47 protein-coding genes and 1 pseudogene (1 of these 48 cut by a window edge) are annotated in these 49,368 nt (G+C 62.7%); 15 read left to right on the top strand and 33 right to left on the bottom strand.

The features are described from left to right. Positions 1-273: the 3' portion of a UDP-N-acetylmuramate dehydrogenase gene (gene murB, locus B0E46_RS16830; protein ID WP_077556952.1), read on the top strand. Its footprint begins 756 nt before the window's first position; the window shows 273 of its 1,029 coding nt (coding positions 757-1,029); its start codon lies off the left edge, out of view; it ends in the stop codon at positions 271-273. Positions 274-363: 90 nt separating this feature from the next. Then, positions 364-2,094 carry a ubiquinone-dependent pyruvate dehydrogenase gene (gene poxB, locus B0E46_RS16835; RefSeq protein ID WP_077556867.1) on the top strand — a complete coding sequence of 577 codons (1,731 nt, stop codon included), beginning with the start codon at positions 364-366 and terminating at the stop codon, positions 2,092-2,094. A gap of 291 nt (positions 2,095-2,385) precedes the next feature. Here poxB and B0E46_RS16840 read toward each other — a convergent pair whose 3' ends face one another. Beyond that, positions 2,386-3,636, bottom strand: a complete 1,251-nt coding sequence (locus B0E46_RS16840) for an MFS transporter (protein ID WP_077556868.1) — start codon at positions 3,634-3,636, stop codon at positions 2,386-2,388. 126 nt (positions 3,637-3,762) lie between these two features. Here B0E46_RS16840 and B0E46_RS16845 point away from each other — a divergent pair, with 126 nt between their 5' ends. Continuing rightward, positions 3,763-4,563, top strand: a complete 801-nt coding sequence (locus tag B0E46_RS16845; RefSeq protein ID WP_077556869.1) for a helix-turn-helix transcriptional regulator — start codon at positions 3,763-3,765, stop codon at positions 4,561-4,563. A gap of 187 nt (positions 4,564-4,750) precedes the next feature. Further along, positions 4,751-6,916 carry a polyphosphate kinase 1 gene (gene ppk1 / locus B0E46_RS16850; RefSeq protein WP_077556870.1) on the top strand — a complete coding sequence of 722 codons (2,166 nt, stop codon included), beginning with the start codon at positions 4,751-4,753 and terminating at the stop codon, positions 6,914-6,916. An 18-nt stretch (positions 6,917-6,934) separates the two neighbouring features. Here the strand turns inward: ppk1 and B0E46_RS16855 are convergent, their stop codons facing one another. The 5 genes from B0E46_RS16855 to cyoA form a co-directional block, all read right to left on the bottom strand. Then, positions 6,935-7,768 carry an SURF1 family protein gene (locus B0E46_RS16855; RefSeq protein ID WP_139350600.1) on the bottom strand — a complete coding sequence of 278 codons (834 nt, stop codon included), beginning with the start codon at positions 7,766-7,768 and terminating at the stop codon, positions 6,935-6,937. A 34-nt stretch (positions 7,769-7,802) separates the two neighbouring features. Next, positions 7,803-8,183, bottom strand: coding sequence for a cytochrome o ubiquinol oxidase subunit IV (gene cyoD / locus B0E46_RS16860; RefSeq protein ID WP_077556872.1), 381 nt, complete (start codon positions 8,181-8,183; stop codon positions 7,803-7,805). Then, complete coding sequence (gene cyoC, locus B0E46_RS16865) at positions 8,180-8,812, bottom strand: cytochrome o ubiquinol oxidase subunit III (RefSeq protein WP_077556873.1); 633 nt, start codon at positions 8,810-8,812, stop codon at positions 8,180-8,182. Before cyoC ends, cyoD begins: the two co-directional genes overlap by 4 nt. After that, the gene (gene cyoB / locus B0E46_RS16870) at positions 8,805-10,778 is read right to left on the bottom strand and encodes a cytochrome o ubiquinol oxidase subunit I (RefSeq protein ID WP_217316369.1); all 1,974 of its coding nucleotides are present in this window, start codon (positions 10,776-10,778) and stop codon (positions 8,805-8,807) included. Before cyoB ends, cyoC begins: the two co-directional genes overlap by 8 nt. 76 nt (positions 10,779-10,854) lie before the next feature. Further along, positions 10,855-11,793 carry a ubiquinol oxidase subunit II gene (cyoA, locus tag B0E46_RS16875; RefSeq protein ID WP_254425194.1) on the bottom strand — a complete coding sequence of 313 codons (939 nt, stop codon included), beginning with the start codon at positions 11,791-11,793 and terminating at the stop codon, positions 10,855-10,857. 175 nt (positions 11,794-11,968) lie between these two features. Here cyoA and B0E46_RS16880 point away from each other — a divergent pair, with 175 nt between their 5' ends. Further along, positions 11,969-13,303: an MFS transporter gene (locus B0E46_RS16880; RefSeq protein ID WP_077556876.1), complete on the top strand. Its 1,335-nt coding sequence runs from the start codon at positions 11,969-11,971 to the stop codon at positions 13,301-13,303. A gap of 80 nt (positions 13,304-13,383) precedes the next feature. On the opposite strand, the gene B0E46_RS16885 is transcribed toward B0E46_RS16880, so the two are convergent. The 18 genes from B0E46_RS16885 to B0E46_RS16965 form a co-directional block, all read right to left on the bottom strand. Beyond that, positions 13,384-13,839, bottom strand: a complete 456-nt coding sequence (locus tag B0E46_RS16885; protein WP_077556953.1) for a GNAT family N-acetyltransferase — start codon at positions 13,837-13,839, stop codon at positions 13,384-13,386. 56 nt (positions 13,840-13,895) lie between these two features. Further along, on the bottom strand, positions 13,896-14,276 hold the full coding sequence (locus tag B0E46_RS16890) for a VOC family protein (RefSeq protein ID WP_077556877.1): 381 nt from the start codon (positions 14,274-14,276) through the stop codon (positions 13,896-13,898). Positions 14,277-14,480: 204 nt separating this feature from the next. Next, positions 14,481-14,717 (bottom strand): hypothetical protein, encoded by a 237-nt coding sequence (locus B0E46_RS17550; protein WP_139350601.1) that lies wholly within the window; start codon positions 14,715-14,717, stop codon positions 14,481-14,483. 62 nt (positions 14,718-14,779) lie between these two features. Then, positions 14,780-15,082, bottom strand: a complete 303-nt coding sequence (locus tag B0E46_RS16895) for a hypothetical protein (protein WP_139350602.1) — start codon at positions 15,080-15,082, stop codon at positions 14,780-14,782. Between the two features lie 834 nt (positions 15,083-15,916). Beyond that, a complete protein-coding gene (locus B0E46_RS16905) occupies positions 15,917-16,273 on the bottom strand; it encodes a hypothetical protein (protein ID WP_139350603.1) in 357 nt (118 codons plus the stop codon). Between the two features lie 390 nt (positions 16,274-16,663). Continuing rightward, positions 16,664-17,029, bottom strand: a complete 366-nt coding sequence (locus B0E46_RS16910) for a DUF2262 domain-containing protein (RefSeq protein WP_077556880.1) — start codon at positions 17,027-17,029, stop codon at positions 16,664-16,666. A 904-nt stretch (positions 17,030-17,933) separates the two neighbouring features. Continuing rightward, positions 17,934-18,212 (bottom strand): hypothetical protein, encoded by a 279-nt coding sequence (locus B0E46_RS17555; protein ID WP_139350604.1) that lies wholly within the window; start codon positions 18,210-18,212, stop codon positions 17,934-17,936. Positions 18,213-18,998: 786 nt separating this feature from the next. Beyond that, positions 18,999-19,319 (bottom strand): hypothetical protein, encoded by a 321-nt coding sequence (locus B0E46_RS17560; protein WP_139350605.1) that lies wholly within the window; start codon positions 19,317-19,319, stop codon positions 18,999-19,001. 473 nt (positions 19,320-19,792) lie between these two features. After that, positions 19,793-20,137, bottom strand: a complete 345-nt coding sequence (locus B0E46_RS16920; protein WP_077444392.1) for a hypothetical protein — start codon at positions 20,135-20,137, stop codon at positions 19,793-19,795. 61 nt (positions 20,138-20,198) lie between these two features. Continuing rightward, positions 20,199-20,513, bottom strand: coding sequence for a hypothetical protein (locus tag B0E46_RS16925; RefSeq protein WP_077556882.1), 315 nt, complete (start codon positions 20,511-20,513; stop codon positions 20,199-20,201). Positions 20,514-20,659: 146 nt separating this feature from the next. After that, positions 20,660-21,007, bottom strand: a complete 348-nt coding sequence (locus B0E46_RS17565) for a hypothetical protein (protein WP_139350606.1) — start codon at positions 21,005-21,007, stop codon at positions 20,660-20,662. A gap of 440 nt (positions 21,008-21,447) precedes the next feature. Further along, entirely contained in the window at positions 21,448-21,777 is a 330-nt protein-coding gene (locus B0E46_RS16930; protein ID WP_077556883.1) for a hypothetical protein, read from the bottom strand. Positions 21,778-21,831: 54 nt separating this feature from the next. Next, a complete protein-coding gene (locus B0E46_RS17570) occupies positions 21,832-22,218 on the bottom strand; it encodes a hypothetical protein (protein ID WP_139350607.1) in 387 nt (128 codons plus the stop codon). Positions 22,219-22,289: 71 nt separating this feature from the next. Then, positions 22,290-22,808, bottom strand: a complete 519-nt coding sequence (locus tag B0E46_RS16935; protein WP_077556884.1) for a hypothetical protein — start codon at positions 22,806-22,808, stop codon at positions 22,290-22,292. A gap of 889 nt (positions 22,809-23,697) precedes the next feature. Beyond that, positions 23,698-24,024 (bottom strand): hypothetical protein, encoded by a 327-nt coding sequence (locus B0E46_RS16945; RefSeq protein WP_139350608.1) that lies wholly within the window; start codon positions 24,022-24,024, stop codon positions 23,698-23,700. A gap of 57 nt (positions 24,025-24,081) precedes the next feature. Beyond that, a complete protein-coding gene (locus B0E46_RS16950) occupies positions 24,082-24,732 on the bottom strand; it encodes a hypothetical protein (protein ID WP_139350609.1) in 651 nt (216 codons plus the stop codon). Between the two features lie 87 nt (positions 24,733-24,819). Beyond that, on the bottom strand, positions 24,820-25,041 hold the full coding sequence (locus B0E46_RS16955; RefSeq protein ID WP_077556888.1) for a hypothetical protein: 222 nt from the start codon (positions 25,039-25,041) through the stop codon (positions 24,820-24,822). A 417-nt stretch (positions 25,042-25,458) separates the two neighbouring features. Further along, positions 25,459-25,920 carry a DUF6794 domain-containing protein gene (locus B0E46_RS16965; RefSeq protein ID WP_077556890.1) on the bottom strand — a complete coding sequence of 154 codons (462 nt, stop codon included), beginning with the start codon at positions 25,918-25,920 and terminating at the stop codon, positions 25,459-25,461. A gap of 170 nt (positions 25,921-26,090) precedes the next feature. Between B0E46_RS16965 and B0E46_RS16970 the strand changes: the two genes are divergently transcribed. Further along, the gene (locus B0E46_RS16970; RefSeq protein ID WP_077556891.1) at positions 26,091-27,098 is read left to right on the top strand and encodes an integron integrase; all 1,008 of its coding nucleotides are present in this window, start codon (positions 26,091-26,093) and stop codon (positions 27,096-27,098) included. Positions 27,099-27,101: 3 nt separating this feature from the next. On the opposite strand, the gene mfd is transcribed toward B0E46_RS16970, so the two are convergent. Then, on the bottom strand, positions 27,102-30,680 hold the full coding sequence (gene mfd, locus B0E46_RS16975; RefSeq protein WP_077556892.1) for a transcription-repair coupling factor: 3,579 nt from the start codon (positions 30,678-30,680) through the stop codon (positions 27,102-27,104). A gap of 94 nt (positions 30,681-30,774) precedes the next feature. Then, positions 30,775-31,380 (bottom strand): GNAT family N-acetyltransferase, encoded by a 606-nt coding sequence (locus B0E46_RS16980; protein WP_077556893.1) that lies wholly within the window; start codon positions 31,378-31,380, stop codon positions 30,775-30,777. A 159-nt stretch (positions 31,381-31,539) separates the two neighbouring features. On the opposite strand from B0E46_RS16980, the gene B0E46_RS16985 reads away from it, so the two are divergent. Beyond that, a complete protein-coding gene (locus B0E46_RS16985) occupies positions 31,540-31,980 on the top strand; it encodes an MmcQ/YjbR family DNA-binding protein (RefSeq protein WP_254425204.1) in 441 nt (146 codons plus the stop codon). Then, positions 31,977-32,381, top strand: a complete 405-nt coding sequence (locus B0E46_RS16990) for a VOC family protein (protein ID WP_077556895.1) — start codon at positions 31,977-31,979, stop codon at positions 32,379-32,381. Before B0E46_RS16985 ends, B0E46_RS16990 begins: the two co-directional genes overlap by 4 nt. Before the next feature lie 40 nt (positions 32,382-32,421). Here B0E46_RS16990 and B0E46_RS16995 read toward each other — a convergent pair whose 3' ends face one another. From B0E46_RS16995 to rlmJ, 4 genes are all read right to left on the bottom strand, one after another. Continuing rightward, positions 32,422-33,168: an SGNH/GDSL hydrolase family protein gene (locus tag B0E46_RS16995; protein ID WP_077556896.1), complete on the bottom strand. Its 747-nt coding sequence runs from the start codon at positions 33,166-33,168 to the stop codon at positions 32,422-32,424. A gap of 70 nt (positions 33,169-33,238) precedes the next feature. Continuing rightward, entirely contained in the window at positions 33,239-34,147 is a 909-nt protein-coding gene (locus B0E46_RS17000; RefSeq protein WP_077556897.1) for a cation transporter, read from the bottom strand. Positions 34,148-34,211: 64 nt separating this feature from the next. Further along, positions 34,212-34,724: a Slp family lipoprotein gene (locus B0E46_RS17005; protein WP_077556898.1), complete on the bottom strand. Its 513-nt coding sequence runs from the start codon at positions 34,722-34,724 to the stop codon at positions 34,212-34,214. 177 nt (positions 34,725-34,901) lie between these two features. Then, positions 34,902-35,837 (bottom strand): 23S rRNA (adenine(2030)-N(6))-methyltransferase RlmJ, encoded by a 936-nt coding sequence (rlmJ, locus tag B0E46_RS17010; protein WP_077556899.1) that lies wholly within the window; start codon positions 35,835-35,837, stop codon positions 34,902-34,904. A 140-nt stretch (positions 35,838-35,977) separates the two neighbouring features. Here rlmJ and B0E46_RS17015 point away from each other — a divergent pair, with 140 nt between their 5' ends. From B0E46_RS17015 to B0E46_RS17030, 4 genes and pseudogenes are all read left to right on the top strand, one after another. Continuing rightward, positions 35,978-36,391: a hypothetical protein gene (locus B0E46_RS17015; protein ID WP_077556900.1), complete on the top strand. Its 414-nt coding sequence runs from the start codon at positions 35,978-35,980 to the stop codon at positions 36,389-36,391. A 95-nt stretch (positions 36,392-36,486) separates the two neighbouring features. Next, positions 36,487-38,211: a copper resistance system multicopper oxidase gene (locus B0E46_RS17020; RefSeq protein ID WP_077556954.1), complete on the top strand. Its 1,725-nt coding sequence runs from the start codon at positions 36,487-36,489 to the stop codon at positions 38,209-38,211. Next, on the top strand, positions 38,208-39,164 hold the full coding sequence (locus B0E46_RS17025) for a copper resistance protein B (protein ID WP_077556901.1): 957 nt from the start codon (positions 38,208-38,210) through the stop codon (positions 39,162-39,164). The genes B0E46_RS17020 and B0E46_RS17025 overlap by 4 nt, the downstream gene beginning before the upstream one ends. A 9-nt stretch (positions 39,165-39,173) precedes the next feature. After that, positions 39,174-39,722, top strand: a pseudogene (locus tag B0E46_RS17030) (cytochrome c); the annotation flags it as partial. Positions 39,723-39,796: 74 nt separating this feature from the next. On the opposite strand, the gene B0E46_RS17035 reads toward B0E46_RS17030, so the two are convergent. Continuing rightward, the gene (locus B0E46_RS17035; RefSeq protein ID WP_077556903.1) at positions 39,797-40,438 is read right to left on the bottom strand and encodes an NAD(P)-dependent oxidoreductase; all 642 of its coding nucleotides are present in this window, start codon (positions 40,436-40,438) and stop codon (positions 39,797-39,799) included. A 131-nt stretch (positions 40,439-40,569) separates the two neighbouring features. Here B0E46_RS17035 and B0E46_RS17040 point away from each other — a divergent pair, with 131 nt between their 5' ends. Further along, positions 40,570-41,466 (top strand): LysR family transcriptional regulator, encoded by an 897-nt coding sequence (locus B0E46_RS17040; RefSeq protein ID WP_139350610.1) that lies wholly within the window; start codon positions 40,570-40,572, stop codon positions 41,464-41,466. Positions 41,467-41,481: 15 nt separating this feature from the next. On the opposite strand, the gene B0E46_RS17045 is transcribed toward B0E46_RS17040, so the two are convergent. Continuing rightward, positions 41,482-42,411: a DMT family transporter gene (locus B0E46_RS17045; RefSeq protein ID WP_077556905.1), complete on the bottom strand. Its 930-nt coding sequence runs from the start codon at positions 42,409-42,411 to the stop codon at positions 41,482-41,484. Between the two features lie 124 nt (positions 42,412-42,535). Continuing rightward, positions 42,536-44,686, bottom strand: a complete 2,151-nt coding sequence (locus tag B0E46_RS17050) for an AsmA family protein (protein ID WP_077556906.1) — start codon at positions 44,684-44,686, stop codon at positions 42,536-42,538. Between the two features lie 287 nt (positions 44,687-44,973). On the opposite strand from B0E46_RS17050, the gene B0E46_RS17055 reads away from it, so the two are divergent. After that, positions 44,974-47,055, top strand: a complete 2,082-nt coding sequence (locus B0E46_RS17055) for a DUF3857 and transglutaminase domain-containing protein (protein ID WP_168171240.1) — start codon at positions 44,974-44,976, stop codon at positions 47,053-47,055. A 4-nt stretch (positions 47,056-47,059) separates the two neighbouring features. Next, the coding region (locus tag B0E46_RS17060; protein ID WP_174567094.1) for a tetratricopeptide repeat protein at positions 47,060-49,368 on the top strand (2,309 nt) is incomplete at its 3' end.

Below are 49,368 nucleotides of genomic sequence, written 5' to 3' on the forward strand. Positions count from 1 at the left end.
GCGCTCAAGCGCGAACATCCCGGGCTGGCCGTGTGGCCACAACCCGACGGCCGGTGCAAGGTATCCGCTGCCTGGATGATCGAGGCAGCCGGTTTCAAGGGCGTCCGCGAGGGTGATGCGGGGATCTCCAATCGGCATGCGCTGGTGCTGGTCAATCATGGCAAGGCCAGCGGCCCCGAGCTGTGGGCGCTGGCGCAGCAGGTGATTGCGGGTGTCGCGGCAAAGTTCGCCGTGCGGCTGGAGCCGGAGCCGGTGGTGATCGGCGCCGGCTGATTGCCGGCCGCGCCAGGCGACCCTTCACGCAACCGAAATAGCACGCATGCCAGCATGTGCGCCTTGCCACGGCCGTGAAGGAATGCCGCGATGGGTATCAGCAATGTTGCCGATGTACTGGTCGAAACCCTCGCCCAGGCCGGGGTGAAACGTATCCATGGACTGGTCGGCGACAGCCTCAACGGCATCACCGAGTCATTGCGACAGCGCAAGGACATCAGCTGGTTTCACTATCGGCATGAAGAGGCCGCGGCCTTCGCCGCCAGCGCCGAATCGCAATTGACCGGCGAGCTGGCCGTATGTGCCGGCTCCTGCGGACCGGGCAACCTGCACCTGATCAACGGGCTGTACGACGCCCAGCGCACGCGTACCCCGGTGCTGGCCATCGCCGCGCATATTCCTTCCGTGGAAATCGGCAGCGACTATTTTCAGGAAACCCATCCGCAGAACCTGTTCCAGGAATGCAGCCACTACTGCGAACTGGTCAGCGACGCTTCGCAGATCCATCGCGCCGCGGCCATCGCGATCCGTACCGCGATCGCCAAGCGTGGCGTGGCGGTCCTGGTGATACCCGGCGATGTCGCACTGTCGGCCGCCTCCGGCCCGGTGGTTTCCACCGCCGGCCTGCTGGCGCCGGCACCGCAGGTCACGCCACCGCCGGCGCAGCTCGATCGGCTGGCCGAGCTGCTCGGCAGCGGCCGCAAGGTCACCCTGTTCTGCGGGCGCGGTTGCGCGGGCGCGCACGATGCGGTGATCCGGCTGGCGGAAACGCTGAAGGCGCCGGTGGTGCACGCGCTGGGCGGCAAGGAATACGTCGAGTGGGACAACCCCTACGACGTCGGCATGACCGGCCTGATCGGTTTCAGCTCCGGCTACGAAGCGATGATGGCTTGCGACACGCTGTTGCTGCTCGGTACCGATTTTCCATACCGGCAGTTCTTTCCCAGCGACGCGAAGATCTGCCAGATCGATTTGCGTGCCGAAAACCTGGGGCGCCGCTGTCATCTGGACATGGGCCTGGTCGGTGACGTCAACGCCACCGTCGCGGCGCTGCTGCCGCGCCTGAAACCCGCTGCGGACGACAGCCATCTCAAGCAAAGCGTGGCCAACTATCGCAAGGCGCGCGAAGGTCTCAACGACCTGGCAACCGGCAAAGCCGGCAGCAAACCGATCCACCCGCAGTACGTCGCCAAGGTGGTCAGTGACGCAGCCAGCGACGATGCCGTGTTCACTTGCGACGTCGGTACGCCCACGATCTGGGCTGCACGCTATCTGCAGATGAACGGTCGTCGCCGCCTGCTCGGTTCGTTCGTGCACGGCTCGATGGCCAATGCGATGCCGCAGGCGATCGGTGCGCAGACCGCGTATTCCAAGCGGCAAGTAGTCAGCCTGTCCGGTGACGGCGGTTTCAGCATGCTGATGGGCGACCTGCTCACCTTGGTGCAGCACGAGCTGCCGGTGAAGATCGTGGTGTTCAACAACGGCACGCTGGGTTTCGTGGAACTGGAGATGAAGGCCTCCGGCTTCCTGCCGGTGGGCGTGTCCCTGGACAATCCCGACTTCGCCGCCGTGGCGCGTGCCGCCGGTATCTATGGCGTGCGCGTCGAAGACCCGGGCGATCTGGAAAAAGCCGTGCGCGACGCCTTCGCCCATGACGGCCCGGCACTGGTCGACGTGGTGACCAACCGGCAGGAGTTGTCGATGCCGCCGAAGATCCAGCTTGAACAGATGAAGGGTTTCAGCCTGTGGGCGTTGCGCACCGTGATGAACGGGCGTGGCGACGAATTGATCGAACTGGCACGCAGCAATCTGCTGCGCTGAGCTGATTGCGCACCCGCAATGCTCAGCTTGGTTTGTACTTTTGATCCGAAGCACAGGGCTTTCGTGCTCCTGCGGAGCCCGAGTTACTTTTCTCTTGCGTGGCCAAGAGAAAAGTAACCAAAAGAGAAGGCCACCCCGCTTGGCGCTTGCCGGGCATCCTGCCCGGCAAGTCCGTGAGCCGGAGCCGGGCTTTTCGACAGGACTCCTCGCCCTCCAACGGAGGCGAAAGCTCTGCACTCGATCAACAAAATGAGCAAGCGCATCGCGGCTGAAGCCGCTCCAACAAATAAGCTACGCGCGAGCCCGCTTCTCGATATCCGGCAAAAACACCGTGATCAACCCCATCAACGGCAGATACGCACACAACCGGTAGACGTATTCGATGCCATGCGCATCGGCCAATCCGCCGAGCACGGCGGCGCCGATACCGCCCATGCCGAAGGCAAAACCAAAGAACAGTCCCGAAATCATGCCGACCCGGCCGGGGATCAGCTCCTGCGCGTAGACCAGGATCGCGGAGAACGCCGAGGCCAGGATCAGACCGATGATCACCGTCAGCACGCCGGTCCACATCAGGTTCGCATGCGGCAGCAGCAGGGTGAACGGCGCCACGCCGAGGATCGATACCCAGATCACCCATTTGCGCCCGATGCGGTCGCCGATCGGGCCGCCGATCAGCGAGCCGGCCGCCACCGCGAACAGGAACACGAACAGGTGTACCTGCGCGCTCTGCACCGACACGCCGAACTTGTGGATCAGGTAGAAGGTGTAATAGCTGCTGAGGCTGGCCAGGTAGAAATACTTGGAGAAGATCAGCAGGCCGAGGATCGCCAGCGCACCGATGATCCGGTTGCGCGACAGCGCCACCACCGTCAGGTGTCGCGCCGCCGACTTGCTGCGCGCGACGTGATGCTGCGCATACCAGCGGCCGACCTGCAGCAGCACCACGATCGCCAGCAGTGCCGCCAGCGAGAACCATGCCACGCTGCCGCGCCCTTGCGGCACGATGATCCATGCGGCCAGCAGCGGCCCCAGCGACGCGCCGGTGTTGCCGCCTACCTGGAACAGCGATTGCGCCAGGCCATGCCGGCCGCCCGAGGCCATCCGCGCCACCCGCGAGGATTCCGGATGGAATACCGACGAGCCGGTGCCGACCAGCGCAGCCGCCAGCAACAGGATCGGGAAGTTCGGCGCCACCGCCAGCAGCAACAGGCCGCACAGGGTGAAGCCCATGCCCACCGGCAGCGAGTAAGGCATCGGCCGGCGGTCGGTGACCATGCCGACCAGCGGCTGCAGCATCGAGGCGGTGAGCTGATAGGTCAGCGTGATCAGGCCGACCTGGGCGAAGCTCAGGTGAAAATCGTTTTTCAGGACCGGGTAGATCGCCAGCAGCAGCGACTGGATCATGTCGTTGAGCATGTGCGCGAAGCTGATGCCGCCAAGCACGCCGAAGGCGGTGCCTTCGGCATGCTGTACCGGTTGCGTCATCGCTGGGGTCGTCGGCTGAGCCGCTAGGCTCGCCTCGTCGACGCGGGTATCCATGGACAAATCTCGGGGATGGGGGAGGGGCATTGCATTGCCAGGAGCGCCACTCTAGAGTGACGGGCGCGGGCCCGCATGCATCAGTGGGTCAAATGTTGTCGAATCCGGGCCACAGCTTCGCTCGCCATGCGCAATACACGGATCACCCATTACGAAGACACCCCGCGCGATGTCGTCACCACCGGCAACGACTATCCGCCGCACTACGTCCTGCCCCGCCATGCCCACAAGCGCGGCCAGCTGCTGTACGCCGCCACCGGCGTGGTCACGGTGATCACCGACGAAGGCAGCTGGGTGGTGCCGCCGCGCCGTGCGCTGTGGATTCCGGCCGGTGTCGCGCATGAGGTGCGCATGAGCGGCGTGGTGTCCACCCGCAGTGCCTATGTGAGGGACGCGGCTGCCGCGCAACTGCCGCGCCATTGCCGGGTGATCGGCGTGTCGCTGCTGCTGCACGCCTTGCTGCTGGAGGCCGTGGATCTGCCGGCGGAGTACGCACTGGACGGTCGCGATGGCCGGGTGATGGCGCTGCTGCTGGACGAGATCGCCGCGATGCCTGCGCTGGCGCTGAGCACGCCGTTGCCGCGCGATCCCCGGCTGGCCCGGCTATGTCGCGCCCTGATGGCGGCGCCGGCACTGGAAATCGACATCGACTCCATGGCGCACAAGGCCGGCATGAGCCGGCGCAGCTTCACCCGCCTGTTCCGCCAGCAGACCGGCATGAGTTTCAGCGCCTGGCGCCAGCAGGCTTGTCTGCTGGTGGCGTTGACCCGGCTGGGTGGCGGCGAATCGATCACCCAGGTGGCCGTCGACCTTGGCTACAGCAGCGCCAGCGCGTTCACCGCGGCGTTCCGGCGGGTACTCGGTGCCGCGCCCAGCCGCTACCTGGCATCGCACGAGCGCAACGACCGCGGCGTGGCCGAGGCATGAGCCGGTGTGCGCCCGGCAGTCGCATGAAGCGGCCACGGTCACTGGCATGTCAAAGTCGGCTGGCAAGCTGGGTCGGTGTTGCCCTGTCATATCACGGTCGCCATGCCGGCACGGGGTTACCATGTCTGCCCGCATGACAGTCTCTCGGGTCGCGCGACCTTTCTGACCGGATCATGGATTTGTGCCAATGAACAGCCGCATCGTCCGCGACACCTTGCCGACCGCCCCCTCCGTGCCGGCTGCCAATGAGGCGTTGCCAAACCCGGCAGAGGCATCGCAGGATCTCGGCGACAACCGGCTGTACATCCACCGCGAGCTGTCGCAGCTGCAGTTCAACATCCGCGTGCTGGACCAGGCGCTGGACGAGCGCACGCCGCTGCTGGAGCGGCTGAAATTCCTGCTGATCTTCTCGCGCAACATGGACGAGTTCTTCGAGATCCGCGTGGCCGGGCTGAAGGGCCAGATCGCGTTGGACCACGAACTGATCGGCCCGGATGGCATCCCGCCGCGCCGTGCACTGGCCGAGATCAGCGAGATCGCGCACCGGCAGATCGAGCGCCAGTACGCGATCCTCAACGAGCGCATCCTGCCGGAACTGGCTGCGCAGGGCATCCGCATCGTCCGCCGCACGCAGTGGACGCACAAGCAGAAGCTGTGGGTGCGCCGCTATTTCCGCGAGGAGGTGGCGCCGCTGATCACGCCGATCGGACTCGATCCGACCCACCCGTTCCCGCTGCTGGTCAACAAGAGCCTGAACTTCATCGTGCGGCTGGATGGCGTCGACGCGTTCGGCCGCGATTCGGGCCTGGCGATCGTGCCGGCGCCGCGCGTGCTGCCGCGGTTGATCCGCCTGCCGCAGGAGATCTGCGAGGGCGGCGACAACTACGTGCTGCTGTCCTCGATGATCCATGCGCACGCCGAGGAACTGTTTCCCGGCATGACCGTGCTCGGCTGCTACCAGTTCCGGCTGACTCGCAACGCCGACCTCACGCTCGATCCGGAAGACGTCGAGGATCTGGCGCTGGCCCTGCGCGGCGAGCTGTACTCCCGTCGCTTCGGCGACGCGGTGCGATTGGAGGTGGCCGACAACTGCCCGAAGGACCTGGCCGACTACCTGCTCAAGCAGTTCGGCCTCGGCGAGTCGGAGCTGTACGAGGTGAACGGCCCGGTGAACCTGGCCCGCCTGTTCAGCATCGCCAGCAACGCCAGCTACCCGCAGCTGCAGTACCGCCCGTTCACGCCGGTCCTGCCGAAAGCGCTCAAGCATGCCGAAGACCTGTTCCAGGTGATCGGCAAGCAGGACGTGCTGCTGCTCCATCCGTACGAATCGTTCTCGCCGGTGATCGACCTGCTGCGCCAGGCGGCCAAGGATCCGCAGGTGCTGGCGATCAAGCAGACGCTGTACCGCACCAACGCGAATTCGGAAATCGTCGATGCGCTGGTCGACGCGGCGCGCGCGGGCAAGGAAGTGACCGCGGTGGTCGAGCTGCGCGCGCGCTTCGACGAGGAATCCAACCTCACGCTCGCATCGCGCCTGCAGCAGGCCGGCGCGATGGTGATCTACGGGGTGGTCGGCATCAAGACGCATGCCAAGCTGATGCTGATCCAGCGCCGCGAAGGCAGCGAGCTGGTGCGCTACGCGCACATGGGCACCGGCAACTACCACACCGGCAACGCGCGCCTGTACACCGACTACAGCCTGCTCACCTCCGACGAGGCGCTGTGCGAGGACGTGCACAAGCTGTTCAGCCAGCTTACCGGCATGGGCAAGGTGCTGCGCATGAAGAAGCTGCTGCATGCGCCGTTCACGCTGAAGAAGACCCTGCTCGAATTGATCGCACACGAGACGGCGCATGCCGCGGCCGGCAAGCCGGCGCAGATCGTCATCAAGGTGAACGCGCTGACCGAGCCGAAGGTGATCCGCGCGCTGTACAAGGCCAGCATCGCCGGCGTGCAGGTCGACCTGATCGTGCGCGGCGTGTGCTGCCTGCGGCCGGGCATGGAGGGTGTGTCCGAGAACATCCGCGTGCGTTCGATCATCGGGCGCTTCCTCGAACACAGCCGCGTCTACTGGTTCGCCAACGATGGCGAGCCGCAGCTCTACCTGGCCAGCGCCGACCTGATGGAGCGCAACCTGGATCGCCGCGTCGAGGCGGCGTTCCCGCTGGAAGGCAAGAAGCTGCAGCAGCGCGTGCGCAATGCACTGGATCTCTATCTCGCCGACAACACCAGTGCGCTGCTGCTGCAGGCCGATGGCCAGTACGTGCGGCCGCTCGTGGCCACTGACGAGCCGGTCCGCAACGTGCAGGGTGAATTGCTGGAGAAGCTTTGCGGGGTCAGCGCGGGCGGCTGAAGCTGTTCCCACAGGTTCTCAGGGCGGGCTGGAAGGCGCCTGCGCGGATGATGCGGCCGCCTTGCGCTGCGCGTCGCGGCGCAGGCGATATTCGACGCGCCCGACATGCACGGAAGCGGCGGCCACCATCAGGGCCAGCAGATACCAGGTGATCAGGTAGACCAGGTGATTGTCGGGGAAGTGGATCACCGTCAGGCCACCTTGTGGCCACGATGCGGCGCTGCCGGTTGCGTCGGTCGGCGCGGCATCCGCATCCACGAAGTAGGGCGCGACATCGGTCAGTCCGCGGGCGGCGGCGATCGCCTGGACATCGCGCGTATACCAGCGCCCGTGTGCGGGATCGTTATGACGCAGGAACGCCCAGGTCTGGCTCATGCGCAGCAAGCCGGTGATGGTCGTCGCGCCGCCGGGGGGCACGAGGCAGGATGCGTCAGGGCTGCACTCTTCGGCAGGTACGAAGCCGCGATTGACCAGCACCACGCTGCCGTCGGCCAGGCGCAGTGGCGTCATCACCCAATAGCCATTGCCCAGTTCGGTGCTGGCCCAGACCAGGGTCTGGCGGTCAGGCAGGTACGTGCCGCTCAGTCGTACATGGCGGTACTCATCGGCGTCGGCGGTGAGATGCGCCCACTGGGCCGGCCCAGGCGCGTCGACAACAGGTGCATGTACGCGCTGGTCGACGCGGGCGATCAGCGCGTGCTTCCAGTGCAACCGGTGCACCTGCCAGGTGCCGAGGGCGATGAAGCTGGCGAAAAACACCAGTGCCAGCGCAGCCACTGCGACCAGGGCCAGCGGCCCGCGCGGGCCGCGGCTGGCATCATCCATCATTGCCGGGTTGTCTGGCCGCGACATGATCCGGTGAGGCGTGCGGTAACGGCGTCCTGCTTCATGGCAGGCTCTTCACGTCCATCATCGACGGCATCATGTTGTGGTCGAGGTGGTACATCACCCAGATCGAACCGCTCAGCGTGATCACCACCATCACCAGGGTGAAGATCAGCGCCAGCATGTTCCAGCCGCCCTGGGACTTCGCGTCCATGTGCAGGAAGTAGATCATGTGCACGATCATCTGCACCGCCGCCAGGCCCAGTACCACGGCCGCGGTGGTGCTGGATTTTTCGAACTGGCCGGTCATCACCAGCCAGAACGGGATGGCGGTGAGGATCGCCGCCAGCACGAAGCCGGTCATGTAGCCTTTCAGCGTGCTGTGACTGGCGCCGTCGTCGTGACCGTGGCCATCGTCATGGTGCTCGGTGTGCGCGCTCATGGCAGCACTCCCATCAGGTAGACAAAGCTGAACACGCCGATCCAGACCACGTCGAGGAAATGCCAGAACATCGACAGGCACATCAGCCGGCGCTTGTTCTCGGCGATCAAGCCCTTCTTGCCGACCTGCACCATCAGGGTGACCAGCCAGACGATGCCGAAGGTGACGTGCAGGCCGTGGGTGCCGACCAGGGTGAAGAACGAGGACAGGAACGCGCTGCGCTGCGGGCCGGCGCCGATCGCGATCAGGTGGCCGAACTCGCGCAGTTCCAGGAACAGGAAACACGCGCCGAGCAGGCCGGTGATGGCCAGCCAGGCCAGCATCGCGCGCTTGCCGTTGCGCTGCATCTCCAGCATGGCGAAGCCATAGGTGATCGACGACAGCAGCAGGAAGGCGGTGTTCAGCGCCACCACCGGCAGCTCGAAGATCTGCGCGCCGGTCGGACCGCCGGCATAGTTGCGCCCGAGTACGGCGTACACCGCGAACAGACAGGCGAACACCAGGCAGTCGCTCATCAGGTACAGCCAGAAACCCAGCAGGGTGCCGTGCTGCGGGTGGTGTTCTTCGCTGAGGTGGAAGCTCAGCGTGCTCGGCTGGCCGGGCAGGGGAATGGCTTGGATATCAGACATGGTTGGCTAACAGCTCCGAGCGGGCTGCCTCGACACGGGACACTTCATCGGCCGGGATGTGGTAGTCGCGCTGGTAGTTGAAGGTATGACCGATCGCGACGGCCAGCAGCGCGATGAACGACAAGACGGCCAGCGGCCACATGTGCCAGATCATGGCGAAGCCGAGCACGGTGCTGATGCCGCCGAGGATCACGCCGGCGCCGGTGTTCTTCGGCATGTGGATCGCGATGAAGTCCGCAGTCGGCCGTTCGTAGTTGTGCTGTTTCATCTGCCACCAGGCGTCCCGGTTGTGCACGCGCGGGGTGAACGCGAAGTTGTAGGCCGGTGGCGGCGACGAAGTCGACCACTCCAGCGTGCGGCCACCCCAGGGATCGCCGGTATGGTCGCGCAGCGCCTCGCGGTGGCGGAAGCTCACGTAGAACTGGATCAGCATGGCGCCGATGCCCAGCGCGATCAGCAATGCGCCGAATGCGGCGATCTGGAACCAGATCTGCAGCGAGGGGTCCTCGAAGTGGTTCAGCCGGCGCGTCACGCCCATCAGGCCGAGCACGTACAGCGGCATGAAGGCGAAGTAGAAGCCGACCACCCAGAACCAGAACGAGACCTTGCCCCAGAACGGATCGAGGCGGAAGCCGAACGCCTTCGGGAACCAGTAGTTGATGCCGGCGAACAGGCCGAACAGCACGCCGCCGATGATCACGTTGTGGAAGTGCGCGATCAGGAACAGGCTGTTGTGCAGGGCGAAGTCCGCCGGGGGCACCGCCAGCATCACGCCGGTCATGCCGCCGATGGTGAACGTGACCATGAACGCGACCGTCCACAGCATCGGCACCTCGAAGGTGATCCGGCCCCGATACATGGTGAACAGCCAGTTGAAGATCTTCGCCCCGGTGGGGATCGAGATGATCATCGTGGTGATGCCGAAGAACGAGTTGACGCTGGCGCCCGAGCCCATCGTGAAGAAGTGGTGCAGCCAGACCAGGTAGGACAGCACCGTGATCACCACGGTGGCGTAGACCATCGAGGTATAGCCGAACAGGCGCTTGCGGCTGAAGGTGGCCACCACCTCGGAGTAGATGCCGAACGCAGGCAGGATCAAGATATAGACCTCGGGATGGCCCCAGATCCAGATCAGGTTCACGTACATCATGGCGTCGCCGCCAAGCGTCGTGGTGAAGAAGTTGGTGCCGGCGTAGCGATCCAGCGCGAGCAGGCCAAGCACCGCGGTCAGTACCGGGAACGCGGCCACGATCAGCACGTTGGTGCACAGTGCGGTCCAGGTGAACACCGGCATGCGCATCATGGTCATGCCGGGTGCACGCATCTTGATGATGGTGACCAGCAGGTTGATGCCTGACAACAGGGTGCCGACGCCGGCGATCTGCAAGCCCCAGATGTAGTAGTCGACGCCTACATCCGGGCTCTGCGCGATGCCCGAAAGCGGCGGGTAGGCCAGCCAGCCGGTGCGCGCGAATTCGCCCACGAACAGCGACATCATGATCAGCGCAGCGCCCGCGCTGGTCATCCAGAAGCTGAAGTTGTTGAGGAACGGAAACGACACGTCGCGCGCGCCGATCTGCAGCGGCACCACGAAATTCATCAGGCCGGTGACCAGCGGCATCGCCACGAAGAAGATCATGATCACGCCATGCGCCGTGAAAATCTGGTCGTAGTGGTGCGGCGGCAGGAAGCCCTGGACGTGCCCGAACGCGACGGCCTGCTGCATGCGCATCATGATCGCGTCGGAGAAACCGCGCAGCAGCATCACCAGGCCGAGCACCATGTACATCACGCCGATCTTCTTGTGATCGATGCTGGTGAACCACTCGCGCCACAGATAGCCCCACAGGCGGAAGTACGTCAGCGCGGCGAGCAGCGCGATGCCGCCGGCCGCCACCGCGACGAAGGTCCACAGCAGGATCGGCTCGTGAAACGGAATCGCGTCCCAGGTCAGGCGACCGAAGATCAGTTTGGCAAGGTCGGGGGAGTCAGACATCGTGGTTACCGGGAAAGACGGGGTGGCGCGAAAGGATGGCGGGGGATCAATGTGGCTGGGCCATGGGCATGCCGTGCATGCTCTCATCGGCCGTGCTGTCATGCGCATGCTCGGGGGCTGGCAGGTTCGGCCCCTTCATGCCGCTCATGCAGGATGGCCCCGGGGTAACGCACTGGGTGACGATGTCCTCGAACAGGGACGGCGCCACGCTGGCATAGCGACTGACCGGATCGTTCTCGCTGGGCTTGGCCAGCTGCTGGTAGACGTCGCGACTCAGCACCGGGCCGCTTTTCGCCTGGGCGACCCACTGCTCGAACTGCGCCTCGTCCATGCCACGGAACATGAAGTGCATGCCGGAGAAGCCCGCGCCGCTGTAGTTGGCGGAGAAGCCCTCGAAATCACCGGGCTTGTTGATCACCGCGTGCAAGGTGGTCTGCATCCCCGGCATGGCATAGATCTGGCCGGCCAGCGCCGGCACGAAGAACGAGTTCATCACGGTCGAGGCGGTGATGCGGAACTCGATCGGCCGGTCCACCGGCGCCGCCACCTCGTTCACGGTCGCGATGCCCTGCTCCGGATAGATGAACAGCCATTTCCAGTCCAGCGCGACCACGTCGACCACCAGCGGCCTGGCGTCGACCGTTACCGGGCGGCCCTCGGACACGCGCTCCAGCGGGCGGAACGGATCGAGCTTGTGCGTGCTGACCCAGGTCACCGCGCCGAGCGCGATGATGATCAGCAGGGGCGCCGACCAGATCAGCAGCTCCAGCAAGGTGGAGTGGTTCCAGTCCGGGTCGTAGTCGTCGCGCTGGTGCGAGGCGCGGTAGCGCCAGGCGAACAGCAGCGTCAGCACGATCACCGGCACGATGATGATCAGCATCAGCAACAGCGAGGTGATGATCAGGTTGCGTTGCTGTAATGCAACATCGCCGGACGGCGACATGAGCACGGTCTGGCAGCCCGTCAACAGCAAGACGACAGGCAACAGCAATCCGCGGAGAGCCTTCAGGGACATGACTATCGATGGTAGCGGGACGGGGGAGCCTCGAAATACTACGCGGATCGGCCGGTTTGAGAAATGGGGCATTTTGTCCCATGGCGGTCGTCTCGCGTCGGTGCGATCCTATGCGTCTACCGCCCACGCGACCCCGAGCAGCACGATGTCGAGCACGTTTCAGCACTCCCCCCAGCCCACGGCCGATGCGCTGGCGCGTCGCGTCAACCGCCTGCACGGTCAGGCCAGGCTCGCCCCGAGCGAAATCGCGATCGGCGTGGTGATCGGCCGCGCTTCCGAATACTTCGACTTCTTCGTGTTCGGCATCGCCTGCGTGCTGGTGTTCCCGGCCGTGTTCTTTCCGTTCGCCAGCCAGCTGGATGGCATGTTGCTGTCGTTCGCGCTGTTCGCGCTGGCGTTTGTCGCTCGCCCGATGGGTACAGCGCTGTTCATGACCATCCAGCGGCGCTGGAGCCGCGGCACCAAACTCACCGCAGCCCTGTTCCTGCTCGGCACGGCCACGGTGGGCATGGCGTTCCTGCCGGACTACGGTTCGATCGGGGGCTGGGCGATCGGGTCGCTCACGTTCTTCCGTTTTCTGCAGGGCCTCGCGATGGGCGGTTCGTGGGATGGCCTGCCGTCGCTGCTGGCGATGAACACCCCGTCGGGGCGGCGCGGCTGGTACGCGATGATCGGGCAGCTGGGCGCGCCGATCGGTTTCCTGATCGCCAGCGCGCTGTTCCTGTTCCTGCACACCAGCCTGTCGCATGAGGATTTCATCGACTGGGGTTGGCGCTACCCGTTCTTCGTCGCTTTTGCCATCAACGTGGTCGCGTTGTTCGCGCGGCTGCGCCTCGTGGTGACGCACGAATACACCAAGGCGATGGAAGAGCGCGAGCTGGAGCCGGTTGGCGTGGTCGAGCTGGTGCGCACGCAGGGTCACAACCTCTTCCTTGGCGCCTTCGCCGCGCTGGCCAGCTATGCCTTGTTCCACCTGGTCACGGTGTTTCCGCTGTCGTGGATCGTGCTGGGCAACACCCAGTCGATCAACAGCGTGCTGGTGGTGCAGATCATTGGCGCGGCCGTCGGCATCCTGGCCACGATCGCCTCCGGATTCATTGCCGACAACATCGGTCGGCGCCGCACGCTGGGCGTGCTGGCCGCGTTGATCGGCATCTTCAGCCTGTTCGCGCCGTGGCTGCTTGGCGGCAGCCGCTCGGGACAGGATGCCTTCATCCTGGTCGGATTCGCGCTGCTTGGCCTGTCGTACGGCCAGGCGGCCGGCAGCGTCACTTCGAATTTCGAGACCCGCTTCCGCTACACCGGCGCCGCACTGACCTCCGACCTCGCCTGGCTGATCGGTGCCGGATTCGCGCCGCTGGTGGCGCTGGGGTTGTCATCCAAGTTCGGGCTGGTGGCGGTGAGCACCTATCTGCTGTCAGGTGCAATCTGCACGCTGGTGGCCCTGCGGGTCAATCGCGCCCTGGCCGAGCGCGACTGACGTGCCGGGTGCGCGCCCGTAGCCATGCCGAGCCAGGCTATCTGCGCGATCCGGAGATCCAGCGGTGGCCACTGTCAACGCTACATCTCCCTTGTCATGAATACGCTGTAAGGATCTTCAGCGTAGTCGGCAAACGGGGCGCATGGCTTGAACCCGAAACGGGCGTAGAGGCGGTGGGCCGGCGCGAATGCCTCCGCCGATCCGGTCTCCAGGCTCAACCGGCGATACGAGCGATGCCTGGCTTCGTCCAGGATATGTCGCATGAGCAGCGTTGCCACGCCCTTGCGCAGATGCGCTGATGCCGTGCGCATCGACTTGATCTCGCCGTGCCCGGAGTCGAGCTGCTTGATCGCGGCGCACCCCATCAAGTCGGCATCCTGCCATACCGCCCAGAACGTGATCTCCGGCTTGCGCAGTGCCTCAAGGCCCAGCGCATGAATGCTCTGCGGGGGAGAGTGCAGGGTCATGCCCTGCAAATGCTCGCGCAACAGCTGGACAACCGCCGGGCTGCTCAAGTCATCGATGCGGATTTCCATGGCTGTCTGCATCGGATGCGAGTGCCTCGCGCTTGAGTCGGGGCCACGCGGCAACATTACCGCCGTTCCTCCATGAGGCCGACCAGATTGCCATCGGGATCGCGCAAGAAGCCAATCCAGAGTTCATGGTCGGGGAGCTTGGCCGCGAGCTGCGGTGCGCGCTCGCTGACAGCGCCGCGTTCGACGAGGGCCGCATGCACGGCGACGATGTCGGTGACCTTGAAGTAGAGAATGGAATTGTGCCCCACGCTGCCGGCGCCTTGTGGAGTGCTCAGCATGAGGCGCACGCCACCGGCATCGAGGAACACCAGGTTGGGCCCGGCGCTGAACAGAAAGGTCAAACCCAGCGTGTCGCCGTAAAAAGACAGCGCAGCCTCGACGTCGCTAACCGTCACTGCGATCTGGCCGATGTTGGAAAGCCTGGATTCCTTGTTCATGGTCTGGTGCCTGTTTCATGTCCGGTGACTTGGCGTAGCGGCGTGCGGCAAGGGTCGGCGCCTTGGCGATGCTTGCACCAAGCAGCACGACAAGCACCAGAATCGTAAAGATGATGGGATTCTTTAAGGGCATGCTTGCGGCCTAACGCTGGAGTTAAGCGGCGGCGAAGCCGTCCGCCTTGAACGAGATGTTAGGCCGCGAACTCACCGAAGCCGGCCGTATACGAATGGGGAAACCAAGGCAGCCACTACCCACTGAGTAACACTACCAGCCGGAAGGAACCACCAGTTAGCAAATGCATAGCCGTAGAACGGAAGGCTGGCAATCAAGACGATAAGAAACAGGCCGAAGCTCGCCGCATAGGACGCAAGAAGCCACTTAAGATGCCAAATCAAGCCGCGACCTTTGCGCTCCTGAGGTTTGCTGAGGAAATTGGTCATTGCTGCCTAACGCTGGAGTTGAGCGGCGGCGTAGCCGTCCGCCTCGAACGATTTGTTAGGCATCAATGCCACAGCGACGCGAGAAAAATGGCGATTGCGACGGCGAAGGCGACGAATGCCAACTGTTTGATTTCTTTTAGCGTGTTGTGTGTGATGCGGTAGATGACGTCCAGACGCTCTTCGATCCGCGCAAGACGACCAGTCATTTGTTGAACCATGCGCCGGACATTCTCATGATCTTCATCCGTCCAAGGCCGGTCGCCTAGGTCGCGCTCGGGGAGCTCTTCGAAGCGAGCACGAGAGGTCTGCTCGTAGTCATTGAGCTTAAACCACGACGCCTCGGTTTCTTTCTCTACAGATGACATAGTGGGCTCCATGCTCCTGATGCCTAACGCTTGAGTTAAGCGGCGGCGTAGCCGTCCGCCTTGAACGAAATGTTAGATGCCTGACGCCAGCCTAAAAGGATAGAGAACAAGGGCAAAAAGACAAATTGCGGTGTAGGCGGCTAAGACTGAGTAACTTATGGCAAACGAAATTTTGTGAGGAGAACGCGCGATGGCGCGCTTGCCGCGGGGAAGTGCTGGAACTAGCAACGCAAGAATGGAGATAGCCAAAAACGCAAAGCCTGTTGGCCAAACAACACTATCAACACCTACCCACTGAAGGGAAGGCGTCGAGAACACCACGTATGTTGCCGCAAAAAATGCAACTACACACGCGGACAGAAAGACAAACAGCCGACTAATATCCATGGGCATCTAACGCTGGAGTTAAGCGGCGGCGAAGCCGTCCGCCTTGAACGAGTAGTTAGCCTGCGCCACCCCTGTACGTGCAACACCCAAGAAATGTAGCTCTAGAAATATGTGCACGTCTGCGTCAGACACGCAGACATTTGAACTTGGACGAAGGCGTTGTGCAAGGGCGCCTGCTACATCTTGGCGAGGAATGGGAACAGCCTCATGCCGACCAAGTGATAGCCAGACCGTTTGAGTGGAAAACGTTGCGTCCACTAGCTTCTGCAGGCGAGGCACGTCGATGTCGAGGCCGTCACCGACAAGTACGTACTCGTTCTCACCGTGCTTGTCCCAAGCAACAGAGCGATACGCTCTATTGAAGGCTATGTCGAGTATCCGGCTGTCCATATAGAAGGCTAACGCTTGAGTTAAGCGGCGCCGGAGGCGTCCGCCTTGAACGAGTAGTTAGGTGCCACCGCCGACTTGCTGAGCGACGAGCACCGATGGAAGTAAGCGAATGAAGACGCTGTCTTTGGACGAGATGACGATTTCCAGTGTGTCATGAGTCGGGCCGCCGAGCACACGGAGGTCGCTAACTGCAGAGGCAGTGAGTTGATAGGTAAGTTCGTTGGCGCAACGAATGGACAGCTCTACGTGCCTGTACGACGGCATGATGTAGAAGATGACCTGATATGGGTCGCCAGAGAAATTGAAAGTGAGCCCGTTGTATGGCCATGGAACATCGGCATCGGACTTGGATGGAGCTGCACCGAAGAAACGCTCCAAGTCTTCTTGCGTTAATGACAGCCTCAAAGTTTCCATGGCACCTAACGCTAAAGTTAACCGGCTGCGGTGCGCAGCGCTCGGTTGTCGCGACATCCTATACCCGCAGTCCGGTTGAACGCGCTGTTCGGGAGCGAGAGTGGCGGATTCCGGATGGGTTGTTCGGGCCTCGTCGCTTCCGATGGCGGACCGCAGCGACGAGGTCGTGTGTCGGAAACCAGCAAAGCGCCTGCGGCGGTCGGATCAACACCGTTATCCGACCGCCGCAGGCGCTTTGCTGAGTATTGGTGATCGCGCGGCTTCGTCAATCCGGGTGCTCCGCTATCTTACGCAGGAGCTTTCCTATGAAACGTGTCCGCCGCTCTTGCTGCCGAACGCTGGAGTTAAGCGGCGGCGAAGCCGTCCGCCTTGAACGAGTAGTTAGGTTGCTTAGCCAAGAATTTGAGCATGGCAAGGCAGCCCGTTTTTGATTGTGATTTCGATGCTGTGGCCTGCGAAGATGCCGCCATCGTCGAAGTAGACCAATGCTGCCCCGATCTCGTCGTAGACATGCACCGAAGGCCGAGCCAATTTTTGCATGAAGGTTTGCTCGTCCAGTTGACCAATCTCGTCGTCTAGCCAGACATTGTTGTAGAGCGGCAAAAGTGATTGTGCTGCGTAGCGTTTGAGCTCGCCGATGTTGGCGATAAGAGTTGAGTAGTAAACAACTGCGTCCGGCGTCGGTTGCCCGTTGGAAAGATAAGGGCCGTCGCGGACTTCGACGTTCGTTCCCGCATGTTGCAACGTAACGCTCATAGACAACCTAACGCTGGAGTTAAGCGGCGGCGAAGCCGTCCGCCTTGAGCGAATTGTTAGGCAAACTAATTAGCACATACGCATGCGCCACTGCCCCGGTACCCATACGTTATTTGCATACTGGAAGGAAAAGGAAAAACCTTCACCGCAATCAAGCGAGTTATGGCCGTACGGATATAAGTTTCCTTCAACGAGAGCTGTATTTCCGACAATTTGAATTTTGTCGATTTCGACGTTGTTAGACAGAGGAACCTTGGCGGATTCGGGAACTTCCGACGGCGCGACAACCTTACGTATAGCGGCCAACGCTTCGCGCGTTCGCGTGTCTACTGACGTCGGAACCACGTAAGTAAAATTACAGTTTCTTCTCGCGCAATACTGGGGAGTTTCGATTTGGTCGAGCGCGGCACGCGCGAGCGCTGAATGAAACGAATCGGAACTTACAGGAAAAGCGGTGCATGTGCCGACGAGTAAACAAAGGCAGACTGCTATTGATACTTTCATATGCATATGAGCCTAACGCTAGAGTTAAGCGGCGGCGAAGCCGTCCGCCTTGAACGAAATGTTAGGCCGCAACGCCAGACTTCGCGAGCGTCGAACTGGAATTTACTACCGACCAAACTTGGTCCAGATGGCGCCGATTGCCAAGCCAGCCACGATTGACACCCAGACTATGAATGTACCAAACGACGTTGAGCAACCAAATGTCCTAGCGCCGCCGCCGTACCCGCAAACCGACTGGACACCCTGCAATAACGGCAAACCATAGAAGTACGTGGCGGCTCCTGCGCCAAGCAGGACAACAAGCACCAGAATCGTAAAGATGACGGGATTCTTTAAGGGCATGCCTGTGGCCTAACGCTGGAGTTAAGCGGCGGCGAAGCCGTCCGCCTTGAACGAATTGTTAGGCCTTCGCTCGACGACTAGTAATTGCCTGGCCGATCGCAAACCCAAGACCGCCAGCCAACCCGGCGATGCAAGCGCCCTGCCAAGGAAGAAACGCTAACTCTAGCGACAATGTTTTTCCTATTGCCAAAGCCGCCGAAAAACATATGAGCATAATTGCATCAGATATAAGTGATCGTGGCCTTGAGATGGCTATGCCAAATAAGCGGAATACGATTGCAATTGCCCCGCAACCCAGAAGCGCAGAAAGAAAAGAAACAAAAAAAGAGGTCAGCATGGATCTCTCCGATATTGCCTAACGCTGGAGTTAAGCGGCGGCGAAGCCGTCCGCCTTGAACGAGTAGTTAGGCACGCCGCCGAGATCATTGCCGCTCACAACGAGGCCTGCCTTTTTGACCAGAAATTGACCGTGCAGCCGCTACGAGCTTGAAAAAATCTAGGCTCAATTGCTCGTATGGATTGCCATAGTAGCCACACTTTTCGTTTGCGATCCAGGCACTGCTATAGCGATCATCTAGGAGCTCCAAAAGGTCGCGAGCAGAGCCGCTAATAGGCTCGCATTGATGCGCGACCCGAGAGACCTGCTCTGGTAACTCAGCCCGAAGTGCTTGCCATAGGTCTGATGCGTTCATAGTGCCTAACGCTTGAGTTAAGCGGCGGCGAAGCCGTCCGCCTTGAACGAGTTGTTAGGCCGCAATTGCCTGGGACACTCCGTGTAGAACGGCGACTAATATCGCGAGAGCGGTAAAAAGTGTCGCGAAATTCAATCCCGCGATCGGCAGCAAGCGACCACTTGTGAAGCCAATTGACTTTCCATTTGCCCTAATTTCCTTGGCGTTTGCGCTAATCGCCATGAAGACCAAAGAGCAAGATAGAGCCACCAATACGGCAATGATGCCAGTAGACAAAAGTGTGTAGCTACTTACGCTTAGAAGCGTAGCAAATAGAAAAGCCATAGCAGTACGTGGAACTGGATTCATATTCTTGACACTCCCTTGTGAATGATCCTTAGGCCTAACGCTTGAGTTAAGCGGCGGCGAAGCCGTCCGCCTTGAACGAGTAGTTAGAGCGATTTCGGGACAATTGCAAGACCCTCGGGCGATGCAGGCTTGCCGCCACGCTCCCAGTAGAACTGCCAACCATCTTCGGCGAAGTGGCCGACACGCGTGGCAGCGAAATGGATCGCGAGGCAGGTTGCCTGCCAAGCGTCCACGCCAGCGATTGGGTGCGAACGAGACTCCATCGGGCGAAGCGAGACAACCGCACGCCATTCACCGCCAGGTGCATGTGTTGGAACGCCAATGCGCAGAACAGCATCGTGCTCGGTGCCGTCCGGAGCCACCGCAAACCAAGTCCTTTCAGCAGCAAATAGTTCGGTAGACATGAGTGGCTCTAACGCTGGAGTTAAGCGGCGGCGAAGCCGTCCGCCTTGAACGAACTGTTAGACGGGCACTACGTACCCGGCACTAATTTACGCATTGGGTGACAGTGCCGTGGCCGGTAGGCTCGAAACACCCTGTGAATGTACTTGCACACTTGTTGCCGCTAGCGCCCTCGATACATTCGCTTTGACACTGGCTAGACGCCTTACAGGACTTGCCACCGTCCGTGGTTTGAAGGAAGCAGTATTTCACAACATTTTGTGGACCGGCAAAAATCCACTCGCCGCCTCGTGCGACACACGCGGCTTCCGTCCGCGGAACAGCTGGTTTAGTGACCGTTTTGGAAACCTCAGTGCCAGCGCACGCGCTCACAGTGAGAGTGAGCAAAACTAAAGCTGGCAAGCATGGGAGTTTCATCTCTGAAGTCTAACGCTGGAGTTAAGCGGCGGCGAAGCCGTCCGCCTTGAACGAGATGTTAGGTGCCCGCCCAGTGCAGCTTGAGCTCAAGGCACGCGCCCGGAAAGTGATGGTAGTAACTTTTGCAAAAAGCCTCCTCATCGTTGGCTTGTGAAAGCCAAGAAGAAAGAGCAGGCATGTTATTGGCCGAGCTGAAGGCGTGTAGAGCTGCTATCGCGTTGGACTCCATGTCCTCAAGAGGCCCGAAACTACCAGAATTTCGCACTGCATAGTCTATGAGCCACAGGTTGTAGATGGCCAACTGAATTGGCGTAAGGCTCTCAACGCCTTGAGAGGACTTCTTTTCGATGATGTCGCCACCGACCTCAACGAGCCAACTCTCAAGACCAAAGTCATCTTGCATTGGACACCTAACGCTGGAGTTAAGCGGCGCGCGCTTTTTGCGCGTCCGCTTGGACGAGTGGTTAGGCGGCCGGCCCGCGCCACCAACGGAACTCATGCTTGTACTTGCCAAGTACGTGAATTGCAAAAAGAGAAGCGATCACCCACGGCACAATTTGCAGAACTAGATGCCAAGCCGATGGAGGGTTAGGGCCGTAGTCGTCCATGGCTGCGAAGGGATTGATCATGCCGACAGGCAAAACGATGACTACAAACCAAAGCATGACGAGCACAAGTACGCGCGCAACGTGCTGCCGCAGCCACAACCCTAAGCCAAGCAGTAGGAAGAAAGTCGTGGTAACCAGCCCCTGAAGCTGCCCGTCGATGACGAGTTGCACACCGCGTAGCGTGAACCAAACACAGGCGAGAACCAACGCCAGTAGCGTCCAGCTCAGAAGTCGCGACCGGGTTGAAGGAAGTAGCCTCATATGCTGCCTAACGCTGGAGTTGAGCGGCGGCGTAGCCGTCCGCCTCGAACGAGTGGTTAGGGTGCATTGCCGACAACCCTGAGCGCAAGAGCAGATGTATAGACGTTGCCAGAAACCTCGCTGAAACGATCCATGCCTGGGATGACGCCGAAAGTGCCATCAGCTTTTGCGCGGGCCGGAGCATAGTCGTTGAAGCTGCCAGCACCGCCGTAGACGTGGTTAACCGAACCAGAAAGCCCGTTTAGCTCGCTTTGAGTAAAGCCGAGACTGAGTAGCGACGCAGCTCGCTGTTGGCATGCTACGAAGTGCTTGCGCCATTGGCATAGCGGATCTTGCGCGAGTACCACTACTAACTCACCAAGATGAGCATGCAATGTTTCAAGTTGTTCGCGACGATTGTTCATGCAGCCTAACGCTGGAATTGAGCGGCGGCGTAGCCGTCCGCCTCGAATGAGATGTTAGGCCTACCCGTAGAATTGCTGACGGGAACCCGCTTTATTTCGTAGGGACTGGCGAGATTCGGAAAGACGGCAGAAGGATAGTAAGAGACCCAATACTCGGTCCTACCGTGGCAAGTTTGCATGAACCACTGCTCGGTGCGACTGCCATTGTTACCTGACTGGACAAGACCAACTCGGGTGAGCGAAACGGCGCAAGAAGGTCCAAGGCTTTGTTTGATGAGGCTTAGCCAATTCGACTCTGGACTACTGTCTGCTGCCACGGAACAAGCTGGAAACGAGAGCGCCAAAATTAGGATGATAATTTTTGCCGCCATGCTCTTAAGGCCTAACGCTGGAGTTAAGCGGCGGCGAAGCCGTCCGCCTTGAACGAGATGTTAGGCCGCTCACCGATAGGAGTGAAATGCCACCTGAGAAGCGTAGACGATCTCCCCACCAGAAACTTTGCGATCCAACGCGTCGAGCTGCTGCAGAATGCTCTGGTAGTGACGTTGCCAGTGAGCGAAAACTGCGACGCCACCTAGGATAAAGACCGAGGTTAGAACGAGCGAAGCGGTGGTGCCTAGTGACGTGAAGCGGTAGAGAAGCAGCAAGATCAGGAGCACGCATAGAAGCGGTGTGACGAATGCCGTCACCAAGACTCTGCGGCGAGCTCGAAGGACGGAAGCTCTGACAGCAAACAAATCTTTTATGCGAACGATATCGTCGTTTTGCATGGCGGCCTAACGCTGGAATTAAGCGGCGGCGTAGCCGTCCGCTTGGATGACTGGTTAGGCTGCGTTGCGACGAAACACCGTGATGACTGAAGCAATGCAAAGCCCGGCGATAACCAGTAAGAGCCACAACGCATGAGCAACGACTACAGGTGCTGCATGCATGAGAGAAAGCAATGACAAGATAGCCCATGGCACAAACACAGCAAGGGCAACCAAGAGCCGACCCCAAGATCTGTGAAAACTCCACGGACGAACTATAGACGCCAAGATCGCACACTCAACGGCAGAAACGAGCAGGCAGACCAAAACAAATTTTGTTGGGTAAAGCGGAACTGGCAAATTGTTATGGATGGCGTACCAGTCGGGAACGAACCCTGCACGCACATAGAGGGCAGCCGCCACAAGCCAAGCAAAGATATAAAACTTGCGGAAAAAATTCATAGCAGCCTAACGCCTGAGTTAAGCCGCGCCGCGAAGCGGCGTCGGCTTGGACGAATTGTTAGGCCCTGCCTTCATTCTGTGGCCCCTAACACACGAACCAGTGCTTGGCGGGAATCACCTAAGGCATGCAAGAGAGCATCCATTCCTGGTTTCCACGCGCCGTGATAGAGAAGCTCTGGCTTGCGGGGGTTTTGCGCGAACACGCGATCGATGAAGTAGCCAGCCGCCCCCGGCTCCAGCCCGCTTTCCAGGTGCGTGATGTAAAGCTCCATGGCATTGCGAGCATCGGTGACGTAGGCGTCGCTGTAGTGGCAGTAGAGCAAGTGCACGACACGGCCGGAGAGTGCCGCAGCGAATGCCTTATAGAACTCGTATGAGAAGTTCTTGGCGACCGTAGTGGCAACACCGGCCGCGGCCATAAGCGCAACTTCGCATCGGAAAAGCGCGAGTTCCGACTCGCTTAATGAGAGTTCTGAGCGCGTTTTGCCCTCAGCCTCGATGGCGGTGCCATATGCGGGCGAGACATAGGCGCCAAGTGCCCATTGAGCGAACTCGACAGGGTCGTTAACCAGCGCTTCTAGAGATGACATGCGAGTTGCCTCATCTGGGGCCTAACGCTGGAGTTAAGCGGCGTGCGGTACGCACGTCCGCCTTGAACGAGTTGTTAGGTGCAAAGCTCAATTTTGGTGGTAACCGCGCATGCGAATGAGCTTCCCCTTGGAGTCGAAAAGGATTGATATTATTGTATGGGCGTCAGGTCGATAGATGTAGACATACCTACCATCTGGGTTGTGATCCTCGTGCACTGGCTGACCTATGCATGATTTTACGAAGTCTGAGGTGGCCTCCCCCGCAACGTAACCTGCAACAGTTGTGGGGCACGTTGCCTGCGGTGCAGGTGCAGGTGCAGGTGCTGGCGCAGTCGCAGTCGCACAGCCAGAGACAAACACGAATAGGAGCAGCACAGACAACATCAGCTTGTTGGACATATAGACCCCTTGGATTGAACACCTAACGCTGGAATTAAGCGGCGGCGGAGCCGTCCGCTTGAATGACTAGTTAGAGCCTTGCGGCTCCGTCTCGAAGGAAAGACCTATAAGCCTGCACCAATTGTTGACCAAGGCTTCTAGAAGAGCTGCTACATACTCCGGGTTCTCGTTGTCGAACTTGACAGGAGGCCACCAGTCGGAGAGACCGCCCATGCCGTGAGGCTTGACGAGCTTGGCGTGTACCAGTGCCTTGTTGATGTCGCCTGCCTCAAGGCTAGCCAAGCAAGCTTGGAGGTTAGTGTCCGGCTGTGAGCCATGGTCAAGGATGAATTTGACCAGAGCCCGCGTTGCCTTTGTTTGCTGCGCTATCCATGACGACCGAGACATTGTGTTTGAGCTCTAACGCTTGAGTTAAGCGGCGGCGAAGCCGTCCGCCTTGAACGAGTAGTTAGAGCGTAGTACCAACTTTGACGTAGACAACGATTGCTGCTCACGCATGTGCTTTAAGCAACCTATCTAGCTCTGACTCCGATACTCCGGGCGCATCCTCAGCGAGCCAGTGCGCAAATTGTTCCTTGTGAGCAAAGTGGTGTTTGCGGCCCTTGATGACATGATCCGCTTGCTCACCGAACTTGCATACAAAGTCTAGGTGATTGCGGGCGGTATTTACCAACTTGGTGAGTGCAATAGAAGGCAGCTCTGCCGCTGGCTCTCTTGCGGTCTTGTCGTTGTAAGGAGATAAGCCGAACAAAAGATCACGTAGCTCTTTCGTCTTGCCGCGATCCATCAGTGTTCGGATAACTTCGGCCTTCGTCATGGTGAGCTCTAACGCTTGAGTTAAGCGGCGCCGGAGGCGTCCGCCTTGAACGAGTAGTTAGGCGCGGAACCTTCCCCGTGCACGCTGATTTCTCCTTGCACTCCAAACTGCCAAAGCAATGCAGAAGTAAGAGATTCCGCCCAAGACAGCGGGTAGCTTACCGGAGTAGATGCCAAACATAACAATGAGAAGCGCCATAACTCCGAAGGCCGCTACGAAGAGATTTATAGCCCATGGAGGTAAGAGCCCACCATCTTCCTTGCGCCCTCTACCAGTGAGAGCACGATAGATAAGCAAAACAAAAAAATACAGACCCGTGAAGGAGATGCCGAGCCCAACAAAGGTATACAGATTGATCTCTCCGGGCTTAGCGACAGACTTCGACAAAATCCACCAAGCGATCGAAGCTGGGATGTATGCAAAAAAGCACAAAATCGCGCAGCAAAACAGACGACAAAAGATCACGTAAGCAGCACCGAACCGAACCAGTAACATAACCAGTCGTGCTGACGAAACGCATCGATTTAAGGCGACCTGCGAGTCACCACTCTGATGCGACACTTTGCGCCCCCAAAGGTCGGTGCCCTCGGCGATGAACTGCCCAGGAGAGACCTCGCGCACGCGAAAGTACCAGCCGGCCAACAAACTAGTAAGTGGAAATGCCGAAGCCACTTCTAAAGGATTTTTGGGTTCGACCTGCTGTTTCATGTGTTGCCTAACGCTTGAGTTAAGCGGCGGCGAAGCCGTCCGCCTTGAACGAGTTGTTAGGCGCCACCGCAAGCGCGCCCAATTGGCTTAGCGTACACGTTGCGAATGATGTTGCATGGTGCGCTCGTAGAAGCCCTGCCAGCCCGCAGGCTCTGGAAATTGGCTAGCGAAAACTTGGCGAGCTTGCTCGGGTTGCAATGCAAACCAGTCTTGGAAGGCATACCAATACGTCTCGCCAGCACCCATGCGCCAGCCAAGTGAGCCAAGCTGAATCTTGGGGAATTTGAGCCAAGGTGGATCCATGCTCATGTTTTTCTCCATGACGCCTAACGCTGGAGTTAAGCGGCGCCGGAGGCGTCCGCCTTGAACGAGATGTTAGCGCCAACCGCGCATCGCGGCAGCTATTAAGGCAAATAGAAAGGCGGTAGAAAGAACAAGCTGGATATCAAACGAGTACTTTAGAAAAATGTTGTACCACTTGGATCTTTCACTGTTGCTCAATATTGCCAAGTAACATTCAACATATCGCTGCTGTCGAAAAAGAAGCCCAGCTCTCTTTACCTCAACTTGAGCGTCATTGATGCGTAGGAGAACTACGCACACATACAACACATTGAACAAGAGAACGTAAGTTCCCATGATGACCCACAGAAGTACGAAGAGAGTTGTCATGGGCGCTAACGCTGGAGTTAAGCGGCGGCGTAGCCGTCCGCCTTGAACGAATTGTTAGCCCTGCGGGCAGCTAAATTTGGGAGAAGAATACGAATTCTCGCCTTTAGCTGCTGCTGAGGCTTCTAGTAGCTGCTGCTCCTGCCACCACTTTGCATAACAGGCACATTGCTTCTCAACTTCTAGTGGCTTGCCATTGAGATGACGCCAGTACGAGGTGAGCACGACAGAAGATACGTCGTCGAGCGACCGGACACCAAGCGCATGCAGCTCGTCAGGCAGTTTGGAATGGCCAGACCGAAACCACGCGTTTCTTATGTAAAGGCCCAAACCCGTATGCGCCTTTACGACTGCCTCGGTTTCCGGCGTGTTCTTGAAGTCGTCCCGTTGCTGCGAGCCGAGCTGCTGGTCGAGCGCAGCGAAGGCTTGCGGCAAAGTATTGGGAACCTCGCCGGCACTCGCCATGGAAGCTGCGAAAGCAAAGAGGAACAAAATGACGAACTGGATGTGCTTTGGCATGATGGGCTAACGCTAAGTAGACCCCATATGCGGGGTATAGCGTTGGATCGTTCAGCATCGCCCCCCTCGTCGTCAAGCCATATTCCTACAGGCGATCAGCGGCTTGCCCTGTTTTGTCAGGTAGGTCGAGCCAAGGAGACTGCCTGGAAAGCAGCAGGGAGTGGCTGGATATGTCTTATGACGCTGAAAGCGGCGGTATATCTACTGGTGGCGGGGTGCCACGTGTACCGCGGCTTTTCGATGAAGTTCGTCGGCACATGCGGCTGAAACACTACAGTTTGCGCACCGAGAAGGTGTATCTCGCTTGGATGCGTCGGTTCATCTTGGCGAACAACAAACGGCACCCGCGCGAGATGGGTGCGGTGGAGGTTGAGTGTTTCCTGAGCAGTCTCGCGGTCGAGGGAGATGTGGCGGCCAGCACACAGAATCAGGCATTGTCGGCCTTGCTGTTTCTATATCGGCAAGTGCTTGGCATGGAATTGCCGTGGATGGACAGCATGGTGCGGGCCAAGCGTCCGCAGCGGTTGCCGACCGTGCTGTCGGTGGAAGACACGCGGCGGTTGCTGGGTGCGATGGATGGGCGGCCATGGCTGCTGGCCAGCTTGCTTTACGGAACGGGCATGCGCCTGATGGAGTGTCTGCGCTTGCGCATCAAGGATGTGGATTTCGGTCGCGGCGAGATCACCATACGAGACGGCAAGGGCGGCAAGGATCGCCACACGATGTTGCCGCGCGCACTTGTCGAACCGTTGCAGCGCGAGATTGAGCGTGCACGCCTCCTTCATCAGGAGGATCTCGCCGGTGGCTTCGGTGAGACGCGACTACCTCATGCGCTTGCTCGAAAATATCCGAAGGCCGCACGGGAGCTCGGCTGGCAGTTTGTGTTTCCGTCGCTGCAGCGCTCGCGCGATCCGCAGGACGGCACCTTTCGACGGCATCATTTCGATGAGCGGATTCTGGCCAGGGCGATGAAGCGTGCAAGGGTGGTTGCGAATATTGCCAAGCCTGTCAGTGCACACACACTGCGCCACTGCTTCGCCACGCATTTGCTGGAGGCAGGTTATGACGTGCGCACCGTACAGGAACTGCTCGGCCATAAAGACGTTACCACCACGCAGATCTACACCCATGTGCTGAATCGTGGTGGCCAGGGCGTGCTGAGCCCGCTGGATCGTTGAGGCTCAGCCGGGTCGGCGCGCACCCAGCAGGATCAACACTTCCTGTGCGCTGCGGATGCGTTCGGTGGCACCGGGCAGGTCCAGGGTGATCTTCAGCTTGTCCTGGCCGTCCAGCTTGTAGACGCGTGGCAGCTGCTGGATCAGCTTGATGATAAGCATCGGATCGACGTCGGGCTTCTCGCGGAACACGATGCGGCCGCCGTTGGCGCCGAAGTCGAGTTTGCGGATGCCGAGCGGGGTGGCCATCAGTTTCAGGCTGGCCACGGCGAACAGTTGCTTGGTGCTGTCCGGCAGCAGGCCAAAGCGGTCGATCATCTCCACCTGCAGGTCGCGCAGGTCGTCCTCACTGCGCGCGCTGGCGATGCGTTTGTACAAGGTCAGGCGCGTATGCACGTCGCCGAGGTAGTCGTCGGGGATCAGTGCGGGCAGGTGCAGCTCGACTTCGGTTTCGTGTTCGCTGCTGAGGTCGAAGTCGGGGATCTTGCCGGATTTCAGTGCGCGTACCGCGCGGTCGAGCAGTTCGGTGTACAAGCCGAAGCCGATCTCCTGGATCTGGCCGGATTGTTCGTCGCCGAGCAGCTCGCCGGCACCACGGATTTCCAGGTCGTGCGTGGCGAGCGTGAAGCCGGCGCCGAGTTCTTCCAGCGAGGCGAGTGCTTCCAGACGCTTCTGCGCATCGGCGGTGATCGACTTGCGGTCGGGCACCACGAGATACGCATACGCGCGGTGGTGCGAGCGGCCGACGCGGCCGCGCAGCTGGTGCAGCTGGGCCAGGCCGAAACGGTCTGCGCGATTGATGATGATGGTGTTGGCGCTGGGGATGTCGATGCCGGTTTCGATGATGGTGGTGCATACCAGCACGTTGAAGCGCTGGCGGTGGAAATCGGCCATCACGCCTTCCAGTTCGCGTTCGGGCATCTGGCCGTGGGCGATGCGGATGCGCGCCTCGGGCACCAGTTCCTCCAGTTCACGCACGGTGCGCTCGATGCTCTGCACCTCGTTGTGCAGGAAATACACCTGGCCACCGCGCGACAGCTCGCGCTGCAGCGCCTCGCGGATCGTCGCCGGGTCCCACGCCGAGATGAAGGTGCGCACGGCCGAGCGGTGTGCCGGCGGCGTGGCGATCAGCGAAAGGTCGCGCAAACCTGCCATCGCCATGTTCAACGTGCGCGGGATCGGCGTGGCAGTCATCGTCAGCAGATCCACTTCGGCGCGCAGCTTCTTCAGCTGCTCCTTCTGGCGCACGCCGAAGCGCTGTTCTTCGTCGACGATGACCAGGCCGAGGTTCTTGAACTTGATGTCCGGTTGCAGCAGCTTGTGCGTGCCCACGATCACGTCGATCTGGCCATCGGCGAGGCGCTGCAGCGCCTCGTTCACTTCCTTGGTGGATTTGAAGCGCGACAGCACGTCCACGCGCACCGGCCAGTCGGCGAAGCGGTCGGCGAAGTTGCGGTAATGCTGCTGGGCGAGCAGGGTGGTCGGCACCAGCACGGCGACCTGCTTGCCGGCGGTGGCGGTAGCGAACGCCGCGCGCAGCGCGACTTCGGTCTTGCCGAAGCCGACGTCGCCGCAGATCACCCGATCCATCGCACGCGGTGCGGCCAGGTCGGCAAGCACGGCCTCGATTGCGGTTTCCTGGTCCGGGGTTTCCTCGAACGGGAAGCTGCTGCCGAATTCCTCCACCAGCTGGCGGTCGATCGGCATCGACTCGCCGCCGCGCGCCTGCCGCTGCGCGTAGATCGCCAGCAGTTCGGCGGCGACGTCGCGCACCTTCTCGGCGGCCTTCTTGCGCGCGCGCTCCCACGCATCGCCGCCCAGCGAATGCAGTGGCGCCAGTTCCGGCGCGGTGCCGGAGTAGCGGCTGACCAGGCCGAGCTGCGCCACCGGCACGTACAGCTTGTCGCCCTTGGCGTACTCGATGGTGAGGAATTCGCCATCCATGCCGCCGACGTCCATCGAGAGCAGGCCTTGGTAGCGGCCCACGCCGTGGTCGACGTGTACGATCGGCGCGCCGAGGGTTAGCTCGGTGAGGTCGCGGATGATCGCTTCCGGATCGCGCGCGGTGCCGCGGCGGCGCTTGCGGTCGCGCTCGCTGCGCACGCGTTCGCCGTACAGCTCGCGCTCGGTGAGCACGGTGATCGCCGGCGTGGTGAGTGCGAAGCCTTGTTCCAGGCTGGCGATGGTGATGGCGAATCTTATTTGCTCGGCATCGCCTTTTTGCTCGTCATTCCGGCGAAAGCCGGAGGAGCTCTTCAACAGCGAATGCTGGTCATCTAGGGGCTTACTCGACGCCTCCGACACTGGATTCCGGCTTTCGCCGGAATGACGGCCAATAAAGGCCTGCCAACCCTCAACGTTCTGTGGCTTCACTCCCGCCGCCGCCAGCGTCTCGAGCAGCGCCTCGCGCCGTCCGGCCGAATCCGCGGCGATCAGCACACGGCCCGGATAGCTGGCGAGGAAGTGCCGCAACGACGTGCCGGGTTCCTCGCCCTTGCGGTTGAGCGGCAGTTCCGGCGCGGGCTGGGTGCCGCTGGCGACGGCATGCTCATGGCCGCTGTCGACCACTTCCACGCGCAGTCGCTTGTTGAGGCGTTCGCGCAATTGTTCCGGCGGCAGATAGAGTTCGGCCGGCGGCAGCACCGGGCGTTCGATGTCGTGCGCGCGCTGGTCGTAGCGCTCGGCGGTCTGCGTCCAGAACTGGTCGGCGGCGTCGCCCGCGCCTTCGCCCAGGACGAACAGCGCATCGTCGGCGAGGTAGTCGAACAGCGTGGCGGTCTCGCCGAAGAACAGCGGCAGGTAGTACTCGATGCCGCCGGGCGTGACGCCTTCCTTCATGTCCTGGTACAGCGGGCAGCGGCGCACGTCGATCGGGAAGCGTTCGCGTAGGTTGCCGCGGAATTCCTTGGCCGCCTCGTCGGTGAGCGGGAACTCGCGCGCGGGCAGCAGCTCGATCTTTTCCACCTGCTGCTGCGAGCGCTGGGTTTCCGGATCGAAGCTGCGGATCGATTCCACTTCGTCATCGAACAGCTCGATGCGATACGGCTCGGCCGTGCCCATCGGGAAGATGTCGAGCAGCGCGCCGCGCACCGCGAAGTCCCCCGGCTCGGCCACCTGCGGCACGTTGCGGTAGCCGGAGGCTTCCAGTCGGCGCTGTTCGGCGACCAGATCCAGCTTCTGGCGCTTGGCCAGCACCAGCCCGGAGCCGGTGATATGTGCACGTGGTGCGATGCGCTGCATCAGCGTAGCCACCGGCACCACCAGCACGCCGCGTTTCACGCTCGGCAACTGGTACAGCGTGGCGATGCGCTGCGAGACGATCTCCGGGTGCGGGCTGAACACGTCGTAGGGCAGCGTTTCCCAGTCCGGGAAATGCAGCACCGGCAGGCCGCCGGCGTAGATCTTCAGCTCGGCCTCCAGCGCCTGCGCGCGCTGGGTGTCGCGGGTCACCGCCACCAGCAGGCCATCGTGCGTGCGCGCCGCTTCGGCAATCAGCAGCGCCCGCGCGGAGCCGTGGGGTGGCATCCAGTAGCGGCGTTGCTTGGGGGTGCTGGGAAGGGGTGGATGCTTGATCAGGCTGGACATAAGAGGCGCGTGTTCAAGGCGCCGCCATCGAGCCGCGCCGGGGAAAGCGGGCAAGTGTAACGCGATGGCTTCGACAGGCCTCGCCTGCGCGGTCTTACAGCTTCAAGGTGATCAGCGCCGTACCCGGTTCGTCCGGGATCAGCCGCTGGCTGAAGCCCAGCTCCTTGCAGAGCTCCAGCATTGGCCGGTTTTCCTGCAGCACGTAGCCCCACAGCTCGGCGAGGCCGCGGCGGCGGCAGTCGTCGACCAGCCGCTGCATCAGCAACGCGCCGAGGCCGATGCGGCTCCAATCCTGCTCCACCAAGACCGAGAATTCGGCGCTGTCGGTAGTCTCGTCGACGTAGATCCGACCCACACCGCGCATCTCGGCCGGTTTCACCGTCTCGTCCATCAGCACATGGGCGGTCTCGATGGCCGGATCGATGCGGCACAGCCGTTGCGCCATCGGTGCCGGCAGTTCGGACATCGCATGCAGGAAACGGCGACGGATGTCTTCCGGCGAAAGCCGGGAGAAACAGCGCTGCATCGCCGCCACATCGCCTGGCTCGATCGCGCGCAGCACCAGCTCGCGGCCGTCGCGGGTACGCACGGATTCGCCCGCACTCGACGGCGCCACGCGTGGGCGGGCGAAGCGCTCGCTGCTGCGGGGCGGCAGTGGTGCAAATCGGTCGGGGGCGGCAAAGTCGATGGCAGGGATCATGGCAGTTCCATACTTTTGCGTATTGTGTGCAACGCAACATGAATTTGCAATGACGGACGGTGCCTGAGCGTGGCGGGGCTTGCCCAGGCTGAGACTGGCGCTCTGCCCCCATCGTGCTGCGGCACGGCAAGGTGGCGCTGCCACAGACAGGCTTTGACCGTGCGCGGCACAATACATGCCGGATTTCAGCGGGGCACAGACATGACCAGCAAGCAGGCCCATGGCCTCACCGCCATCCAGCTGGACGCGTTATGCGGCAAGTGGCCGGGAGTAACGCGCGATATCAAATGGGGCGCGGATCTGGTATTCAGCGTCGGCGGCAAAATGTTCGCGGTGACGCCATCGGATGGCAGCGAAGGTGGCCGGCTCTCGTGCAAGGTGGCCGACGAACGCTTCCTGGAGCTGACCGATCAGCCAGGCGTCATTCCCGCACCATACATGGCGCGTGCGCACTGGATCTCGATTACCGAGCCACGGCGTTTCAGCACCGCCGAATTGGAAATGTTCATCCTGGACGCGTACATCCTGGTGCGCGCCAAGCTCACGAAGAAACTGCAGGCGCAACTGGGCGAATTACCGACATGGAAGGCAAAGAAATGAAACAGCACCTGGGCGCCTTGGCGCTGCTGGTCGCCGACTACGACGAGGCGATCGCGTGGTATACGAACGCCTTGGGCTTCGAGCTGATCGATGACACCGACATGGGCGACGGCAAACGCTGGGTATTGCTGGCACCGCCCGGTTCGCGCGAAACCCGCCTGCTGCTGGCCAAGGCGAAGGACGACGAACAGGCCTCGCGCATCGGCAACCAGACCGGCGGTCGTGTGTTCCTGCTGCTGCACACCGACGATTTCCAACGCGACTGGCAGCGCATGCGCGCGGCCGGTGTGCATTTTCGCGAAGAGCCGCGCCACGAAGCCTATGGCACGGTGGCCGTGTTCGAGGATCTGTACGGCAACGGCTGGGATCTGCTGGAGCTGAAGCAGCCGCCGCAAGCATGACGGGCGGTGCACTAGCGCTTTCTGCCGGCCAAGGAGAAGGCTAGGGTTGCAGGGCCCGTTCGATCGCCTGTTGCGCCAGCGGTGCCATCACGGCATAGCCGGCGGCGTTCGGATGCAGTCCGTCGGATGACAGCTCCCTCTTCAATGCCTGATTGGCGTCGAGCATCGCGTCGTAGTAATCCAGATAGACGAAGTGCTCGCGCTGCGCATAGGCCTTGATCCACGCATTGAGTTCGCGGATTTTCTGCGGCGGCCGCCCCTTGGTCATGCCGGCATCGACATCGTCGTTGACCGGCGTGAGCGAGGCGAGCACGACCTTGATGCGATGGACACGCGCCAGTTCGGCCATCGAGGCGAGATTGTCCTCGATCATGCCGAGCGTGGACGGACCGGTATTGCCGGCAAGGTCGTTGGTGCCGGCAAGAATCACCACCACGCGGGGTTTCAGCGCGATGACGTCAGGACGGAAACGAACCAGCATCTGCGGCGTGGTCTGGCCGCTGATGCCGCGGTTGACGTACGCCTTGCCGGGGAAGAACGCGCCGGTGCCGCGGCCCCAGAAGTCGGTGATCGAATCGCCCAGGAAAACCACGCGCGTCTCGCCGCTGCCCGGCGCGGGTAGCCTGGCGTTCTCGTCGCGGTAACGTGCCAGTTCGGCCCAGTCGGCCAGGCGCCGTTCGCTGGCGGCGAGGCGCTGCGCCAGCGCGTCCGGCGTGGGTGTTGCGGTCTGTGCAAGCGCCAGTCCGGCATACAGCAGGCCGATCAGGATGGTGATGGGCTTTTTCATGTGCATGCCTCGCTGGTATCAGGTGTCCCGGCACCGGCGTTGCGGCGGGAGTCATGCTCAGGCAACGGCCTCAGTCTGCAATATCCGGCTCGAAGAAGCTCCAGCGCACGTCGCCAAATTCCGTTTTCATCGCCGCCTCGACGGTATTGATCGCCTCGATCAGATGGCGATCGCTGGCGACCGGCTGCATGCGCGCCTTCACCGCCACCATCACGTCGGGGCCCATCTGCAGGGTGATCAGGTTCAATACCTCGGCGATTTCCGGGCGGCTGTTGAGGAAGCCAATCAGTTCGCTGCGGCGGCGTGGCTCCACGCCCTGGCCGATCAGCAGGGCTTTTACCTCGATCGCCACCAGCACGGCGACCACCACCAGCAGCACGCCGATCGCGATGGTGCCGAGTGCGTCGAACAGCAGATTGCCGGTGAGCATGGTGGCGCCGATCGCCAGCGTGGCCACACACAGGCCGAGCAGGGCGGCGAGGTCTTCGCCGAATATCACCAGCAGTTCGCTGGAGCGCGTCTCGCGGAACCATGTCCACAGGTTCTGCGTGCCGCGCGCCTTGTTCACTTCCTGCAGGCAGCCGTGCATCGAGAAACTTTCGGCGACGATGCCGAATGCCAGCACGCCGAGCGCCAGCCACGGCCACTTCAGCGGCTCGGGATGCGTGAGCTTGTGGATGCCCTCGTAGATCGAGAACATGCCGCCGACGCTGAACAGCAGGATCGCCACCAGGAACGACCAGAAGTACAGCGCACGGCCCCAGCCGAGCGGGTATTCCTCCGACGGTGGCCGTTTTGCCTGGCGCATGCCGAGCAGCAGCAGGCCCTGGTTGCCGCAGTCGGCCAGCGAGTGCACCGCTTCGGCCATCATCGCGCCGGAGCCGGTGATGGTGGCCGCGAACAGCTTGGTGACGAAGATGGCGAAGTTCGCGCCGAGCGCGAGCAGGATCGGCTTCAGCGAATTGGCGTGACCGGACATGCGGCGTCGATCCTGGTGCGGTGATCCCGCAGTCTAGCGGTGTCGCGGAATGGTGCGGGAAGACTCAGCGGATACCGACGCCCACGCCGACACCGAAGTGGATGTTGTTGCGGCCCTGTTCCATTTCCGCCGGTGTCCAGACGTGCGACTGCGCGGCAACGACCAGCGGGAACACGTAGTCGGCCTCGCCGACCTTGCCGGCGCGGCTGCCATTGAGCTTGCCGTTGACCGTCATCAGCGCACCCGGCGGGTAGCTGAGCGGCTCGACATAGCCGGGCATCACCGCGATGAAGCGGCCATTGCCGCTGTCGTTCGTCTGCGGCCGCTGTGAGGAGTCCAGCGGATAGGCCAGCAGTTCGACCTCGCTGTGGTCGGCGAAATTCTGTACCCGCACGATGCGGCCGCCCCAGATCACTTCGTTGCCGGCGAAACGCTCGGGCGATTGCGCCACCTGGGATGGCACGGCGGCGACGGCGTTCGCCACGTTCTTGTAAATCGGCGCCGGTGCACAGGCAGCCAGGGCCAGCGCAAGCAGCGCAGCGGACAGGTGGCGCAGGGAGCGGGCAGTGACGGACATGGTCGAAACTCCAGTGGGCGACTGAGCGAGTACGGTGTGCATGATGGGGCGAGGATGGTTGGGTACGCTATAGCAAGCCGCGTGGGCAGGCTGTGCAGCCACGCCGGAAGGGGAATGACGAGGTTTAAGTTCGCTGGAATGATGGGGCTTGAGGAGGCATTCCATGTATCCCTGTGGTCAACGTTTGCGCGTCGACGCGCCACGCAATGGCGGTCGTGCCGCCGCCAGGCGCGATGCCGGCAACGGGCTTGGCGGCGGTGGTTCGGCACCTTCCTGTCGCAGCCAGTCCAGCTTCCATTCGGCCGGGCGTTCCTGCGACAGCAGGCTGGCCAGCTCGCGCAGCGGTTCGCGCAGCACGTCGTCGAGGTTCCAGGGCGCGTTGAGGATCACCATGCCGGAGCCGTTGAGACGCAGCGGTGAATCGTCCGGGTGCACCAGCAGTTCGGCACGCAGCACGCGCTTCGCGCTGCTGCGCTGCAGGCCGCGCAGGAAGGGTTGCACCTGGCTGCGCAGCTTGATCGGATACCACACGGCGTAAACGCCGGTGGGCCAGCGCAGCAACGCCTCCTTCAGTGCTTTCTCGATCTGCTTGTACTCGGCTTCCTGCGCTTCGTACGGTGGATCGATCAGCACCAGGCCGCGCTTTTCCTTCGGTGGCACCAGCGCCTTCAGCGCCTCGTAGCCATCGCGCTGGTGCACATGCATGCGCGGGTCGCGATGCAGCAGTTCGCGCAGCTTGGCGGCTTCATCCGCATGCAGTTCGCACAGTTGCGCGCTGTCGTCCGGGCGCAGCAGGCGGGCGACCTGCAATGGCGAGCCGGGGTAATACTTCAGGCCCTGCTCGTTGCCTTCGCCGGAGAGGATCAGGCTGCGCCAGCGTTGCAGCAGCGGCGGCACCTTTTCGGCCGGATGCAGTCGCGAGATGCCGTCCTTGTGCTCGCCGGTCTTCTTGGCCTCGAAACCGTCCAGTGCGTAGTTGCCGCTGCCGGCGTGCGTGTCGATGTAGCAGAACGGGGTCGGCTTGGCCTGCAGCGCCTCGATCAGCGCGAGCAGCACGGTGTGCTTGAGGACATCGGCGAAGTTGCCGGCGTGGTACGCGTGGCGGTAATTCATGGCAGTCACGGCGGGCAGGGTGGCCAAGTATAGACGGGCCGGTGTCTGCTTCCCCTTGCGTGGCTTCCATGAGCCGCGGAAATACCGATGGATGCAGGTCCAGAGTTGAGGCAGGGCCACGCAGCGCCTAAGCTGTGCCGATGCGCCGCACGCCACGCCATCTCGTACGTTTGCCGCACCTGCGGGTGATGGCATGGCTGGCGTGGCTGATGCTGGCACTGGCGCCGCTGCATGCGGCACCGGGTGGAATGCCGGATATGGCGCCTGCTGCTGGCCACGCCGCACATCAGGCCCGTATGTCCGATGGCATGCATCACGCCATGACGGTCAAGTCCGGGTGTTGCGACGGTCAAGGCCATGCAGATCACGGCACGACGAATACCTGTCACTGTGCGGCGGCATGCGGCACGGTGTTGCCGGTCATCGCAATGACACTCCTTTCTGCCGTGGCGCCCGCTGTCCTGCATGTCGCCTCACTTCGGGTGATCGCGCCCAAGATCGCGCATGCACCGCCGTTGCGACCTCCATTGCTCCAGGCCTCCGAACTGACCTGATCCGTCGCGCGCTCCGGCCATGACCGTCTGCTGCCGCGCGACGGCGGCCATGACCGACTCCGGCCGCGCCGGGGCACGCTGTGTGGAGCTGCACCATGAAACCTGTCCACCCCTCGGCAGACGCGCTGCCGAGCTACTCCCGCCGTCGCTTTGTGCAAGGCCTCGCGCTGGGCGGGGCGTTTGCCGGTATCGGACTGTGGCGATCATCGCCGGTCTGGGCGCTGACCAGCGCCGGCCAGCCGACCGTGCCGGGCGGCACCGATTTTTCCCTCGACGTGATCGAGGCGCCGGTGAACTACACCGGAGTGCCGCGGCTCGCCACTACGGTGAACGGCGGCGTGCCAGGGCCGGTATTGCGCATGCGGCAGGGCTCGACCGTCACGTTGCGCGTCACCAACCGGCTGCGCGTGCCTACCTCGATCCACTGGCACGGCATCGTGCTGCCGTTCCAGATGGACGGCGTGCCGGGGATCAGTTTTCCCGGCATCGCGCCGGGCGAAACCTTCGTCTACCGGTTCACCCTGCGCCAGTCCGGCACCTACTGGTATCACTCGCACTCGGGCTTCCAGGAACAGACCGGACTCTACGGCGCGCTGGTGGTCGAGCCGGACGGCCCCGAGCGTCATCCCGCCGATCGCGACTACGTGGTGATGCTCAACGACTGGACCGATGAAAACCCCGAGCATGTCTACGCGAAGCTGAAGAAGCAGGGCGACTACTACAACCGCGCCCGGCCTACCGTCGCGGATTTCATGCGCGACGTGCGCCACGAGGGACTCTCGCCGGCGCTGGCACAGCGACGCATGTGGAACGCGATGCGCATGAATCCGACCGACCTGAGCGACGTGTCGGGCAGCACCTATACCTATCTGATGAACGGCACCGCGCCGGCCGGCAATTGGACCGGGCTGTTCCGCGCCGGCGAGAAGATACGCCTGCGCTTCATCAACGGCTCGGCAGCGACGATTTTCGACGTGCGCATTCCGGGCCTGAAGATGACCGTGGTCAGCGCGGATGGCCAGGACGTGGAGCCGGTGGCGATCGACGAATTCCGCATCGCGGTCGCCGAGACCTATGACGTCATCGTGGAGCCGCAGGACGAGCGAGCCTACACGCTGTTCGCGCAGCCGATCGACCGCAGCGGCTACGCGCGCGGCACGCTGGCGCCGCGGCCGGGCATGGAGGCTGCGGTGCCAGCGCTGGATGCGCGGGTCTGGCTCGGCATGCAGGACATGATGGGCGACATGGTTGGCGCGCATGCATCGCACGACATGGCGGACATGGACATGGGCGAGGCGCCGGTGGTGCGCCATGCGCGCACGGAAGTGGGCCCTGCTGTCGGCATGCGCGCGAACACGCCGCGCACCAATCTGGACGATCCCGGCGTCGGTCTGCGCGACAACGGCCGGCGTGTGCTGACGTACGCCGACCTGCGCACGATCGGCGGCCCGATCGATACGCGCGAACCCGGTCGCGAGATCGAGCTGCACCTTACCGGCAACATGGAACGCTACATGTGGTCGTTCGACGGAGTGAAGTTCTCCGATGCCAAACCCGTGCACTTCAACACCGGCGAGCGGCTGCGTATCGTGCTGGTCAACGACACCATGATGAATCACCCGATCCACCTGCACGGCATGTGGAGCGAGCTGGAGGATGCCGACGGCGACTTCCAGGTGCGCAAGCACACCATCAACGTGCAGCCGGCGCAGCGCATCAGTTACGCGGTGACCGCCAACGCGCCGGGGCGCTGGGCTTATCACTGCCACATGCTCTATCACATGGAGGCGGGCATGATGCGCGAGGTGGTGGTGTCATGAGCATGCATGGTCAGACATCCACTTCTTTACGCTGGCGCCGTCTGCTGCTGGCGGCCAGCCTGTCGCTGGCATGGTCGCTGGCCGCGGCGGGGCAAAGTGCCGATACGCCGGCGAATCCGCCGATGCCGATGGACCAGATGGCCATGCCGGGCATGAGCCGTGAGCTGAAGCCGCAGGCGGCTCACGATGCGATGCCGGCGACGGAACATTCGGCGATGCCGAGCATGGATCACCCCAGCACGACTCCAACAAAAGATACGCGCAGCCCGGATTATGCCGATGGCATCGGCCGCGGCACTATGCCGGGCATGGACATGCTCGACCACCAGCCGCTCGGCATGCTGAAGATCGACCAGCTCGAGTTCACCGACGGCCGTTACACCAACGGCCGGGCGTGGGAGGTGGAGGGCTGGTACGGCAACGACAGCGACAAGCTGTGGCTGCGCAGTGAGGGCGATGCCGAGCATGGCCGCATCGAGGAGGGTCAGGTCGAGGCGCTGTGGAGTCATGCCGTTGCCGCGTTCTGGAACACCCAGCTCGGCGTGCGACAGGACGTGGGCGAAGGTCCGCATCGCTCATGGGCCGCCTTCGGCATCCAGGGGCTGGCGCCGTACTGGTTCGAGCTGGAAGCGACTGGCTACCTCGGACCATCCGGCCGCACTGCCGTACGCTTCCGCGCGGAGTACGAGCTGCTGTTCACGCAGCGGCTGATCCTGCAGCCGGAGTTCGAGCTCAATCTCTACGGTAGCGACGATCCGGCCAGCCATGTCGGCAGCGGCCTCTCCGATAGCCAGCTGGGCCTGCGCCTGCGCTACGAAGTCAGTCGGCAGTTCGCGCCCTACATCGGTATCGTGTGGATCCACCGCCATGGTGCGACAGCTAATTACGCGCGGCTGGATGGTCAGCCGTCGATGGACCGGCAATTCGTTGCCGGCGTGCATATCTGGTTCTGAGGACAGCCCATGAAACACTTCACCACCATCATCGCTACCACGGCGGCCCTGGTTGTCATCGGCGGCGTCGGAGTCGGCGCGTTCGTCTACTCCGGCATCTACAACATCGGCGCCGACGATCACCACACGCGACCAGTCTTTGCGCTGATGCAGACATTGCGCGAGCGCTCGATCGAGTCGTACTCGAAGAACCTCACAGTGCCGAACCTGGACGATCCGCAATTGATCCTCAAGGGCGCCGGCCAGTACGCGGCGATGTGCACCGGTTGCCATCTGGCGCCAGGCATGGCCGATTCCGAAATCCGGCCGGGGCTGTATCCGCAGCCACCCGAACTGGCGAAGTTCCGTTCCGATCCGCGCGAAGCGTTCTGGGTGATCAAGCACGGCATCAAGATGAGCGCGATGCCGGCATGGGGTGGCAGCCACGACGACGCCACCATCTGGAGCATGGTGGCGTTCCTGCAGAAGCTGCCGGGTCTGACACCGGGCGAGTACAAGGCGATCGTGGCGAAGGCGCCGCCGGACGATGACATGGGGCCGATGGATGACGACCACGGCCACCGCGATGCGAAGCAGCCATCCGCCATGACCACGCCAGCCAGGTCGACCAGCGCGGCCATGCCAGGCATGACTCAGTAGGCGACGGTGATGCGCTGGCGCAGGGCGTCATGCTTTTCGATGCGGTCGAGCAGGGCGACCGCGTAATCGGGAACGGTGATGCGGCTGACGCCGTTGGCATCGACCAGCAACTGGTCGCCACCGACGCGGTACTTGCCGCTGCGTTCGCCATCCTCGATCAGGGCAGCTGGGCTGATGTAGGTCCAGTCCACATCGGCCTTGCTCGCGCGGAAAACGTCGAGTGCGCGGCCTTGCGCCTTCGCTTCCGGCTTCCACGCGTCGGGGAAATGCGGGTCGTCGATGACCTTGACGCCCGGCGCCACTTCCAGCGAGCCGGCGCCGCCGACCCACAGCAGGCGCTTCACGCCGGCTTTCGGCAGGTTGTCCAGCAACACGCCGGCATTCGCAGGCACGCTGTCGGGGTTGCCGTCGCGGCGCGCGGAAAGGCTGGCCACCACGGCATCCGCGCCGCGCACGGCGTCGAGCCAGGTGGCCGGCTGGGCGACGTCGCCGGTGACGACCTTCAGCCTGGCGTTGTGCCGGGTGAGGCGGCTCGGGTCGCGCACCACGGCGACGACGTCATGACCACGCGACAGCGCTTCATGGAGGATGCCCTGGCCGAGATGGCCGGTGGCGCCGAACAATGCGATTTTCATGGGTGGCTCCGGTAGCTGCCGCGCAGTGGATGGTCGGCGGCTGATGGAGCAAAGCATGCGCGCCATGATTGGTTTGATAAATCGCCCAATGCATAATTCACTGTAAATCCATAGTTGACAGTGGTGATCCCGTGGCAAATGAAGTCAATCTCAACCGGCTCGCGGTGTTCGTGGCGCTGGTGCGTGCCGGCTCGTTCACGGCGGCGGCCGAGCAGCTGGGGCTGACCAAGGCGATGGTCAGCCAGCATCTGGCGCGGCTGGAACAGGAGTTGGGCACCACGCTGCTGCTGCGCAGTACCAGGCGCATGTCGTTGACCGAGGCCGGCGCGGTCTTCCATGCCGATTGCGTGCGCCTGCTCGCCGATGCCGAGGCGGCGATTGCGCGGGTGGGTGGCAATCGCGATACGCCCAGCGGCACGCTGCGCCTCACCACCTCGACCGACTACGGCATGGCGGTGGTAGCGCCGGCACTGGCGAGCTTCTGCCAGTCGCATCCGCAGGTGCAGGTCGACCTGGTGATCGGCGACCGGATCAACGACCTGATTGCTGAGCGTTTCGACCTGGCGATACGCGTGGGCTGGCTGCGCGACTCCAGCCTGCATGCCACCCGCCTGGGCAGTTTTCGCCAGATGGTGGTGGCCACGCCGGCTTATCTGGCGGCGCACGGTACGCCGCGTCGTCCGGAGCAGCTGGCGACGCACGGCTGGATTGCGATGTCGGTGCTGGCGACGCCGCTGCGCTGGACCTTTGTCAACAGCGGTGGCACCCGGCGAACCGTGCGCATGAAGCCGGTGGCCCAGGCCAACAACGCCGCCGCGGTGCGCGCGATGGTGCTGGCCGGTGCCGGCGTGGCGGTGCTGCCGGATTATCTGGCCGAGGAAGATGTCCGCGCCGGACGACTGGTGGCGTTGCTGGCGCAATACCGGTTGCCCGAGGGCGGCATTCACGCGGTCTATCCGGGGCGACAGCCGCCAGCGAAGGTGCGCAGTTTCATCGAGCATCTACGCGGGCTGCTCGCGGGTGTGTGAGCCGGCGGGCCGTGGTCAGTCGACGATGCTGTGGCTCTCGGTGGTGCCTAGCAGTTCGGGCTGCTTCGTGCCGCGCCGCGTGCGATTCAGCAGCGGATGCGCGAACACCGCCGCGAGGATCACCGCCACGCCGGCGTAGAACCAACGGTCCAGTTCATGCTGCTCGCCAAGCAGCACGATCGCCAGCACGATCGCATAGACCGGCTCAAGATTGGTCACCATCTGTGTACCGAACGCGCTCATGTGACGCAGCGCCACCAAGGCCAGCGTGAACGGCAGCAAGGTGCAGCCGAACGACAGCGCCAGCAGCAGCAATGCATCGTGCAGGCCCGGCAGCACGAAGGCCGGCCCGGTATGCGGCAACAGCGGCGCCAGCGCGGTGAGGAAGAGCGTGCCGGTGCCCAACTCGATGCAGGTCACCGTCAGCGGATCGCCGTGCTCGACCAGCCGCTTGTTGAGCGAGCCGAACAGCGCCACGAACAGCGCCGACAGCACGCCCACCGCGATGCCCAGGCGCATGCCGTGCGGCACGCCGCCGACCACCATCATCACGCCCGGCACCACCGCTACGCCGATCATCAGCTCGCGCGGATCGAACCTGCGCTTGGCGATCCACGGTTCGATGAAGGCGAGGAACACCGGCCCCAGCGCGATGCAGGTGGCGCCGACCGAGGCGTTAGACAGCTTGATCGCCGCATAGAAAGTCAGCCAGTGCAGCGACACCAGCACGCCGATGCCGGCATACGCCCAGATCAGCCGGGCCGGCATCGCGCGCAAGCCGCGCCAGACCTTCGGCATCAGCAACAGCGATGCCACCACCAGCAACATGCGCCACCACACCAGCGGCAACGCCGGCAGCGTGATCAATTTGCCGAGAATGGCGGTGAAGCCCCACAGCAACACGCAGAAGTGAATCTGCAGACGGGCCTGGTTGACGGGTTGCATGGGGAGTTCGCGCGGGGGAGTACCCGCATTCTAGCGCCGGCCGCCTCGTGTGCAGGCGCACCCTGTGCGCGACGCTCCGAGGCTGATCGAGCCCAGAGCATCGCACGCAGGGTACTCCTACAGGTCATCCGGCTTTGCGCTTGGCGGGAGGCATCATCTTCCTGGAGCTGCGCAGCTGCTGCAGCACGATGCGGCAGGTGTCGTCGTTGCCGGTGTCGTGGCTGGGCGCGACCAGGGCGAGCAGTGCGGCCGCGGGCGCAGCAACCACGCCGAGCGCGACCGCGCCGGCGCCGCGGATCAGCAACGGCCCTTTCTGCACGCCGACGTCGGGATTCTTGAACGTTCCTTTGACGTACAGCGGCGAGCGCAGCGAGAAGATGCGCAAACCCTTGGTGTGGGGCGTGACATCGAGGTCGAGTCGTTCGCTGGCCATGTTGGCGGTGCCACTGACATTGATGGTGGCATCTTCCGTATCGAACACGAACAACCGTGCATCGAACAGGCCGTCGGTGGCGGTGAAATCCGAAGCGGCACAGTTGATCTTCACCGTCTTGTCGCCGAACAGCTTGCCGATGATGATGTTGCCTACATTGAGGCTGGCGGTTTCCAGCAGGGTCTTGCTGATCGCGCCGTCGTTCATCAGCAGCTTCAGCTCGCCATTGGCATGGGCCAGTAGGGCGGCCACCGAGTTGCCGCGCACGCCGAGATCCGCATCGCCATTGATCTCGCCGAAGCTGGTCTGCATCGGCGCGAATTCCGGAAGCAGCTGCTTGAGCTTGAGATGACGCGCGCTCAGTTTCAGCGTGCCCCGCATCGGCGATTTGCCACCATCCAGGCGGATATCGCTGCGGATGCTGCCGCCGGCCACGCCGAAGTTCAGCGGATCCAGCTGCAGCAAACCGTCGGTCATGCTCAAGTGGGTATTCAATGACTCGATCGGCAGGTCGGGCCCGTGCACGATGCGTGCGGCGCTGAACTGCACGTCCGCATCCATCGCTTGCCAGCGATCGGTGCGGAAGGGTTCGACCGGCAGCACCTTGTCGGCGGGTTGCACGGTGGCATCCCCGCGTTGCTGCTTTTCGGTGTTGGAATCGGCCCCGATCAGTGGCGCGAGATCGGCAAATTGCAGCAGTTGCGATTTCACGCTGCCGCTCAATTTCGGCCGCGCACCGCCGGTGGTGTAATCGAGATCGCCGGCCAGGTCGCTGCCGCCGACACGGCCACGGAAGTGTTGATAGCTGTAGCGACTGCCATTGCGGTGGAGTTCGGCGGTGAGGCGTCCCTCGGTGGCATACGGCGGGGTATCGGGCAGGGTGACGCCGATGATCGGATACAGCTTGGCCATGCTGGAACCGGTGAACCACAGTCTGAGATCGAGTGCCGCCAGATGCGCCGGATCGGTCAGCGTGCCGACCAGGGCGATATGGCTGTCGCCGATGTGCAGTTTGGCCTGCACCGGAAACGGCTGGCCGTTCTGCTGCAAGGCCAGCACCGCGCCGATCCGGCCGCTGCCGCTGGCTGGTACACCTTGATACGTACCGTCGGCCTTCCATGCGAACTGGTAACTGGTCTCGCTGGCGGCATGGTTTTCGTTGTCCGTATCGTTGTTTCCGGCGTTGGTCACCGTCTTGCCTGCGGCCGTGCCGGCCGTCTTGCCGGCCTGTGCGCGGGCATCAATCGATTCCTGGGCCACAATCTGGTCGTAGGGGATCGCCTGCTGCAAGGGCTCGATGCTGAACTGGAGCTTCACCCGGCTGGCGGCATCGTCCAGCGCGATCTGGCCACGATCGAAACCGATCGCGCCGAGGTCGAGCGCCCACGCCGATGGTGTACTGCTCTGCGGCAGACTGAAGTCCCACGTGGCCTGTCCCTGCCTGTTGCGTTCGAGGTCGATACTCGGCTGCACCAGTTGCACTGACGGAATGCTGATGCGATGCACAAGCAGCCCCAGCGGCGACAAACGAAAACGCAAGCCGTCCAGATGCGCGAACTGCGGCCGCCTTGCCCCGGACGGATTGGCAATCTGGATATCGCGCGCGGTGAATTCGGGCCATGGCACCAGTGCGGCCAGTCCGCCCTCGGCCGGCTCGCGCTGCCATGCCACGCTCAGATCGCCATGGATCGCGAACGGGCGGCCTATGGCCTGGCTGACTTTCTCGTCGAGGTAGGGCTTGAGCCGGTTCCAGTCAAAGGTGGCGGTGACGATCACCCCCACGAAGATCAGCATCAATGCTGTACCCACGATCCAGCTCAATGCCTTGCGGCTGCGTTTCATCGGTGGCTTCCCGCACAACGCCCTGCAATAGCGAGCTCTGACCTGCACTGATAGCGCAGCCCATGGCAAGGTTATGTGTGGAAGCTCCCGAACGGCTCAGCAGGGATTCATGCCGGCGGCATCATCTCTCGACGCGGTCGCGTTGGCGCCGACCGCGACGCCAGCGACGGCATGCGCAACCACGCCAGCGGCATCGCTGCTTGCCTGCAGGTTGCTGCGGGGCTTGTCTAAACCGGGGTTTCCCGGCTCTAATCCGGAAGCCGCGCTGGGCGGGAATCGGGGGATTCATGCAGGACAGGGAAACGGTGCGCGGCCATTTCCGCGCACGCCGCGTGTGGCCATGGCTGGGCATGCTGTTACTGCTGATGGTGGCGCCGTCGTACGGCAAGAGCTATCAGCGTGGTGGGTATCACTTCGACGTTGCGCCGGCGCCTGCCTGGGTCCAGGTGCGCAAGGTGGCCGATCACTGGCCGGTGGATGCGCCGGGTGCCAGCGGGGAGCGTTGGCGTTTCTGGCTGATGGACACGCAGATCGATCGGCGCCACGGCCATCGCGATGTCTATGTCGACAGGGTCTACGAGCCGGTCAGCCAGGAGATGGTGCGCGAAGCTGGCAAATTCGCGATCAACTTCAATCCCGATTTCGAGACGCTCACCCTGCACCGGGTCGAGTTGCGCCGTGGTGGCGCATGGCAGCAACGCCTGAATCCGGACACGGTGACCCTGGCGCGGCGGGAAAGCAGTTTCGACAGCAGCGACATGGCCACCGGTGAGGTCAGTGCGCTGATCGTGCTGGACGACGTGCGTGCCGGCGATGTGGTGAGGATCAGCTACACGATCAGCGGTTCCAATCCGATCCTGGGCGGCATGGAGGCCGAGAAATTCTTCTCCGACTGGTTCGAGCCGATCCTTGAGCGCCATGCACGGGTGTGGTGGGACGCAGGCTTGCCGCTGGACGTGCGCACCTCGAAGGGACTGGCGGCACCGACCGTGGTTAGCCAGGGCGACAGCGAGTCGGTATCGCTGGACCTGGCGAAGCTTCCGGCGGTCTACAACGAAGGCTCCTATCCGCGCTGGTACTCGCCGACAGGTAGTCTCAATGTTTCGGTCAAGCGCAGTTGGAGCGACGTGGCGGCATGGGCGCGCAAGCTCTACCCGGCGCCCCAGCCGCTGCCGGCCGACCTGCAGCAACGGATTCGCCAGTGGCAGGGTTTGCCCGACGTGGATCAGCGGATTGCCGCAGCCTTGCGCAGCGTGCAGGAGGAGGTGCGTTACTTCGGCGTCGAGCTGGGCGAGAGCTCGCACCGCCCGGCCGAGCCCGCCGAAACCTGGAAGCGTCGTTACGGCGATTGCAAGGACAAGGCCCGCCTGCTCGCTACGATCCTTCGCGCGATGGGCATTGAGGCCTATCCGGCGATGGTCTCGGCGGCCGAGAGCCGTGGCGTGCACGACTGGCCGGCCAGTCCGAACGCGTTCGACCACGTGATCGTCCAGGTGCGCCTGCCGGATACCGTGTTGTGGCTGGACGCCACCCAGACCCAGCAGCGAGGCCCGGTGCGCAGCCTGTCGCGTGACCTGCTCGGCACCGCCCTGCTGGTGTCGCCGGACAGCCACGACCTGGTGGATATCCAGCGTCAACCGAGCGCGGTCGACCACATCCGCATCGACGAGCACTATGTGCCCGATCCGCAGGGGCGCGGCGTGCGGCTCGAGCTTCGCAGCGAATTCCGCGGCAGTGTCGCGGAGGGCATGCGGCAGCAGCTGCAGGTCAAGTCCGTCGATGAGCTCGCGCGCAGCTATTCCGACTACTACCGTCGTCGCTTCGGCGAACTGGATGGTGCTGCACCGGCGATCCACGACAATGCCGATACCGGGGCGCTGGTCATCACCGCGCAGTATCACCTTGCCGACCCCTGGGTGGAACACGCTGGCCGTGCCATTGATCTGAACGCCGATGCGATCGGCGGCTTGATGAACCTGCCGCAGGTGGCCAGACGCAGCGCGCCGTACGCGATCGGCGTGCCTGTCGAGGTGGAGCAGACGATACGCTTCGATGTGCCTGGCGGCTGGTCGCCGATCAACCTGCCGGTGTCCCAGCAATGGGGGGACAAGGCGATGAAGTTCGAGCACCGCCTCGAGATCGACGGCAGCCATGTCGTGCTCGCCAACCACTACAGCGGGCTGGCCGAAGACGTGTCTGCAGCCGACTTCCCGGCGCATTTCGAGCTGATGCGCAAGACGCGCGAACAGATCTTCACGCGATTGAGCTTCCGGGCGCCAGCTGGCGCGGGTGACACGCAGGATCGCGACCAGCGGCTGGACAAGCTGCTGCGCGGCGTGATGGAGCAGAGCGATGCCCATGGGAGTTGAGCCGATGTCGCGGACATGGGTCCGTGCCGCGTTCGCCGTCATGCTGGTCGCATCAGCGTGGTCGCTCGGTGCGGCAGGGCAGCCGGTTGCGGCCGCCACTCCGCTTGATACGCCAGTGGCGGCGTTGTGGCAGAGAATGTTCGCGCGGCACGACCTGCAGGCATGGCAGGCTGCCAACAAGCTTTCGAGCGAGCTGTATGGCAATGGCGACACCGTCGATGCCGGGCTGTGCCGTCAGCGCGACCAGGCGTTGCAGCAGTCCTTGCGGGACGATCCGGTCTCTCTTGTGCTGTGGGACGTGGCCTATCGCTGTGCCGCAGCCGTCGGCGACGATGCGCTGGCCGGGCAGCGTGGGCAGGCGATGGCCGCACTGCTGAAGCAGAGTCTGGATGCCCGCCCGCTCGGCGAGGAAAACACGCCGATCCGCATCAGCACCAGTTCCGATGCATTCACGTTGATCCGTCATTCGGGCCAGCAGCTGCTGTACGCCTATTACGACGTATTCTCCAATGCGCCGCCGATGACCCTGCATGTGGCCCTGTGGGACGCGGGGGCGCAGCGCGAGCGCTGGCTGAGTTTCGACGTGACCGACAGCGTCGCGCAACTGTCCGGCGATCCCAAGCTGCGCTATCCGATTGCCCGGCAAAGCCTGGGACTGCAGTGGCTCAAGCTCGTTGCTGCGAAAGAGCCGCAATCGTATTCCGCCAGCGCACTGCGGACTTACCAACTGCATCTCAAGCCGGTTGATGCCACGGTGATCAACGGTTACCAGGACGAGTCGCGCCGTGGCAACTACCTGGGCGCGTACGCGCTGGGCTACCTGTGCCTGGCCGGGTCGGATCATGGCTGCGGCAGTCAGGCTGTCGATGCCTTGTTGCCCTGGGCCGAACACCATTCCGCGCAGTCCATGCTGTTCCTCGCCCGCGCCTACGCCACCGGCAACGGAGTAAAGGCGGATCGGGATGCAGCCATGAAGCTGCTGCTGGCGGCCGATGCGCGGCTGGGCGATGGCCGTGGTTTGCGCTGGTATGCACAGAGCCTGGTCAGCGACAAGAGGGCCAGCTCGATCGATGCGGAGGTCTGGCAGCGGTTGCAGAAGCGTGCGGCAGGCGACGACGTGCCGGCGCTTCTGCTGCTGATCGCACACCAGTGGCATGAACACACCGGTTCGCTGGATTCGGGCCAGCGTGCCGCCCTGGAACGCGCGGCCGCGGCCGGTTACCGCGAGGCACAGTATTTCTATTCGCTGGTGCTGCGTCAGCAGGGGCACGTCGCAGCGGCACAGAGCTGGTTGCACAAGGCTGCCGACGCAGGGCTGGCGGTGGCCCAGGCGGATCTGGCCGATGCCTACCGGTTCGGGCGGGGCGAGCCGCTGGACATGGTGCAGGCGCTCGGTTTGTACGGGCGTGCCGCCACGCAGGGCAATGCCGCAGCGATGAAATACCTCGGCTACTGGCACCAGTTTGTCGACACGGCGCCGGATCACCTGGTCGTGGCGGAGCGCTGGCTGCAGAGCGCCATCCTGGTGCAGGACAGGCAGGCACCGCTGAACCTGGCATATCTGTACATAATCGGTGGCCAGGGCCTGGACAGCACGCCAGCGCAGGGTCTGCAGTATTTGCGCGCGCTTGCTGCCGCTCCGGACGGCGCCGAGGCGCGTCGTCGTCTGGCCGGACTGCTGGCCGACGGCGACCATGTGCCGAAGGATTTCGTCGAGGCGCGCTCCCTGTTGACGGGCGATGCCAAAAACGGCGATGTCGCTTCACAGAGTCGTCTTGGCCTGCTGCTGACCAACACGGGCAATCCACAGCGCGATCCGGCAGAAGGATTGCGCTGGTTGCGTCAGGCCGCAGCCAGCCACGATGCCGAGGCGATGGCTGCACTGGGCAAGGTTTATGTCGACGGCGCCGGTGGGCACAAGGATCTGCCAGGCGCTTTGGCCCTGTGGCGTGAGGCGGCAGCGAAGGGCAATTTCGCCGCGATCAACGATCTGGCATGGTGGTCGTGCACGTCGCGCGACCCGGTGCTGCACAACCCTGCGCTCGGCATGAGCTACGCGCGCTCGATGGAGCTGCGTGCCGATCTTGATCCGGCTGGTCGCGATACGGTCGCTGCGTGCTATGCCGCGCAGGGACAGTTCGATCGTGCGCTGGCGATCGAGCAGCGTGCGCTGACCGACATGATCCGGATCGAGAGCGAGCAGTCGCCGAACCTGCAACGATTGCGTGACCATCTTGCGTTGTATCGACTGCGTCAGACGTCTGCCGCACCGAAGTCGGCGTGGCCGCCACCCCCGCCGCCACCACCGCCACC

Source organism: Rhodanobacter sp. B04 (assembly GCF_002001125.1).
In the GTDB taxonomy this organism is placed as follows: Bacteria; Pseudomonadota; Gammaproteobacteria; order Xanthomonadales; family Rhodanobacteraceae; genus Rhodanobacter.

What these genes read in the sequence shown, in the direction of transcription:
- rlmJ (WP_077556899.1), bottom strand. Translation starts at nt 35,837, where the DNA reads ATGAATTACCGCCACGCGTACCACGCCGGCAACTTCGCCGATGTCCTC.
- B0E46_RS17045 (WP_077556905.1), bottom strand. Translation starts at nt 42,411, where the DNA reads ATGCAACCCGTCAACCAGGCCCGTCTGCAGATTCACTTCTGCGTGTTG.
- B0E46_RS16920 (WP_077444392.1), bottom strand. Translation starts at nt 20,137, where the DNA reads ATGCAAGATGACTTTGGTCTTGAGAGTTGGCTCGTTGAGGTCGGTGGC.
- B0E46_RS17015 (WP_077556900.1), top strand. Translation starts at nt 35,978, where the DNA reads ATGCGCCGCACGCCACGCCATCTCGTACGTTTGCCGCACCTGCGGGTG.
- B0E46_RS17055 (WP_168171240.1), top strand. Translation starts at nt 44,974, where the DNA reads ATGCAGGACAGGGAAACGGTGCGCGGCCATTTCCGCGCACGCCGCGTG.
- B0E46_RS17005 (WP_077556898.1), bottom strand. Translation starts at nt 34,724, where the DNA reads ATGTCCGTCACTGCCCGCTCCCTGCGCCACCTGTCCGCTGCGCTGCTT.
- B0E46_RS17000 (WP_077556897.1), bottom strand. Translation starts at nt 34,147, where the DNA reads ATGTCCGGTCACGCCAATTCGCTGAAGCCGATCCTGCTCGCGCTCGGC.
- B0E46_RS17050 (WP_077556906.1), bottom strand. Translation starts at nt 44,686, where the DNA reads ATGAAACGCAGCCGCAAGGCATTGAGCTGGATCGTGGGTACAGCATTG.
- B0E46_RS16970 (WP_077556891.1), top strand. Translation starts at nt 26,091, where the DNA reads ATGTCTTATGACGCTGAAAGCGGCGGTATATCTACTGGTGGCGGGGTG.
- B0E46_RS16880 (WP_077556876.1), top strand. Translation starts at nt 11,969, where the DNA reads ATGTCGAGCACGTTTCAGCACTCCCCCCAGCCCACGGCCGATGCGCTG.
- B0E46_RS17555 (WP_139350604.1), bottom strand. Translation starts at nt 18,212, where the DNA reads ATGCTGACCTCTTTTTTTGTTTCTTTTCTTTCTGCGCTTCTGGGTTGC.
- ppk1 (WP_077556870.1), top strand. Translation starts at nt 4,751, where the DNA reads ATGAACAGCCGCATCGTCCGCGACACCTTGCCGACCGCCCCCTCCGTG.
- B0E46_RS16935 (WP_077556884.1), bottom strand. Translation starts at nt 22,808, where the DNA reads ATGTCATCTCTAGAAGCGCTGGTTAACGACCCTGTCGAGTTCGCTCAA.
- B0E46_RS16950 (WP_139350609.1), bottom strand. Translation starts at nt 24,732, where the DNA reads ATGAAACAGCAGGTCGAACCCAAAAATCCTTTAGAAGTGGCTTCGGCA.
- B0E46_RS17020 (WP_077556954.1), top strand. Translation starts at nt 36,487, where the DNA reads ATGAAACCTGTCCACCCCTCGGCAGACGCGCTGCCGAGCTACTCCCGC.
- B0E46_RS17025 (WP_077556901.1), top strand. Translation starts at nt 38,208, where the DNA reads ATGAGCATGCATGGTCAGACATCCACTTCTTTACGCTGGCGCCGTCTG.
- cyoC (WP_077556873.1), bottom strand. Translation starts at nt 8,812, where the DNA reads ATGTCTGATATCCAAGCCATTCCCCTGCCCGGCCAGCCGAGCACGCTG.
- B0E46_RS16905 (WP_139350603.1), bottom strand. Translation starts at nt 16,273, where the DNA reads ATGGAAACTTTGAGGCTGTCATTAACGCAAGAAGACTTGGAGCGTTTC.
- B0E46_RS16965 (WP_077556890.1), bottom strand. Translation starts at nt 25,920, where the DNA reads ATGCCAAAGCACATCCAGTTCGTCATTTTGTTCCTCTTTGCTTTCGCA.
- B0E46_RS16945 (WP_139350608.1), bottom strand. Translation starts at nt 24,024, where the DNA reads ATGACGAAGGCCGAAGTTATCCGAACACTGATGGATCGCGGCAAGACG.
- B0E46_RS17570 (WP_139350607.1), bottom strand. Translation starts at nt 22,218, where the DNA reads ATGAATTTTTTCCGCAAGTTTTATATCTTTGCTTGGCTTGTGGCGGCT.
- B0E46_RS16845 (WP_077556869.1), top strand. Translation starts at nt 3,763, where the DNA reads ATGCGCAATACACGGATCACCCATTACGAAGACACCCCGCGCGATGTC.
- B0E46_RS16885 (WP_077556953.1), bottom strand. Translation starts at nt 13,839, where the DNA reads ATGGAAATCCGCATCGATGACTTGAGCAGCCCGGCGGTTGTCCAGCTG.
- B0E46_RS16855 (WP_139350600.1), bottom strand. Translation starts at nt 7,768, where the DNA reads ATGTCGCGGCCAGACAACCCGGCAATGATGGATGATGCCAGCCGCGGC.
- B0E46_RS17565 (WP_139350606.1), bottom strand. Translation starts at nt 21,007, where the DNA reads ATGAACAATCGTCGCGAACAACTTGAAACATTGCATGCTCATCTTGGT.
- B0E46_RS16840 (WP_077556868.1), bottom strand. Translation starts at nt 3,636, where the DNA reads ATGGATACCCGCGTCGACGAGGCGAGCCTAGCGGCTCAGCCGACGACC.
- mfd (WP_077556892.1), bottom strand. Translation starts at nt 30,680, where the DNA reads ATGTCCAGCCTGATCAAGCATCCACCCCTTCCCAGCACCCCCAAGCAA.
- B0E46_RS17035 (WP_077556903.1), bottom strand. Translation starts at nt 40,438, where the DNA reads ATGAAAATCGCATTGTTCGGCGCCACCGGCCATCTCGGCCAGGGCATC.
- B0E46_RS16955 (WP_077556888.1), bottom strand. Translation starts at nt 25,041, where the DNA reads ATGAGCATGGATCCACCTTGGCTCAAATTCCCCAAGATTCAGCTTGGC.
- B0E46_RS16995 (WP_077556896.1), bottom strand. Translation starts at nt 33,168, where the DNA reads ATGAAAAAGCCCATCACCATCCTGATCGGCCTGCTGTATGCCGGACTG.
- poxB (WP_077556867.1), top strand. Translation starts at nt 364, where the DNA reads ATGGGTATCAGCAATGTTGCCGATGTACTGGTCGAAACCCTCGCCCAG.
- cyoD (WP_077556872.1), bottom strand. Translation starts at nt 8,183, where the DNA reads ATGAGCGCGCACACCGAGCACCATGACGATGGCCACGGTCACGACGAC.
- B0E46_RS16990 (WP_077556895.1), top strand. Translation starts at nt 31,977, where the DNA reads ATGAAACAGCACCTGGGCGCCTTGGCGCTGCTGGTCGCCGACTACGAC.
- B0E46_RS16980 (WP_077556893.1), bottom strand. Translation starts at nt 31,380, where the DNA reads ATGATCCCTGCCATCGACTTTGCCGCCCCCGACCGATTTGCACCACTG.
- B0E46_RS16930 (WP_077556883.1), bottom strand. Translation starts at nt 21,777, where the DNA reads ATGCAAAACGACGATATCGTTCGCATAAAAGATTTGTTTGCTGTCAGA.
- B0E46_RS16895 (WP_139350602.1), bottom strand. Translation starts at nt 15,082, where the DNA reads ATGTCATCTGTAGAGAAAGAAACCGAGGCGTCGTGGTTTAAGCTCAAT.
- B0E46_RS16890 (WP_077556877.1), bottom strand. Translation starts at nt 14,276, where the DNA reads ATGAACAAGGAATCCAGGCTTTCCAACATCGGCCAGATCGCAGTGACG.
- B0E46_RS17560 (WP_139350605.1), bottom strand. Translation starts at nt 19,319, where the DNA reads ATGTCTACCGAACTATTTGCTGCTGAAAGGACTTGGTTTGCGGTGGCT.
- B0E46_RS17550 (WP_139350601.1), bottom strand. Translation starts at nt 14,717, where the DNA reads ATGACCAATTTCCTCAGCAAACCTCAGGAGCGCAAAGGTCGCGGCTTG.
- B0E46_RS16910 (WP_077556880.1), bottom strand. Translation starts at nt 17,029, where the DNA reads ATGAGCGTTACGTTGCAACATGCGGGAACGAACGTCGAAGTCCGCGAC.